The 57,671-nt window shown below is 55.9% G+C and carries 50 protein-coding genes and 1 pseudogene (1 of these 51 running past the window's edge); 31 read left to right on the plus strand and 20 right to left on the minus strand.

Translation table 11 applies throughout. The features are described from left to right. Positions 1 to 1,547: 1,547 nt before the first annotated feature. The 3 genes from CUC55_RS13675 to CUC55_RS13685 all read left to right on the plus strand — a co-directional run bounded on the left by CUC55_RS13675 (position 1,548) and on the right by CUC55_RS13685 (position 5,689). The gene (locus CUC55_RS13675) at positions 1,548 to 4,373 is read left to right on the plus strand and encodes an NACHT domain-containing protein (protein WP_425352847.1); all 2,826 of its coding nucleotides are present in this window, start codon (positions 1,548 to 1,550) and stop codon (positions 4,371 to 4,373) included. Between the two features lie 213 nt (positions 4,374 to 4,586). Beyond that, entirely contained in the window at positions 4,587 to 5,300 is a 714-nt protein-coding gene (locus CUC55_RS13680; RefSeq protein ID WP_245417762.1) for a hypothetical protein, read from the plus strand. Between the two features lie 5 nt (positions 5,301 to 5,305). Continuing rightward, positions 5,306 to 5,689, plus strand: a complete 384-nt coding sequence (locus CUC55_RS13685; protein WP_425352848.1) for a PIN-like domain-containing protein — start codon at positions 5,306 to 5,308, stop codon at positions 5,687 to 5,689. A 64-nt stretch (positions 5,690 to 5,753) separates the two neighbouring features. Here CUC55_RS13685 and CUC55_RS13690 read toward each other — a convergent pair whose 3' ends face one another. Beyond that, on the minus strand, positions 5,754 to 6,647 hold the full coding sequence (locus CUC55_RS13690) for a DMT family transporter (protein WP_103088230.1): 894 nt from the start codon (positions 6,645 to 6,647) through the stop codon (positions 5,754 to 5,756). 45 nt (positions 6,648 to 6,692) lie between these two features. Between CUC55_RS13690 and CUC55_RS13695 the strand changes: the two genes are divergently transcribed. The 7 genes and pseudogenes from CUC55_RS13695 (at position 6,693) to CUC55_RS13720 (ending at position 12,384) form a co-directional block, all read left to right on the plus strand. Beyond that, positions 6,693 to 7,013 (plus strand): hypothetical protein, encoded by a 321-nt coding sequence (locus CUC55_RS13695; RefSeq protein ID WP_157940961.1) that lies wholly within the window; start codon positions 6,693 to 6,695, stop codon positions 7,011 to 7,013. 85 nt (positions 7,014 to 7,098) lie between these two features. Beyond that, positions 7,099 to 7,398 carry a hypothetical protein gene (locus CUC55_RS13700; RefSeq protein WP_103088231.1) on the plus strand — a complete coding sequence of 100 codons (300 nt, stop codon included), beginning with the start codon at positions 7,099 to 7,101 and terminating at the stop codon, positions 7,396 to 7,398. 103 nt (positions 7,399 to 7,501) lie between these two features. Further along, positions 7,502 to 7,636 carry a hypothetical protein gene (locus CUC55_RS23325; RefSeq protein WP_280940015.1) on the plus strand — a complete coding sequence of 45 codons (135 nt, stop codon included), beginning with the start codon at positions 7,502 to 7,504 and terminating at the stop codon, positions 7,634 to 7,636. Between the two features lie 373 nt (positions 7,637 to 8,009). Beyond that, on the plus strand, positions 8,010 to 8,372 hold the full coding sequence (locus tag CUC55_RS13705; RefSeq protein ID WP_067646329.1) for a cupin domain-containing protein: 363 nt from the start codon (positions 8,010 to 8,012) through the stop codon (positions 8,370 to 8,372). 13 nt (positions 8,373 to 8,385) lie between these two features. Beyond that, positions 8,386 to 9,849, plus strand: coding sequence for an aldehyde dehydrogenase family protein (locus CUC55_RS13710; RefSeq protein ID WP_103088232.1), 1,464 nt, complete (start codon positions 8,386 to 8,388; stop codon positions 9,847 to 9,849). A gap of 14 nt (positions 9,850 to 9,863) precedes the next feature. Beyond that, a pseudogene (locus tag CUC55_RS13715) lies at positions 9,864 to 10,904 on the plus strand (tartrate dehydrogenase); the annotation flags it as partial. A gap of 22 nt (positions 10,905 to 10,926) precedes the next feature. Further along, entirely contained in the window at positions 10,927 to 12,384 is a 1,458-nt protein-coding gene (locus CUC55_RS13720; RefSeq protein ID WP_103088233.1) for an NAD-dependent succinate-semialdehyde dehydrogenase, read from the plus strand. Positions 12,385 to 12,424: 40 nt separating this feature from the next. On the opposite strand, the gene CUC55_RS13725 is transcribed toward CUC55_RS13720, so the two are convergent. Together CUC55_RS13725 and CUC55_RS13730 are read right to left on the minus strand one after the other, a co-directional pair. Beyond that, positions 12,425 to 13,702, minus strand: coding sequence for an NAD(P)/FAD-dependent oxidoreductase (locus tag CUC55_RS13725; RefSeq protein ID WP_103088234.1), 1,278 nt, complete (start codon positions 13,700 to 13,702; stop codon positions 12,425 to 12,427). 27 nt (positions 13,703 to 13,729) lie between these two features. Beyond that, positions 13,730 to 14,398 carry a haloacid dehalogenase type II gene (locus CUC55_RS13730; RefSeq protein ID WP_067646341.1) on the minus strand — a complete coding sequence of 223 codons (669 nt, stop codon included), beginning with the start codon at positions 14,396 to 14,398 and terminating at the stop codon, positions 13,730 to 13,732. A gap of 318 nt (positions 14,399 to 14,716) precedes the next feature. Between CUC55_RS13730 and CUC55_RS13735 the strand changes: the two genes are divergently transcribed. From CUC55_RS13735 to CUC55_RS13765, 7 genes are all read left to right on the plus strand, one after another. Continuing rightward, positions 14,717 to 15,565, plus strand: coding sequence for a GNAT family N-acetyltransferase (locus CUC55_RS13735; protein WP_103088235.1), 849 nt, complete (start codon positions 14,717 to 14,719; stop codon positions 15,563 to 15,565). A 14-nt stretch (positions 15,566 to 15,579) separates the two neighbouring features. After that, positions 15,580 to 16,953, plus strand: coding sequence for an aspartate aminotransferase family protein (locus CUC55_RS13740; protein ID WP_103088236.1), 1,374 nt, complete (start codon positions 15,580 to 15,582; stop codon positions 16,951 to 16,953). Positions 16,954 to 17,185: 232 nt separating this feature from the next. Continuing rightward, on the plus strand, positions 17,186 to 17,902 hold the full coding sequence (locus CUC55_RS13745; protein WP_067647261.1) for an HAD-IA family hydrolase: 717 nt from the start codon (positions 17,186 to 17,188) through the stop codon (positions 17,900 to 17,902). A gap of 75 nt (positions 17,903 to 17,977) precedes the next feature. Further along, positions 17,978 to 19,591: an ABC transporter substrate-binding protein gene (locus tag CUC55_RS13750; protein WP_067647264.1), complete on the plus strand. Its 1,614-nt coding sequence runs from the start codon at positions 17,978 to 17,980 to the stop codon at positions 19,589 to 19,591. 131 nt (positions 19,592 to 19,722) lie between these two features. Then, positions 19,723 to 20,673, plus strand: a complete 951-nt coding sequence (locus tag CUC55_RS13755; protein ID WP_103088238.1) for an ABC transporter permease — start codon at positions 19,723 to 19,725, stop codon at positions 20,671 to 20,673. Further along, positions 20,670 to 21,518, plus strand: a complete 849-nt coding sequence (locus tag CUC55_RS13760) for an ABC transporter permease (protein ID WP_425352191.1) — start codon at positions 20,670 to 20,672, stop codon at positions 21,516 to 21,518. Before CUC55_RS13755 ends, CUC55_RS13760 begins: the two co-directional genes overlap by 4 nt. Then, positions 21,518 to 23,182 carry an ABC transporter ATP-binding protein gene (locus CUC55_RS13765; RefSeq protein ID WP_103088239.1) on the plus strand — a complete coding sequence of 555 codons (1,665 nt, stop codon included), beginning with the start codon at positions 21,518 to 21,520 and terminating at the stop codon, positions 23,180 to 23,182. The genes CUC55_RS13760 and CUC55_RS13765 overlap by 1 nt, the downstream gene beginning before the upstream one ends. A gap of 11 nt (positions 23,183 to 23,193) precedes the next feature. Here the strand turns inward: CUC55_RS13765 and CUC55_RS13770 are convergent, their stop codons facing one another. Further along, positions 23,194 to 23,670: an Lrp/AsnC family transcriptional regulator gene (locus tag CUC55_RS13770; RefSeq protein WP_067646358.1), complete on the minus strand. Its 477-nt coding sequence runs from the start codon at positions 23,668 to 23,670 to the stop codon at positions 23,194 to 23,196. A gap of 226 nt (positions 23,671 to 23,896) precedes the next feature. Between CUC55_RS13770 and CUC55_RS13775 the strand changes: the two genes are divergently transcribed. Beyond that, positions 23,897 to 25,222 (plus strand): NAD(P)/FAD-dependent oxidoreductase, encoded by a 1,326-nt coding sequence (locus CUC55_RS13775; RefSeq protein ID WP_103088240.1) that lies wholly within the window; start codon positions 23,897 to 23,899, stop codon positions 25,220 to 25,222. A gap of 176 nt (positions 25,223 to 25,398) precedes the next feature. Here the strand turns inward: CUC55_RS13775 and CUC55_RS13780 are convergent, their stop codons facing one another. The 4 genes from CUC55_RS13780 to CUC55_RS13795 form a co-directional block, all read right to left on the minus strand. Beyond that, complete coding sequence (locus tag CUC55_RS13780; RefSeq protein ID WP_067646364.1) at positions 25,399 to 26,766, minus strand: FAD/NAD(P)-dependent oxidoreductase; 1,368 nt, start codon at positions 26,764 to 26,766, stop codon at positions 25,399 to 25,401. Beyond that, positions 26,763 to 27,086: a (2Fe-2S)-binding protein gene (locus CUC55_RS13785; RefSeq protein ID WP_067646367.1), complete on the minus strand. Its 324-nt coding sequence runs from the start codon at positions 27,084 to 27,086 to the stop codon at positions 26,763 to 26,765. The genes CUC55_RS13780 and CUC55_RS13785 overlap by 4 nt, the downstream gene beginning before the upstream one ends. Continuing rightward, entirely contained in the window at positions 27,083 to 29,071 is a 1,989-nt protein-coding gene (locus CUC55_RS13790; RefSeq protein ID WP_103088241.1) for a hydantoinase B/oxoprolinase family protein, read from the minus strand. Before CUC55_RS13790 ends, CUC55_RS13785 begins: the two co-directional genes overlap by 4 nt. Positions 29,072 to 29,077: 6 nt before the next feature. Then, entirely contained in the window at positions 29,078 to 31,162 is a 2,085-nt protein-coding gene (locus tag CUC55_RS13795; RefSeq protein ID WP_103088415.1) for a hydantoinase/oxoprolinase family protein, read from the minus strand. Positions 31,163 to 31,370: 208 nt separating this feature from the next. Here CUC55_RS13795 and CUC55_RS13800 point away from each other — a divergent pair, with 208 nt between their 5' ends. Continuing rightward, complete coding sequence (locus CUC55_RS13800; protein WP_103088242.1) at positions 31,371 to 32,510, plus strand: NAD(P)/FAD-dependent oxidoreductase; 1,140 nt, start codon at positions 31,371 to 31,373, stop codon at positions 32,508 to 32,510. 38 nt (positions 32,511 to 32,548) lie between these two features. Here the strand turns inward: CUC55_RS13800 and CUC55_RS13805 are convergent, their stop codons facing one another. Then, on the minus strand, positions 32,549 to 33,436 hold the full coding sequence (locus CUC55_RS13805; protein ID WP_082760196.1) for a LysR family transcriptional regulator: 888 nt from the start codon (positions 33,434 to 33,436) through the stop codon (positions 32,549 to 32,551). 317 nt (positions 33,437 to 33,753) lie between these two features. Here CUC55_RS13805 and CUC55_RS13815 point away from each other — a divergent pair, with 317 nt between their 5' ends. The 8 genes from CUC55_RS13815 (at position 33,754) to CUC55_RS13845 (ending at position 40,684) form a co-directional block, all read left to right on the plus strand. Further along, positions 33,754 to 34,269: a cupin domain-containing protein gene (locus CUC55_RS13815; RefSeq protein WP_067647270.1), complete on the plus strand. Its 516-nt coding sequence runs from the start codon at positions 33,754 to 33,756 to the stop codon at positions 34,267 to 34,269. A gap of 257 nt (positions 34,270 to 34,526) precedes the next feature. Beyond that, positions 34,527 to 34,661: a hypothetical protein gene (locus CUC55_RS23330; protein WP_280940017.1), complete on the plus strand. Its 135-nt coding sequence runs from the start codon at positions 34,527 to 34,529 to the stop codon at positions 34,659 to 34,661. A 183-nt stretch (positions 34,662 to 34,844) separates the two neighbouring features. Next, positions 34,845 to 35,681, plus strand: coding sequence for a transporter substrate-binding domain-containing protein (locus CUC55_RS13820; RefSeq protein ID WP_067646381.1), 837 nt, complete (start codon positions 34,845 to 34,847; stop codon positions 35,679 to 35,681). A 23-nt stretch (positions 35,682 to 35,704) separates the two neighbouring features. After that, entirely contained in the window at positions 35,705 to 36,457 is a 753-nt protein-coding gene (locus CUC55_RS13825) for an amino acid ABC transporter permease (RefSeq protein WP_103088244.1), read from the plus strand. Positions 36,458 to 36,516: 59 nt separating this feature from the next. Then, positions 36,517 to 37,230, plus strand: coding sequence for an amino acid ABC transporter permease (locus CUC55_RS13830; RefSeq protein WP_425352192.1), 714 nt, complete (start codon positions 36,517 to 36,519; stop codon positions 37,228 to 37,230). A gap of 12 nt (positions 37,231 to 37,242) precedes the next feature. Next, positions 37,243 to 38,031, plus strand: coding sequence for an amino acid ABC transporter ATP-binding protein (locus CUC55_RS13835; protein ID WP_067646392.1), 789 nt, complete (start codon positions 37,243 to 37,245; stop codon positions 38,029 to 38,031). Positions 38,032 to 38,033: 2 nt separating this feature from the next. Beyond that, a complete protein-coding gene (locus CUC55_RS13840) occupies positions 38,034 to 39,374 on the plus strand; it encodes an MmgE/PrpD family protein (protein WP_103088245.1) in 1,341 nt (446 codons plus the stop codon). 14 nt (positions 39,375 to 39,388) lie between these two features. Further along, on the plus strand, positions 39,389 to 40,684 hold the full coding sequence (locus CUC55_RS13845) for an LLM class flavin-dependent oxidoreductase (protein ID WP_067646397.1): 1,296 nt from the start codon (positions 39,389 to 39,391) through the stop codon (positions 40,682 to 40,684). A 20-nt stretch (positions 40,685 to 40,704) separates the two neighbouring features. Here the strand turns inward: CUC55_RS13845 and CUC55_RS13850 are convergent, their stop codons facing one another. The 6 genes from CUC55_RS13850 to CUC55_RS13875 all read right to left on the minus strand — a co-directional run bounded on the left by CUC55_RS13850 (position 40,705) and on the right by CUC55_RS13875 (position 46,823). Further along, a complete protein-coding gene (locus CUC55_RS13850; RefSeq protein ID WP_067646400.1) occupies positions 40,705 to 41,775 on the minus strand; it encodes an ABC transporter ATP-binding protein in 1,071 nt (356 codons plus the stop codon). A gap of 3 nt (positions 41,776 to 41,778) precedes the next feature. After that, positions 41,779 to 42,609, minus strand: coding sequence for a carbohydrate ABC transporter permease (locus CUC55_RS13855; RefSeq protein WP_103088246.1), 831 nt, complete (start codon positions 42,607 to 42,609; stop codon positions 41,779 to 41,781). A 3-nt stretch (positions 42,610 to 42,612) separates the two neighbouring features. After that, entirely contained in the window at positions 42,613 to 43,545 is a 933-nt protein-coding gene (locus CUC55_RS13860; protein WP_103088247.1) for a carbohydrate ABC transporter permease, read from the minus strand. A 115-nt stretch (positions 43,546 to 43,660) separates the two neighbouring features. Next, entirely contained in the window at positions 43,661 to 44,920 is a 1,260-nt protein-coding gene (locus CUC55_RS13865; protein ID WP_103088248.1) for an ABC transporter substrate-binding protein, read from the minus strand. Between the two features lie 38 nt (positions 44,921 to 44,958). Beyond that, the gene (locus CUC55_RS13870; RefSeq protein WP_103088249.1) at positions 44,959 to 46,134 is read right to left on the minus strand and encodes a PLP-dependent transferase; all 1,176 of its coding nucleotides are present in this window, start codon (positions 46,132 to 46,134) and stop codon (positions 44,959 to 44,961) included. Further along, positions 46,131 to 46,823: a FadR/GntR family transcriptional regulator gene (locus CUC55_RS13875; RefSeq protein ID WP_170063893.1), complete on the minus strand. Its 693-nt coding sequence runs from the start codon at positions 46,821 to 46,823 to the stop codon at positions 46,131 to 46,133. The genes CUC55_RS13870 and CUC55_RS13875 overlap by 4 nt, the downstream gene beginning before the upstream one ends. 308 nt (positions 46,824 to 47,131) lie before the next feature. Between CUC55_RS13875 and CUC55_RS13880 the strand changes: the two genes are divergently transcribed. From CUC55_RS13880 to zwf, 4 genes are all read left to right on the plus strand, one after another. Beyond that, positions 47,132 to 48,340 carry an MFS transporter gene (locus CUC55_RS13880; RefSeq protein WP_103088251.1) on the plus strand — a complete coding sequence of 403 codons (1,209 nt, stop codon included), beginning with the start codon at positions 47,132 to 47,134 and terminating at the stop codon, positions 48,338 to 48,340. 330 nt (positions 48,341 to 48,670) lie between these two features. Beyond that, complete coding sequence (locus tag CUC55_RS13885) at positions 48,671 to 49,507, plus strand: GGDEF domain-containing protein (RefSeq protein WP_157940962.1); 837 nt, start codon at positions 48,671 to 48,673, stop codon at positions 49,505 to 49,507. 79 nt (positions 49,508 to 49,586) lie between these two features. Beyond that, positions 49,587 to 50,168 (plus strand): histidine phosphatase family protein, encoded by a 582-nt coding sequence (locus CUC55_RS13890; protein ID WP_067646417.1) that lies wholly within the window; start codon positions 49,587 to 49,589, stop codon positions 50,166 to 50,168. A 79-nt stretch (positions 50,169 to 50,247) separates the two neighbouring features. Next, entirely contained in the window at positions 50,248 to 51,759 is a 1,512-nt protein-coding gene (gene zwf / locus CUC55_RS13895; protein WP_103088253.1) for a glucose-6-phosphate dehydrogenase, read from the plus strand. 71 nt (positions 51,760 to 51,830) lie between these two features. On the opposite strand, the gene CUC55_RS13900 is transcribed toward zwf, so the two are convergent. The 5 genes from CUC55_RS13900 to CUC55_RS13920 all read right to left on the minus strand — a co-directional run. After that, positions 51,831 to 52,544 carry an outer membrane protein gene (locus tag CUC55_RS13900; RefSeq protein ID WP_067646423.1) on the minus strand — a complete coding sequence of 238 codons (714 nt, stop codon included), beginning with the start codon at positions 52,542 to 52,544 and terminating at the stop codon, positions 51,831 to 51,833. 125 nt (positions 52,545 to 52,669) lie between these two features. Continuing rightward, positions 52,670 to 55,162 carry a malto-oligosyltrehalose synthase gene (gene treY / locus CUC55_RS13905; protein WP_103088254.1) on the minus strand — a complete coding sequence of 831 codons (2,493 nt, stop codon included), beginning with the start codon at positions 55,160 to 55,162 and terminating at the stop codon, positions 52,670 to 52,672. A gap of 82 nt (positions 55,163 to 55,244) precedes the next feature. Next, positions 55,245 to 56,132: a ribokinase gene (locus CUC55_RS13910; RefSeq protein WP_067646426.1), complete on the minus strand. Its 888-nt coding sequence runs from the start codon at positions 56,130 to 56,132 to the stop codon at positions 55,245 to 55,247. After that, entirely contained in the window at positions 56,129 to 57,004 is an 876-nt protein-coding gene (locus CUC55_RS13915; protein WP_067646429.1) for a MurR/RpiR family transcriptional regulator, read from the minus strand. Before CUC55_RS13915 ends, CUC55_RS13910 begins: the two co-directional genes overlap by 4 nt. Next, positions 57,001 to 57,671, minus strand: partial view of an ABC transporter permease gene (locus CUC55_RS13920; protein ID WP_103088255.1) — the 3' portion only. 307 nt of this gene lie beyond the right edge of the window; the window shows 671 of its 978 coding nt (coding positions 308-978); its start codon lies off the right edge, out of view; it ends in the stop codon at positions 57,001 to 57,003. The genes CUC55_RS13915 and CUC55_RS13920 overlap by 4 nt, the downstream gene beginning before the upstream one ends.

Raw genomic sequence — 57,671 nt, forward strand, 5'->3', positions numbered from 1 at the left:
GCAGAATTATGAATTTAAAGATTTTATATCTTTGCGTTTTATCCTTCGATTCCACCTCTTTCCTTCACCAAGAAACACTTATTCGTTCACGCAACTCATTGAGCTCGCGTCATCACTTTCGTTGCTCGTCAAACCATAAGCTAAACAAGCCATTTCAACGGGGCGCTGAAAGCTACCTCGCAACTGTATATGTGTGGCACCTCTCAGCGCCCCCATTTATCAAACCACATTTCCAGCCAGCATCCGGGCCCGCACGCCAGGCTGAAATCTAATTTCCTCGTCTTCCTACTCTTCTCTGCCACTAACCGCATTCCAAACTCAGCCCTGCGCGAAATACATCGATTTGCAATAAGAAGCCCGTCCTGCCCATAGGGTCACCAACGGGTTATTCCGCCTGCAAAGCGAGCATTTCATTTATCGAGTTCGGCTCCGATGACTGAGTACCATCAAAACAAAACCCGCCACCTTCTTCATCTGGGTTGCCAGCACAAGAACGCGACTTCAGGCACTATAAAGGAAAGATATCTCGTCGTAAATCAAAATGTGAATATTTTCCTATTTATCTAAGATGATATAACGGCTCCAACGTTGTGATTCTTTAAATTCATCGCAAAGCCTGTGTCCATAGAGACATACTCTTACCGACAAACCCCTTAACCTGCCTTATGACCTTTCAGATATCGTGAAAAATGGCGATGGAAGATCAAACGAATGTCAGGTGGAAATTACGACAAGGCAAACCGGGATCACCCTATGGGGGAATGCTTGCTAAAGGCGGCTTAACTACCCCTCGAAAAAGTATTTAGNTTTTGCGATCAGAATATCGTCGAAATCGCTCCTAGCAGGCACGGAACTTATGCCAAACTACTTGCCGAATCAAACCTGTGCGTGTGTACTAGCCTCTCAACAATCAATGCTGCGAGCAAGAGATCATGCGTATGTCCGGTCCCCGTCTTCCCGCACTCCCAACCTTAAGTGAAATTCTTCCCGATGGAACGGAAGGAGGAAAGGAATTCGGCCGAATTATTGATCTACTTCNTTTCAATGAATGGCGAGGTGAAGGAAACAAATTTCAGCCCTTGGATGATTCCGCCGGGGATTTTCGCGGCCTCGATAGCTATCGCTATGGTCGTAGAGGTAACAAAATAACGGGATACCAGTACAAGTTTTATCGATCCCCGCTAAGTAGTCAGCATAGAAGCATTATTTCAGCCGGAATCGAATATGCAGCTGAGGATTCCGAAAATAAAATCTCAACCTATGTTCTTGTAACGCCTGATGATCTGACGAATTCTGGAAGACGAAAAGAAGGCGGCGATATAGCTTGGTTCGAAGCCTTGCGAGAAAAGTACCGATCCCGATTTGAGATCGAGCACATTGGCCACACAAAAATTTTGTCAATGTTTTTACGAGCGAGGCACCTTTGCCTTTTTTATTACCCATCTTTGGTCCCTCTAGGAGAAGCGCGAAGAAAGACAATTCAGGAGGTGCGAGCGCAATATGACGNAAACATGCGACGCAGATTTGGTCGCATAGAATTTGTAGGTATGTCCGTCTACAAGGAAGAAGCGTCTCGCCGGGTACCATTAGAAAATATTTACATTCCCTTATCCCTAGTAACTGAATCTTCGCCAGAAGAGAATGATGAAACGCCTCGGATTGAGCCAGTTTCATTGATTGCTCCTGGCNAAAAATCAATCATACTAGGAGATCCCGGATCTGGNAAATCAACGCTTGTTTCGTTCCTCGCGTTGGTCGGTATTACTCCTGCACTTCAGAAACGGTGCGCAGGAGCATCAGACGATCGCCTTCCAATTGTCATAACCTTAAGACGGTACGCTGACGAAATAAAAATCCGGAAGAACTTGTCCCTCATAGATTATATCGTCGAAAGCGTTCAAGCGGACTTCAGTATAGGCGCGGCCGACAAAGAANTTTTTGAAGCCTATATAGAGAGTGGGCGAGCAATAATATTCTTCGACGGGCTTGATGAACTTCCCGGGCCGCAATTCAAGGGATTAATGCGGCGGCGAATAGACTCGTTTTGTACCAGCTACCCTATAAACACTGCTATAGTGACTTCTCGTATTGTTGGCTATGAAGCGGATGTTCGTTTCGACCAACCATATCGCCATTTTCGAGTTGCGAAACTTCGCCTAAATGAAATCGAAGAGTTTGTATCAGACTGGTACGAAGAGAGGATAGTAGAGGAAGTAGAGCGGAAAAGAAACATCGCAGACCTCGTTAAGGTAATTAACAACCCCGACAATGATGCGATAAGAGATCTCTCCAGAAACCCTCTTCTTCTAACAATTGTTACTCTAGTTCACAGAATAGACGCAGTTCTCCCTGATCAACGGGTAGTTTTGTATCAAAAATGCACAGAAACACTTCTAAACACTTGGAGTAAGGCNAAAAAACAAGATGACGAGCCGATAAAAGGACGCATTGAACAACGGAATCGGTTAAGGGTCGAAGCAATTGCTTACTGGATGCATAGGAATAGCCTCCAGGCTAAGGGGCGAGCGGTCGCACCGCACGGCGAGATAGTCAAATTCCTTACAGAGCATATCGAGACCAAAGAAAAAAGACGCGACAGAGATGAGCCGTCTGAAGATCAAGCAGAAGAGNTTTTTACNTTTGTGAAATCATCGGCAGGGCTGATGATCGAAGCAGGCGATGGTCTTTACAGCTTTATTCATCTAACGTTTCAAGAATATCTTTCAGCTACATATCTCACAACCTACGGCGAGGTGGGTGGAGCTTTGTCCATCTGGAATGAGTTGAACGGTGATCTTGAAAACCCTCGATGGCGAGAGGTTGTTCGCTTGTTGGTCGCTAGCTTGAAATCGGCCGCAGCCCAGGCGTTTTTTGTTGAGAAATTATGTGAAGCCAATCTCTCGAAACCTTCTCGTGATTGCACGTTGTTGCTGGTTGGACTTTTAAGGGACGGTATCGAACCTGCCGAGGAAAAGGCTGAACAGATTTGTCATCAAGTATTTGACATACTCATAAAGACAGAGTCGCGCGACGATATTCGAACTATAAACAACGCTATTAGGTCTTGGACTCTCAAAGAACATTCGAACCTTGAAACTGCTAAGTTAGNTTTCAAACAAATATTCGACCACGCCTCGCCACTAGACAAGCTAACGTTGGCCTTGATTAACCAAAGTGCCGACCTTGGGCCTCTTGATCCGGAAATTCGCGCAGCGGTAGACTTCGGTAGACACAGCTTCGTCGAGCCACTTTTATTTGGACCCGAAGGAGCTAGACCTACTTCCCCGATTTGGGGGGAAATGTACCTCAGACAGACCATTGATGCGTTCCAAGATCCGGATTCGAACGCTGCTTCGGCCATCGGCCTAGGGATTTCAATCCTACTCGACCCAAATGAAGTAGGAGAAAGACTCTTGAGNCGTAGTCTGAGCCTTCTGAGTAGCATTGGACGAGGGCCGCATCGTGATTACACAATGAATCTAATCGCACTGGCTGGGGAGGCGAACCTTCACCCATCGCTTCGGGAGGCTTTAGCGTATTGCATTAACCCCGCAAATGGATACGAAGAGCGAGTAGAACGAGGGGAATTAATCGAAGAGTTTTTCCACCGTTGGCTAAGTCATGTTCCGCAGTTGAATCTTCGCGGGAACGAAAACACTTTGAGCGAAGCCGTACGACAACGGTTGCGCTTTTTCTACAGGAAACCAGGAAGCAGAGCGACACTACCTGGAACGCCGAAGAATGGTAAACCGAGGCGAACACGCGAGATGGCGTTGATACGGCGCTCGCTGAAGACGGTAAATGTGGATGCTGGTGGTTATACACGCATGATCCTTGCTTCCGACGTAATGCGGGAAACCATTGTTCCGTCATTTGTCAAAGAAATGAATCTGACGCCATCAGGCCATTGGGAGGAAACCTTAAAGGCTACGCTGAGTGCGCTGGTTCCGCAGGCCATTGGCCGGTATTTCGACTACAACGAGTGGCAAGCCCTTACCGCGCGCTTGTCTGAAAGTCTTGCAACAGAAGACGATTTCAACTGGGCTTGTTGGTTAATGCTGGTCGATGTTTGGGTGCGAGCAAACCGAGCTGCATCTACTGACGCCCCTACGGGACTGGAAGACCTTGTCATTGCCTCCAGAGAATGCCGCTACAATCCTCTCCAATTTGCTGTGGCATTTAGGGATTTGTATCTTGGTGACAAGGAAGCGCTTAGCAAAGCGATCGAGCTGTGTGAGACAGAGAGCTCTCGTACGTATGAGATGCTAGTATCTGCCGGTTGGCCAGACAGGTTTACGACTTACACGTCTGAACCTGAAACAGGCTCGTCTCACACTCGCAAGAAGGTCAGTCGTCGAAACCCGACAGCCTAGTATTACGATCCAGAGTCGGCTTGATTAATATGTCTCCAACTCTGGAGGCTAGGTGGATGGGCGCTCTCTCCGGGCCCTCCACCATCATCGCTTAAACACACGGCCAATGAATGAAGCACCAAGACGCCAATCACAAACGAACCCTACGCTTCAAACGAATACAACACAAAAAATCCATCTTGCAGCAGCGCAATTTACGGCTACTTTACAACCATGACCTCAATGCAAACTCGCGCTCTGGATTCGGACATAATCGGCGTAGGCTCCTACACCGCGCCGGAGGCTGCGCGCCTGCTGAAAACTGCTCCTCTTAATGTCAACCGCTGGCTGCGTGGTTACACATACAAGCGTGACGATGCTGTGCGGCAGGTTCCACCGCTGTGGACAGCACAACATGCCAACGTTGAAGAGCATCTTGAAATAGGCTTCCGTGACCTGATCGAATTGCGTTTCGTGAAAGCTTTTCTGGATGCGGGCGTCGGTTTGCTGGCCATTCGCAACTGCCTTGAATATGCGCAGGATTGCGCTGGGGAGGACCGCCCATTTTCAACGCTGCGTTTCCAGACGGATGGGCGCACGATTTTTCTGGAAAGCATTGAGCGGGTTGGGGACGCCAAGATGCTCGACCTCAAAAAGAAGCAATATGTCTTCAAGCAGGTTATCGACCGAACATTTAAAGACCTAGATATTGAAGATGACGCTGTTGCGCGTTGGCGTCCTTTCAACGGCAAGAAATCCATTGTAATCGATCCGGCCCGGTCTTTCGGCCAGCCTATCGCGTCAGACTTCGGAGTCCCGACGATAGCGCTTGCTCAAGCGGTTGAGGCGGAGGGTTCGGTGGAAGACGTGGCGCGGATATACGATGTGCCGGTTTCTGTTGTGCGTGATGCGGTGCAATTCGAAAACGATTTGAAGAGGGCCGCTTGAAGGTTTTGGTAGATGAAAATCTTCCTCCTGCGCTTGCTCGCTCTCTCAATGCTTTATTCAATGGNAAACACGATATCATCCACGTCCGGGAACGGTACGGNCCCGGCGTAACAGATTTGCAATGGATTCGAGAGCTAAGCGCCGAAGGCAGGTGGGTGGTTCTTTCAGGGGATCGCCGGATTACTCGTAACAAAGCCGAGTACAATGCCTTTCGCGCGTCACATCTCGTCGGCTTCTTTCTTTCAAAAGGGCTTTACAAGTCTCCTCTCGTCAAACAGATGGAGCGCATTTTGGCGCTGTGGCAAACGATAGAGGCTCAATCTGCGCTGGTGCAAGGCGGTGCCATGTTTGAACTGCCTATGTCGAGTACGCGTATCAAACAGATATAGTCAGCATAGCGCTTTTGTGCGGCTGGCTTTCTCAATCAAGCACGTCACCACTTTTACGGATGCATCAGCCGATCCGTTCCTTCGCAATTTTCATACTCCGCCGTTCCCAACTCACAAGCACAAGGCTTGCCGCGACGATGAGGATTGCGCCGATAAAGACGTTGATTGCCGGTACTTCCGTCCAGATGGCGTAACCATAGATGAAGGCCCAGATGAGGCCGGTATATTCCACTGGTGCGAGCGATGATGCGGGCGCATGTCTGAAGCCTTCGTAGAGAAGATATTGCCCGATGGTCGAGACGAGCCCGACCGCGATCATAAGAAGCCAGCCCTGTGCATCCGGGTTTTTCCAAAGCCAGGGCAAGGACAGTGCGCAGGCGATGCCGAACAGTGCGCTGGTAGCATACATCTGCGTTAATGTCGTTTCGCTTCTGCTGACGAGGCGGATGAGGATGGTGCTCCATGCCCAGCAGAAGCCTGCGATGATGCAGAGTGTTGCCGGAAGCCAGTTTGGAGAGTTGGCGGGATTGGCAGCTATGACGACTCCAATGAAACCGACCGCGCAGGCTATCCAGCGGCCTGCGCCGACTTTCTCCTTCAGTACGAAGATGGACAGGACCATGACCATGATGGGTGCGGAGAAATAGAGGGTGGTGAGTTCCGCCAGCCCAAGATATCTCGCGGAGCTGTAGAACAGCATCCATGCGGTGAGCATGAGGGCTGCGCGAATAACGACGGTACCGCGATATTTACNTTTGAGGATGGAGGGGTGGCGATAGCGATATGCCAGTACGCCGGTAATCAGAACGATGACGGCGCTTCGCACAAAGAGGATCTGAGGAACCTCGTAGCTTTCGACAAGCCATTTGACGAGCGCATCCTGAAGAGCAAAACAGGAGTAGCCCATGGCCGCCAGCCCGATGCCGAAAAGCGGCCTTGCTTCCAATGATCCTGCCATGCACTTCACCACGATACTGCTGATAATCTGTACTAGCCGAGTCCTGTGTTACGATCTATCAAATTACGGCAGCGTATTTCGGAACGTTCGGTCGATGAGCTGGTCCAGGCAGTCAGGGTTCGAGAGCCGATGTCGCGGCTTTGCAAGACAATCGACGTCAAGGTGCAGGTGTTTCTCGACCGCGTCAAAGATGAAGGGAATTACATCTGGATCGATGCCACTGACACCAATGTGAGAGGGGCGGTGGGATCGTTTCTGTCGCAGCCGTCCATCGGCGCGCATCAGAAGCCGCTGGCAAAGGCGGAATTCGGGCGCTTCGGGTTATTGCCCGGCAAAAAGTGCTGGCATCCGGTTGGGCAAAGATAACGTTTTCGCGATGGCGGGGGAAACATCTCGTGCTTACAAGTAACCGTGTCTATGTAATTTGCTCAGGTTAGNAAAGGGAGAAGGTATGAGCGAGAAGTATGGCCCCTACGTCCAAATGGGAACACTTGCAGAGCAAATGGCGGCTCATTACCAGACGGATGCAAATCTGGAACTGGGCCCGCATCTTTCTCACTACATGGAAGAGGTCGAGGTGAACATTGCTGCTCACAGCTTCGACCACGTTGGGTTCATGAGCAAGATTCACGACCGGCTGGNAAAGACACTGTTGGCAACGTCTGNCCCCCGGCGCAACGCATTCTTGCAGGCCGTTGTTGCCGCACTTCGAGACCGGATAGACCGGCATAAGACAGTGGCCGCAGGGTAGTGGTGGCACGGGCTGCGGCAAAACGACAGGTTGTTGAAGCTGCAGTTTGGGGGTAGCGCTATCTCCGCAGATAGCGCTGCGTGAAAGCCGGAAAGTATTCNAAATGATGGATTCGAGTTGGGTCGATTGGTTCCCCATAGTCCTCTTGCCGCTCAAGATTATTGTGCTGGGCGTGGGGATGTTCTACGCCATCAAGTGGCATCATGATCAGGCGAAAAAGGACAAGGAAGCCAGCTGAAACAATGATCCACTCTCTCCCCAGCACAGACTGGGTGAGACGGCACCACCCTTCGCGGAAGACAATAGCGCGAGTTCGACCCCCGATCTGTTGAACATCAAGTAGACGAAGGCCAAAGCGAAGCGCTTGACTGAACCCGAGTCGAAAACGGTTGTTGCCACCAAGCCTTAACCTGGGAGCGCGATTGCGCGATTAAGCCGAAAATCGGTCAGATGTGCTGCGATCTATCGTAGCTTCAGTTCATCCTGCCGTGGGAAACACGCCAGTTTTGAGTGACTTTGTCGAGCTGGAGCCGCAGCGCACACGCCATCAACGGCGTGACCTGTCACTCAACTGCGGCCGCGGCTACTGAACATTCCAGAAAGGGCTTTCCATGTCGCTTATCACCCGTATTGACCCCAACCCGCAGACCACGCCGAAGGAAGCAACGCCAACGCCTGAAAGGCTGATTTCCGGCAATCCATCCTTCAAGACCTGGGCGCTGGACGATTGCCGCGATGGCACCGTTCATACCGGCATATGGGAAGCCACGCCTGGAGAGACGCATTCCATCAAAGGCACGACATACGAGTTCTGCCACATCATTTCCGGCGTTATCGAGTTGGAAGAAAAAGACGGCGACACCGTTACCTATCGCGCAGGCGACAGCTTCATGATGAAGCCCGGCTTCGTCGGCGTCTGGCGCACGATAGAGACCGTTCGCAAGATTTATGTGACCGTAACCGACCCGGCATAGGGGACGACAGGCGATGACGCTCAGTTTCGACCCAGACACGATTTCGCTGCCGCAGTATCATTTCATCGGCGGCGAAAGGGTGATGGCCAGCGAAGGCATTGCCATGCACCGCCCGTCCGATGGCGTTGCATTCGGCTATTGCCCGATTGCCAGTGCCGACCTGGTGGATCAAGCGGTTCAGACGGCCAAGGCTACGCTCAAGAGCAGCAACTGGGGCGGTGTGCGACCGCGCGACCGTGTCAACGCCATGCAACGCTGGGCCGATCTGATCGAGCGAGATGCCGAATATCTGGCGAAACTTGAGGCGGTATCATCTACCCGNCCCGTCGGGCATCTGATCGCAGGCGATATCGCTGTGACTGCCGAACAAATTCGTTTCTTCGCGGAATTTGCAGACAAGGAAGGCAGCGATCTCGTTCCAACATCCGATGCCAGCCTCGGCATGATCATGACCGAGCCTTACGGTGTCGTCGGTGCCATCACGCCATGGAATTTCCCTCTGTCTATGGCCGGGTGGAAGCTGGGGCCAGCTCTGGCAGCGGGCAATGCCGTTGTGCTGAAACCCTCCGAAATGACGCCGTTTTCGACACTGCATATTGCAGAGCTTTCGGTCGAGGCCGGTATTCCTGCAGGTCTCATCAATGTCGTTCTGGGGGATGGCATGGTGACGGGCAATGCCATGACCGGTCACACGGATATATCCAAGGTCAGCTTTACCGGCTCCACAGCAGCAGGTTCTGCCATCATGCAGAATGTCGCGCGCACCGGTATCAAGCCGATGACGCTGGAGCTTGGCGGCAAAAGTCCGCAGGTGGTTTTTGCCGATGCCGATATCGACCGCACGGCGAAAGCGGTTGCGCAGAGCATCANTTCCAATGCAGGGCAGGCCTGCGTCGCGGGTTCACGCCTGATCGTCGCCAAGGAGATTGCGGAGGAACTGATTGCAGCGATCACCTCCATCATGCGCAAAGTCGAGACCGGCCCGACATGGGATGAGAAAACCCAATACAGCCCGATCATTTCGCAAAAGCAGATCGAACGGATCGACGCGATTGTGCGTGCAGCCATCGGTGCCGGCGCCGAGTGCTTGTCGGGTGGACAGATTATGGATCGCGACGGTTACTTCTACGCCCCGACGCTGCTCGGCAACGTCACGCAGGATTCTCCTGCCGTCACCGAGGAAATCTTCGGGCCGGTGCTGACCTTGCAGACCTTTGAGGATGAGGAAGAGGCCCTGGCCTTGGCCGATCATCCCACTTACGGTCTGGCAGCAGGCGTCTTCACGCGCGATCTCTCGCGGGCCATTCGAGTGACCAGACGGTTGCAGGCGGGCACGATCTGGGTCAATCGTTATGGCCGCTCTCGCGATCATATTCTGCCGACCGGCGGCTACAAAAGCTCCGGCATCGGCAAGGATCTGGGACGGGAGGCCTATATGGCAAACCGGAAGTCCAAAAGTGTTCTCATCGATCTCTAAGGCGGATATTGCACATGAAAAACCACTCCATCGCACTCATTCCCGGTGACGGCATCGGCACAGCCGTGACCGATGCCGCCTGGGCTGTGTTGCAGGCCGCCGCCAGGAAAGACGGAACCTTCACGTTGACAGGCAAGACGTTTCCGTGGTCCTGCGCCTTCTACAAGGAAACCGGCGCGATGATGCCATCAGATGGCATCGAAACTCTACGCGGATTTGACGCCATTCTGTTGGGTGCCGTCGGCTGGCCAGCCGAGGTTCCGGACGCCGTTTCACTCCATGGTCTGCTTCTGCCGATCCGCAAAGCCTTCGTGCAATATGCCAATATCCGTCCCCACCGCCTGCTACCGGGCGTCGAGGGGCCGTTGAAGAAGGAAGGTTTCGACATTCTCTGCATTCGTGAAAACACGGAAGGGGAATATTCCGGTGCGGGTGGTCGCGTTCACGTCGGCACGCCGGATGAAGTTGCCGTCGAAACCTCGATCTTTACGCGCACGGGTGTTGAGCGCATTCTGCGGTTCGGCTTCGAGCAGGCACGCTCCCGTCGTNAAAAACTGGCGTCTATCACCAAGTCCAATGCCCAGAAATATTCTATGGTGTTCTGGGATGAGATGACCGCGAAAATCGCTGCCGAATATCCCGACGTGGAGGTTACGAATTATCATATCGACGCCATGGCCGCGCGCATGGTGATGGCACCGGAAAGTCTCGATGTCGTCGTTGCTTCCAATCTGTTCGGCGATATTCTCACCGATCTGGGTGCAGCCATTCAGGGCGGGCTCGGCTTTGCGGCCTCGGCCAATATCAACCCGGATCGCTCGGCTCCGTCGATGTTCGAGCCTGTGCATGGCTCGGCGCCCGACATTGCGCATCTCGGTATTGCCAATCCCATCGCCGCCATTTGGTCGGGTGCGATGATGCTGGATCATCTGGGCGAAAAACAAGCAGCCGCCGATATCATCTCGGCAATCGAAGCCGCAACGGCAAAGGGTATCGGCACCTTGCCCGGCAAGGACAAGACGGACACTATTACAGCCGCCGTTCTGGCAGTGCTGGCTTNAAACGGAGGAGAACGGCATGAGNTTTCTGAAAGATCAGGATCTGTTCAGACAGCAGGGACTTATCGGCGGCCAATGGCTGGATGCATCATCGGGCAAAACGGTCGATGTAATCGACCCCGCCACGCAAAAAGTGCTCGGCACTGTGCCGGATATGGGCGGTGGCGAAACCCGCGCAGCCATCGATGCGGCAGCAAAAGCCTTTGCTCCATGGAAAGCCAAGACCCATGCGGAGCGCGCAGCGCTGCTGGAAAAATGGTTTGCGTTGATGATCAAGCACGAGGACGATCTCGGGCTTCTCTTGACCATGGAACAGGGCAAACCGCTCTCCGAAGGCAAGGGTGAAATCCGCTACGGCGCGTCTTTCGTCAAATGGTTTGCCGAAGAAGCCCGACGCATCAACGGCCACACCATTCCCTCGCCCACTGCCGACCGCCGCATCGTCGTCCTGAAGGAAGCGGTTGGCGTTTGCGGCATCATCACGCCGTGGAATTTTCCGAATGCCATGATCACTCGCAAGGTCGCGCCTGCGCTTGCCGCCGGGTGCACGGTCGTCATCAAGCCATCCGAGTTCACGCCCTATTCGGCGCTGGCACTGGGTGTATTGGCAGAGCGGGCGGGCATTCCCGCCGGTGTCATCAACATCGTCACCGGTATGCCGACCGAGATTGGCAACGAATTGCTGGCCAATGAAACGGTCCGCAAGATTTCCTTCACCGGCTCCACCCGTGTCGGCTCGCTTCTGATGCGCGGTGCAGCTGACAGCATCAAGCGCCTGAGCCTTGAGCTCGGCGGTAACGCGCCCTTCATCGTGTTCNACGATGCCGATCTTGATCTTGCTGTTGAAGGCGCCATCGCGTCCAAATTCCGCAATGGCGGCCAGACCTGCGTTTGTTCAAACCGTATTCTGGTGCAGGCCGGTGTTTACGATGCCTTCGCGTCCAAGCTCTCGGCGCGCGTGTCGGCGATGAAGGTTGGACCGGGCACAGAGGCGAACATCGACATCGGCCCGATGATCAACGCCGCCGCCATCGACAAGATCAACCGCCATATCGAAGACGCACTCTCCAAGGGTGCGGAAATCCTTTCGACACCGCCCAAATTACCAGAAGGCGATCAGTTCACCGCCCCCATCGTGCTGGGCGGTGCGACGACCGATATGCTATTGGCAGGAGAAGAAACCTTCGGGCCTGTCGCGCCGCTTTTCCGCTTCGAGACGGAGCAAGAGGCCATCAAAATTGCCAACGGTACGCCGTTCGGCCTTGCCGCCTATTTCTATACCGAAAGCCTGAAGCGCTCCTGGCGGGTCGCGGAAGCGCTGGAATTCGGGATGATCGGCCTTAATACCGGTTCCGTTTCTACCGAAGTGGCGCCATTCGGCGGCGTGAAGCAATCCGGCCTCGGTCGCGAAGGCGCGCAATGCGGTATCGAAGAATATCTTGAAACGAAGTCTTTCCACATCGGTGGATTGAACTGAAACAAAACAGCCCGCAACGTCACCGTTGCGGGCTTTCTTTTCACTGAAACTTGTCCAACATTTTGTAGTAGAAGCCGACGACGGGAAGGAACCACGGTTTGCCGGAATAGCCAGGCACAGCGTTCCAAACCAGCCCCTTCAACGGGTTGCGGTCTGGCTTGCCGAGCAGTTTGTCTGCGAGAAGCGTTCCCATATGGATCGACATCTGTGCGCCGTGGCCGGAATAGCCCATGGCAAAATTCAAGCCTTCAACTTCGNCCGCGCGCGGGAACCTATCGCTGGTCATGCCCACCAGACCGCCCCAACAATAGTCGATATCGACGCTGCGCATTTGCGGGAAGATGTCAGCCAGTCCGCTCTTGAGGATTTCACCGCTTTTCGCATCCGAACGCGCATCGGACGTCGCGGAGAACCGCGCGCGCCCACCGAAGATCAAACGGTTATCCGGTGACAGCCGGAAATAGTTGCCGATATTCATGGAGGTAACACAAGTGCGGTTGCCGGGCATGGCGGAGGCGACTTCGGCATCACTCAACGGCCGTGTCGCCACGATGAAGCTGCCCACGGGGATGATGCGGCGCTTGAAATAATCGAATGGCCCCGCGGTATAAGCGTTGGTGGCAACGATGACATTGCGTGCCTCGACAGTACCGCGCGGTGTGGTCAGCCTGTGAATACCGCCCTGTTCGCTGCGATCCGTGACCGGTGCTTTTTCGAAGATCGTCACACCATGGCGCACGCAGGCTTCCGCGATGCCATGCACGAAACGACCCATATGCATCATGCCGCNTTTTTTCGAGAGCATCGCACCATGGAAATTATCCGAGCCGATCTCGCTTTTCAGATCAGCCTTGGAGAGAAGCGCCGTGTCAGGGTCGATCTCTCGGTTGACGACCTCGAAGNTTTTGGCAATCGCGTCGAAATGTGCTGGCTTCGATGCCAGTTTCAGTTTGCCGGCACGCCGGAAGCTGCAATCGATGCCCTCTTCGGCGACGATTGCCTCGATCGTATCAACGGAATCATCATAGGCGCGGTAGAGCGCGCTAGCGCGCTCTACACCAAGATGCTCCTTTGCGGAGACGAAGCTGTGAGCGATGCCGTTGTTAAGATGTCCGCCATTGCGGCCGGAGCCGCCGAAGCCGACATGCTGGGCCTCCAGCACAACCACTTTGGCTCCGCCCTTCGCCAGACTGCGGGCAGCGGACAGACCGGTAAAGCCGCCACCGATAATGGCCACATCGAAGGTGCCTTCGACCTGTCCCGTCGCAGCAGAGGCAAAGATCGGGGCCGTGTCGTGCCAGTAGGATTTGAACTGCATCGTCCTCATTCCCCTCTATNAAATGGATTAAAGCCCAACGACGCCCGGCAAGCCCGAGATATCCTTGATTTCGGTGTAGCCGTAATAAGGATTGGCCGGTTCGTGGCCACGGTTGACCCAGACCTTGTTCTTGATGCCGAGATCATGCGCCGACATCAGATCGTAACGGAAGGACGAGGAGACGTGCAGAACGTCTTCCGGATTGCAGCCCAGCATATCGAACATATATTCGAAAGCCTGGAAACGCGGCTTATAGGCATTGGCCTGCTGGGCGGTATAGACAGCATGGAATGGCGCGCCCAGCTTTTCCACATTGTGCATGATCTGCTCATTCATGGCGTTCGACAGAATGACCAGCGGAATTTCCTTGGCGACTTTTGCGAGACCAGCAGGCACATCCGCATGCGGACCCCAGCTCGGCACCTGCTCATACACGAAACGACCGTCTTCGTCCTTGAAGGTGACACCGTTCTTGCGGCAGGCGCGCTCCACGGCATTATGGACAACTTCATTGTAGGGCTTCCAGTCTCCCATAATTTCGTCGAGCCGATAGGCGGCAAAGTTCTTGATGAACTGCGCCATTTTTTCAGCATCCAGCTGCTCGCCGTAGAGCGTCTGTGCCGCTTCCGCCATCTGGAAGTTGGTCAGCGTGCCGTAGCAATCGAAGGTGATGAATTTCGGGCGAAACTGGGTCATGTCGTTTGTCCTCATGGATTGGCCATATGGCTGCGCTCTCTTATAAGGTCATCATAAGCGTAGGATTTCGGCTGCGCTCACCGCAATTACCATTCCGCGAAGCAGATTGTTGCGTATCGAAGCACAGCTTTGGCAGAGAGTTCCGCAGAGCCCTGGCTTGAGCGACGCTGCCAACATCGAAGAGTATTCCCCGCAGCAGAAGATGCGGCGCGCACTATTGCAGACAGCGCAAACTGATCGAACAAGTGTCAAGGTCGGGACGATCTTCTTCGCTCAAGGGTCTATCAAAGAAACCAACCATAGCACGAGGAAAACGCCATGCTGGCAAGCCAGATCGATCTTGTCGAATTTAAGCCGCACCATCTGGAAGGTGCGCTGGCGCTTTCGCAGCAAGCGCAATGGCCGCACCGGATCGAGGATTGGGCGATGGGCTCGTCGCTCAGCAAAGGCGTTGCTGCTGTTCACAGGGATCGCGTTCTAGGAACGGCCATGGCAACACTTTATGGAGATGATGTCGCGACCATCAATATGGTCATCGTCGATGAGGCCATGCGTGGACTGGGCATCGGCAAGCGTCTGATGGANTTTGCGCTGAATGCCGCAAGTGGACGCGAATGCAGACTGGTTGCCACGCAAGACGGGCTGCCGCTCTATCAGAAGCTGGGATTTCGCGAAGCGCACCGCATCGTTCAGCACCAGGGCCTGATATCGTCCGTCCCACCGCCTGACGGTGTGGAGTGGGCAAATGCTTCGGATGTAGCGGAATGCATGAGCCTCGATCACGCCGCCTGCGGCATGGATCGTCGCGACCTCATCACCTATCTCGCCAACAATGGCCGCCTCGCCGTCATTCGTCGCGATGATCGCGTTGTCGGTTTTGGGGCCATACGTCGCTTCGGACGCGGCGAAGTCATCGGNCCCGTGGTAGCGGAAAACGCCTCGGAAGCCAGGATGCTGTTGTCATTTCTCCTTGCCGGAAAACAGGGGCAGTTCCTTCGCGTCGACACGAGCGAACAAAGCGGTCTTGCACTCTGGCTGACGGAGCTTGGCCTGTCCCATGTCGGCGGCGGCATAGCCATGGTCCGTGATGGAAAGCCGCGCGACACCACCACAACCCAAACATTTGCCCCTCAAACATTTGCATTGGCCAGTCAGGCCCTCGGTTGATCCTGGAGAACATTATGCTCAGCAATTCCCTTATCGAACTCGACCGCGCACATCTGATTCATCCGGTTGCGTCCTACCGCGGCCACGAAAAACTCGGCGTGCGCGTTTTAAAGTCTGCCAAAGGTGCCACCGTCACCGACATGACCGGCCATCAGATGATCGATGGGTTTGCGGGCCTTTGGTGCGTCAACGCTGGTTACGGCCACGAGAGCATCGTGGAGGCGGCGGCAAAACAGATGCGCGAGCTTCCCTACGCGACAGGCTATTTCAGCCTCGGTTCGGAACCGGCGATCCGGTTGGCATCGGAACTTGCAGATCGTGCGCCGGGTGATCTCAACCATATCTACTTCACGCTTGGCGGGTCCGATGCGGTGGACAGTACGGTTCGCTTTATCCGATATTATTATCACTCGCTCGGCACGCCGGAGAAGGACCAGTTCATCTCGCTCGAACAGGGCTATCACGGCTCCAGCACAGTCGGCGCTGGCCTCACGGCACTTCCGGTCTTCCATGCAGGCTTCGGCCTGCCATTTGACTGGCAGCACAAAATTCCGTCTCACTATGCTTATCGCAACCCTGCCGGCACCGACCCGCAAGCCATCATCGCCTCTTCCGTTGCTGTACTGAAAGCAAAGATAGAGGAGATCGGTGCGGAGCATGTTGCGGCATTTTACGTGGAGCCGATCCAGGGTTCAGGCGGCGTTCTCGTGCCACCGACGGGATGGCTGAAAGCGATGCATGAGGTCTGCAAGCAGTATGACGTACTGCTGGTCGCCGACGAGGTCATCACCGGCTTTGGTCGGACCGGACCGTTGTTTGCGTGTTCGGACGATGATGTTGTGCCGGATTTCATGACAACGGCGAAAGGTCTGACCTCTGGCTATGTNCCCATNGGGGCCGTATTCATGTCGGACAAAGTCTATAATACCATTGCAGATGGTGCAGGTGCGGCCGCAATAGGCCATGGCTATACCTATTCGGCACACCCGGTCAGCGCCGCCGTGGGTCTGGAAGTCTTGAGACTTTACGAGAACGGGCTTCTTGAAAACGGGGTGAAAGCTGGCGCTCGGCTAATGGCCGGACTGGAAAGCCTTAAGGACCATCCGCTGGTGGGAGACGTGCGCGGGCGCGGGATGCTGGCCGCCATCGAACTGGTGACGGACAAGCAGAAGAAGACGCCTCTACCCGCTGCCGCCGATCCATCGCGCCGTATTTTCGACCGCGCCTGGGATAACGGCCTCGTCATCCGCGCATTCGGTAATGGCGTTCTCGGCTACGCACCACCGCTGTGCTGCACGGAAAGCGACATAGATGCCATCATCGAGCGTACCCGCTTGACGCTCGATCAAACGCTGAATGACCCGGACGTTCGCTCAGCTATGGCGTGAGGGCTGTGCGGGAAATACCGCTTTGGCAGGATATTCGGAATATTCTGCCGCAGCGGTTCGATCATTCAGTGTATCTCGCCAGTGATTGTTGCGATGATGGCTGGGAAGAAAGCAGAATATGGCNAAAAAGCCGTAGAAGAAGCGCTTGAGGGTAAAAAACGGACAGCATAGAATTCTGTGAGGGCAACCAAAATCATCCGCGATCCGCNTTTTTTGAAACAGGAGAATGATATTGCCGAAGAGTTTAGCAGACTTCAAATATCTGAGCTTCGACGTGGTTGGCACGCTGATCGATTTTGAAAGCGGCCTGACACACTGCCTGAAGCAGATTGGTACGGAACGCGGCGTCGACATCGATGGCGAGGCCGCTCTCGCCTTGTATCGCAAGGCCCGTTATTTGCCGGATGTCGGTCTGTTTCCCGATGACCTCGTTCGCGTCTACCTGGTGATCGCTCCAGACCTTGGCTTGCCTGCCGAGCGTGCTCTTGGTGAACGGCTCCGCGATTCTGCAAAAAGCTGGAAGGCGTTTCCCGATAGCGTACAGGCACTGGCCCAGCTTGCGAAACGCTATAAGCTGATCGCGATGACGAACGCCCAGCGTTGGGCCTTCGAATGCTTTTCCGAAGAACTTGGAAATCCGTTTTATCAAGGTTTCACTGCGGATGACACGGGCACCGAAAAGCCGGATCCTGCATTTTTCCAACATGTCTTCGAATTCGTTCAATCCGAGGGCAGCACCAAGGACGACATCCTGCATGTCGCACAAAGCCAATACCACGACATCGGGATTTCCCGAAAGCTCGGGATGACGAACTGCTGGATCGAAAGACGCCATGCTCAGAAGGGCTACGGCGGAACGATCGAGCCCGAAAACTTCACGAAGCCCGATTTCCACTTCACCTCCATGGCCGCACTTGCTGATGCCGTCGGGGAGAAAAGTGACGCCTGAAACTGCCCGCAATGGGTAAAAAGCGGCGCCATAAGCCGTTCGACCCGGATGAACTCAACNAAAAGGGGAATGAACATGACAGACAATTCCATGATGAACTGGACATCCACCGACGATGCGATGGTCGAAAACGCCATCCGCCGTGGCGCGAGCCGACGCGACCTGCTCAAGATGCTGACGGCAGGGGGCATTGCCATGTCTGCAGGCTCTGCCATTCTCGGACGCGCCGGTCAGGCGCTCGCCGCAGCACCCGTGTCCGGCGGTTCTCTCAAGGCAGCTGGCTGGTCATCCTCTACCGCCGATACGCTCGACCCGGCCAAAGCATCGCTTTCAACCGATTATGTTCGCTGCTGCGCTTTCTATAACCGCCTGTCCACCATTGATGAGGCGGGCATGACAAAGATGGAGCTGGCGGAGAGCATCGACAGTAAGGACGCCATGGTCTGGACCGTCAAGCTGCGCAAGGGCGTGACGTTCCACGATGGCAAATCGCTGACATCGGCGGACGTCATCTATTCTCTCAAGCGCCATCTCGACCCCGCCGTCGGCTCTAAAGTCAACTCCATCGCCAAGCAGATGACAGGCTTCAAAGCCGTTGATGATCTGACCATCGAAATTACGCTTGCAAATGCGAACGCCGATTTGCCGACCATTTTGGCGCTGCACCACTTCATGATCATTGCCGATGGAACCACGGACTTTGCCAAGGCCAACGGCACCGGCGCTTTCGTCTGCGAGGTTTTCGAGCCGGGTGTTCGTTCCGTCGCCACGAAGAACAAGAACTACTGGAAGTCGGAAGGTCCATATCTCGACTCCTTCGAGTTCTTCGCGATCTCAGACGATACCGCCCGCGTCAACGCGCTTCTGGCAGGCGATATTCAGCTTGCCGCGTCCGTGAACCCGCGCGCTATCCGGCTTATGGAAGGGCAGCCGAACGTTGTTATCTCCAAGACGACTTCCGGCAACTACACCAACCTCAACATGCGCCTCGACATGGCTCCCGGCAACAAGGCCGATTTTGTGCAGGGCATGAAATATATGGTCAATCGCGAGCAGATTCAGAAGTCTGTGCTGCGTGGTCTGGCCGAAATCGGCAACGACCAGCCTGTCTCGCCAGCCAACATGTATCACAACAAGGATTTGAAGCCGAAGGCGTTCGACCCTGACAAGGCGAAGTTCCACTTCGAAAAAGCCGGCCTCATCGGTCAGTCCATCCCGATTGTCGCCTCCGAAGCCGCAAGCTCCTCTATCGACATGGCCATGGTGGTTCAGGCCGCAGGCGCCGAGCTTGGCATGAAGTTCGATGTCCAGCGCGTGCCGTCCGACGGTTACTGGTCTAACTACTGGCTAAAGGCACCGGTCCATTTCGGTAACATCAATCCGCGCCCGACGCCCGATATTCTCTTCTCGCTTCTTTATGCGTCCAATGCGCCTTGGAATGAAAGCCAGTACAAGTCGGAGAAGTTCGACAAGATGCTGGTGGAGGCGCGCGGCTTGCTGGACATCGAGAAGCGCAAAACGATTTATAACGAGATGCAGGTCATGATTGCGGAAGAAGCTGGAACAATCATCCCGGTTTATATATCCAACGTCGATGGCATCTCTTCCAAGCTCAAGGGCCTGCAATCAAGCCCGCTTGGCGGAATGATGGGTTACGCCTTCGCCGAGCACGTATGGCTTGAGGCCTGATCCCTGAACTTTTGCCCGCCGCAGTGACGCTGCGGGCAAAAGTCCATCTGCTTCAGAGCATTGCCATCGGACCCGTTTGGCCTGACAGTGATATGCGACGAAAGCGGGATCACTTCCGAAAGAGAGGCCACATGAACAAACATGTCCTTGCACTTGTCATAAATCGGCTTTTTGTCGCTGTCATCACATTGCTGATCGTCTCATTTGCCGNTTTTTTTGCAACCGAAATGCTACCGGGCGATGTTGCGCAAATCCTGCTCGGGCAATCGGCAACGCCTGAAGCAGTAGCGGGACTGAGAACCGCAATGCACCTCGATGATCCCGCAATCTTGCGGTTCCTGCGTTGGCTTGCGGGCCTTTTTATGGGAGATCTTGGTAAATCCTACGCAAATAATATGGAGATCGTTGATCTCATCGGTGGGCGACTGGCCAACACGATGAAGCTGGCCGCAGTGACTGCGCTGNTTTCCATTCCTATTGCGCTGACACTCGGGATAACGGCTGCCATTATGCGCGGCACGCTCTACGACCGCATCGTCACCACCGTCTCCATCACCGTCATTTCCGTGCCGGAATTCATGGTCGCGACGTCCGCCGTCCTGATTTTCGCCGTCTACCTCAAATGGTTGCCCGCGCTTGCTTTCGCCAACGAGGTTCATTCCCTTGGAGAACTTCTGCGTGTTTTCGCGATGCCCGTCATCACACTGAGCTTCGTGATTTCCGCGCAGATGATCCGCATGACACGTGCGGCGGTTATTGAAACGCTTGATACGCCCTATGTGGAAATGGCACTGTTGAAGGGCGCGTCACGGTCACGCATGGTTCTGCGACATGCGTTGCCAAATGCGCTTGGCCCGATCGTCAACGCGGTTGCACTTTCGGTTTCCTATCTGTTGGGTGGTGTCATTATCGTTGAGACCATCTTCAACTACCCAGGCATCGCCAAGTTGATGGTCGATGCCGTATCCACCCGCGACCTCCCGCTCATCCAGACATGCGCCATGANTTTTTGCCTCGGTTATCTCGTCCTGATCACCATTGCAGACATTATTGCCATCGTTGCCAATCCGAGGCTTCGCTGACCATGACATTCTCTGTTCTTTCTCCGCGCAGGCTTGGCTATCGTTTCAATGCTGTCGGTATCGCCGCGCTCACGATCATCTTGTTCTGGGCAGCCATCGCGATCTTCGCGCCGCTGTTGATCCCCTACCCCGTCGGCGAGATTGTCGATTTTGATTATTTTGGTCCCATGTCCCAAAAGTTCATCATGGGAACGGACTATCTTGGTCGCGACATCTTTTCGCGCATCCTTATGGGTGCGCGCTACACGGTTGGCATTTCGCTGGCGTCCGTTGCCATCGCCTGCTTTACCGGTGTAACCCTCGGCATGTGCGCTGCTGTTTCCGGCGGCTGGTTCGATACATGCCTATCGCGTTTTCTCGATGCACTGATTTCCATTCCAAGCAAACTTTTCGGTCTCGTCATCGTTGCAGCGATGGGGCCCTCCATCCCCGTTCTGATCATGACGATGGCAATCATCTATACGCCCGGATCCTACCGTTTTGCTCGCTCGCTTGCCGTCAACATCAATACGATGGATTTCGTGACAGTGGCCCGCGCACGCGGCGAAGGCGTACTGTACATTATCCGCTCGGAAATCCTGCCCAATATAATGGGGCCTGTGCTCGCCGATCTTGGCTTGCGTTTCGTGTTCATCGTGCTGCTTTTGTCGGGCCTGTCGTTTCTTGGGCTTGGTGTACAGCCCCCGAATGCAGATTGGGGCGCATTGGTCCGGGAAAACATTGGTGGCCTGTCCTTCGGCGCACCAGCCGTAATCTTTCCGTCAATCGCGATTGCCACCCTCACCATCAGCGTCAACATGCTGATCGACAACCTGCCGCAGAAAATTCGTGACCGGAGTGCTTGATGGCAAATCTCGTTGAAGTTCGTGATCTCAAGGTTGAGGCAAAAACCGATACAGGCCGTACCGTCGAGATTATTCGCGGTGTCAGTTTCGACATTGCGGACGGCGAAATCGTTGCTTTGATCGGCGAGAGTGGCTCGGGCAAAACGACAATTGCCTTGACAATGATGGGCCACACCCGCCCGGGCTGCAAGATCGTTGGCGGCTCGGTGCGATTGGGCAGCAGCGACATGGCTGCGACCTCGCAGAAAGGTCTTTCGAAACTGCGTGGCACGGAGGTCGCATATGTCCCGCAAAGTGCTGCTGCCGCCTTCAATCCAGCGCAGCGCGTTATGGATCAGGTCATCGAAGTCGTTCGTATCCATGGGTTGATGAGCGATGCGGAGGCAAAGTCCAGAGCTGTCGAACTGTTTCGCGCTCTGGCTCTGCCCAATGCCGAGACCATTGGGAATCGTTACCCGCATCAGGTCTCCGGCGGGCAATTGCAGCGGCTTTCGGCGGCCATGGCGCTGATCGGTAATCCGCGTCTGGTCATTTTCGATGAGCCAACGACAGCACTTGACGTGACCACCCAGATCGAAGTGCTGCGTGCTTTCAAATCCGTGATGAAGGCAGGCAATCTTGCGGGCGTATACGTATCGCATGATCTTGCCGTCGTTGCGCAGATCGCTGACCGTATCGTCGTTCTGAAAGGTGGAGAAATCCAGGAAATCGGCACCACCGACCAGATTCTAAACCACCCCAAACACCCCTATACGCAAGAGTTGCTCGCAGCCTTCAAACCCCGCATCCACGCAAGCGCGGCAGATCGGGATGCTGTGACTGGCAAGAAGCCGTTGCTGGAAGCAAAGGGCATCGTCGCAGGTTACGGCCCCATCCAACCAAACGGTATGCCACTGGCACTAGCCCTGAAGTCGGTCGATATCTCGCTGGAAGAAGGCCGCAATCTAGGCATTATCGGCGAATCCGGCTGTGGAAAATCCACGCTGGCCCGCGCCATTGCCGGAANTTTGCCCCCAGTATCAGGCCACGTCATTTTCGACGGCAGGGAATTGGCGCCGAATGCTCGTGAGCGTCAGCGCGAAGAATTGCGCAAAATGCAGATCGNTTTCCAGTTTGCCGATACGGCGCTCAACCCGTCCAAGTCGATTTCCGACATTCTGGAGCGTCCGCTGGCATTCTATTATGGCATGGACCGACGCGCACGCGAGGCACGGGTGAACCAGTTGCTGGACATGGTGCAATTGNCCCGCAACATGAAATTCCGGCGCCCTGCCGAATTATCCGGCGGGCAGAAACAGCGCATCAATCTTGCACGAGCGTTGGCAGCCAACCCCAAGGTTATTCTCTGCGACGAGATTACCTCGGCACTCGACACGGTCGTCGCCGCTGCCATCATCGATCTGCTGAAGGAATTGCAGCGCGAGCTGAAGCTCTCATACATTTTCATCAGCCATGATTTGTCTGTGGTTCAGGCAATCTGCGATGAGATCGCTGTGATGTATGCGGGCGAAAAGGTCGAACAAATGCCGCCATCCGCCATAGGCAACGCCAATGCACACCCCTATTCCAAACTTCTGTTTTCGTCCGTTCCCAAACTCGACACGGGCTGGCTGGACGGGTTGGAGCGAGATCCTGAGCTGGTTCGTGTTTTCGCACAGCGCTGAACGCGGCGACGTTATATCGGGAAGAGGCTGGTCAGCGGAATATGCGGTTTAACGATAGGTGACTTCAGCACGACGAAGCTGAAATATTTGTCGACACCGATATTTAAATCTATCAGTCGTTCCATTGTAGCCTGATACTCGCCGATGCTGGCGGTGACGAATTTCAGCAGATAATCGTAACCTCCAGACACGAGATGGCATTCGATGACGGAATCCAGTTTTTCCACGGCTGCGAGAAAGCGGGCAAAATCAATCTGGCGATGATTCTTCAAGGTTACTTCGGTGAAGACGGTAAGGGTTTGACCAAGTTTGACGATATTGATCTGCGCCGAATAGCTGGTGATGAAGCCTTCCGCTTGCAATTTCTTGACGCGCATGAGGCAGGGGCTGGGTGACAGGCTTACAAGTTCTGCCAGCTCGACATTGGTGATGCGACCGTTCTTCTGGAGTTCATGGAGAATCTTGATATCGATCCGGTCAAGTTTCATTTTGACACCATCCTGTTACGAAACAACTGAGCAGCATAATATGCGGCGTGGCAAGTTGCACAAGCTAAACCGCCCGCATTTTTCTTGCAGAAAAACGCCGAAAGTGTTTTTGGCAGAATGATGCGACACGGCGCAGGGCTACAGAATAAAATGCTACTCAAGCCACCTCTTGCGGCAGGTGCGAAACGGCGAGACTGCTAGAATGACTCATCTGTAGGAGAACGCAATGCCCGCACCGCTTTACCGGATAGAAACCTCATCCCAATTGCCCAAGGACGCCGACGCTGTCGTGATCGGCGGCGGCGTGGCCGGGGTATTTTCCGCCTACTATCTGGCACAGCGCGGACTGAAGGTGGCGCTGATCGAGAAGGGCCTCATCGGGGCCGAACAGAGCAGCCGAAATTGGGGCTGGTGCAGACAGCAGAACCGCGATGCTCGCGAATTACCGATGTCCACGCATAGCCTGGCCCTGTGGGAACGTTTCGCACAGGACAGCGGAGAAGAGACAGGCTTTCGCCGGTGCGGGTTGCTCTATCTCAGCAACAATGAAGCCGAACTCGAAGGCTGGGCGCGCTGGCGTGATTTTGCCCGCACAGCCGGTGTGACCACACATATGCTGAGTGCGGATGAGGCAAGGGAGCGTGGACGCGCCACCAACAGGGATTGGAAGGGTGGCGTGTTTTCGCCCACAGACGGTATCGCCGATCCATCACGGGCAGCACCCGTCGTGGCGCGTGCGATCATCAAGCTCGGCGGAACCGTGCACCAGATGTGTGCCGCGCGTGGTCTGGAATTGCAGGGGGGCAAAGTTTCAGGCGTCGTCACCGAACATGGAACGATCACAACCAAAACAGTGGTGCTGGCGGGCGGTGCATGGGCGTCGTCCTTGTGCCACCAACTCGGCATCCGGTTTCCCCAAGCCGCCATTCGTTCATCTANTTTATCGGTGACTCCAGGCGCACAAGGTCTGCCTGATGCTTTACACACGGCAGAGGTTTCCATCACCAGCCGGGGCGATGGCGGCTACACGCTGGCGATCAGCGGCCGGGCTCGCGTCGATCCCACACCGCAACAGCTTCGCTTCTCCCGTGAGTTCGTGCCGATGTTCCTCAAACGCCGAAAAAGCCTGGCACTTGGTGGGCTGGAAGGCTGGAAGGCCGGTCATGAGACCCTGNAAAAATGGCGCATGGACGCCATAACCCCAATGGAGAAGAACCGCATTCTCGATCCCAAACCCGACCAGGCGCAAATAGACGAAACCTTTCGCCGGGCGCAGGATTTGCTGCCGGAACTGCGGAAGACGACAATTGCCAATGCCTGGGCCGGTTTTATCGACAGCACGCCGGATGGTGTGCCAGCCATAGGCGAGGTCGAAACCGTTCCGGGTCTCATTTTGGCCGCCGGTTTCAGTGGACACGGCTTTGGCATCGGCCCGGGTGCCGGCCATCTGGTGGCCGATATTGTCACCGGGGCACGACCGCTTGTCGACCCGGTCCCATACCGCCCAGCCCGCCTTAACACATCCGTCTGGGGCAAGGTCGCGGAGTTTTGAGTTCGGTGCTCATGGCATCAAATCGAATGAATGATGGCGACTCAAACCATTGCCCCCTCGGCCTAGATTGCAAAACCGGTTCGGGTGGCACGAGGGCATTGGGTGCAAAAATGTCCTTATTGTGCGAAGCCGTGTGACCCTTTTCGCGGCCACAGACTTCAAAAGGACGGAATTTGCTAGGCATCCTCGACCCATGCGCCGATCGGAAGCGGACGAACCGGTCCCTGCTCACGCAAGCGGCCCACCTCGCAAGCTCTGACACCCGCTTGAGCGGCTATGAGCTCAGCACCAGCAATCTGACAGAACCGTCCTTGGCATCTCCCCATCCCGACCCGTGATAGAGATTTTACGCGGTTAACCTCCGAACCTCCATAAATGACATTCTCGCGCAGCTGCCCAGCGGTGATTCCCTCGCAGCGACATACAATTGTTTCATCTGGTACGGCCCGAACCATATCACGCGGCCATGGAAAGGCCCGAGCCATGCCCCGTGCAAAGCGCTCATAACGACCCAGCAGGCTGACATCGCGTGCCGTGCCAGGCGCAGCCACGCCCATGTCGATAAGACATCCGGTTGCGGCAAGTCTGCCGGCGATCTCTGCCCCGTCTGCGCCGAGTATTTTCAACCCATCGCCGGCAAGATACAGCCCGTTGCCCGCTCTGCCCATTCGGTCAGCGCGCGGGATCCACTGAGCCCAATCGTGGTCGTAATCGAAACTGCAACCCGCAAGTCCGGCCAGATGTGTTTCCGAACGCAGGTGCCAGCCAAGCCCGACCATATCGCACGCGGTGTAGCGTGTCTCACCGGAAATGTTCTTCCAGCGAACGCCAGTCGGCCCATTTGCGTCACTGACGATCTCCTCCAACCGCACGCCCAAATGGTAGAGACGACCCAGCTTCGCACGCAAGAATAAACCGCGCAGCACCACGCGGGGTCTGGCAAGCATTCCCCATAATCCAGAGAGTTGGGTGGTCAAGCTCGACGTATCGAGAACGGCGCGAATATTTGCTCCGGCCATCAGCAATTGTGCCGCGACAAGGGTCAACAAGGGACCCGAGCCCGCGAGAACAATTTCACGGCCGAGAGCAACACCCTGCGACTTCAGCGCAATTTGCGCAGCGCCAAGGCTGTAGACGCCTGGCGCCTGCCACCCCGGAACCGGCGCCACCCGGTCCATCGCTCCGGTCGCCAGAATGAGACGATCATAGGCAAACTCCCGTCGTCCGGCTGGCGTCAGGACGTAGAGAATGTTTTGCGCGACCGCCAGGACCGAGCATTGTGGATGATAATCCAGCTTCCCCGATGCGACCAACTGATCAAACACGCCATGAAGATCGACAGCCTTGCGAGCCTCCGATCCGTAAAGCTTTTCAGGCGGACGCTGAAAGCCATCTGGAGGACGCCGATAGATTTGNCCCCCAGATTTAAGACCCTCGTCAATGATGACAGGCGTTACGCCTGCAGCGACCAAGGTTTCGGCGGCCCGCATGCCGGCAGGCCCCGCACCCACAATCACTACTCTTTCTTCGCTTTTCATCGTCATTGCCATTCCTCCGGTGCGTCTGTTTTCAGACCCATTCCTTCAGCAATAAACGTGGTGCATGCCCGTAACCGGCTTCCATCTTCCTGCCATACCCAACAATCCTGGCAGGTACCCATCAAGCAGAATCCAGCACGCGACTCTGGGCCAAATTCAGAGCGCCGCAGGGCTTTTTCCGAAAGCAGGATAGCCGTCAGCACCGTATCACCGCTCAGAGCCTCGCATTCGGTACCATTGAGCCGGAAGCGGATGGGCGGCCTGCCCTGCTCGGCAAGCCTGACGATCCGGCCGGTATCAGTCGCTTTTGGCCATTTCCGGATCATTCGGCCGCCTCTTTGACAGGCCGCGTGAGTATCGGCATTCCAGGAAACCGCACCCGCACCTCTGCCAGCGCTTGAGCCACCCCGTCTTGCCCCGCTCTTCCCTTCATACGGCGAAATATCTCGGTCTTGATGAAAAACCGCCAATGAATTGGAAGAGCCGCCAGGGTGTCCGTCAACAGTGCATATGCATCCGGCGTCCACTGCGCCTCATAGCCTTCGCGCTCGGGACCGTAGTGAAAATGTGCGCTGGATTTCGTCCGTGACGCTCTGAGCTTAGCGGTAAGAGCCTCGTTGATCTCACCATTCTGGATAACGACGCCGTAGTCCCTTTCGGCGGCCTCCAGGGAAACGTAGCCGCGGTCGACGTCCTGCAAGACCCGCCAGGCTTCCCGCTCCATCGGATTCCCGCGACCACCTCCGCCTGCCGAACGGATTGCCAGAACGTCACCTGGCTGAAGAACCGCAGTGTCTATATTTCCGAGGCGATGATGGTCCTCGCCGCCTGGATTGACGACCATATCGGACAGGCCTGCGGCCTTTCCACCCAGCACGCCCCATGGACGGAAGAAGCTGCGGTCGCGGTTTCGCGCCGTGATGCGGCTGCCGGGAGCGAATACCCGGAACGCGAGTTCGGTTGCCAGTCCACCGCGCCACCGTCCTGCGCCACCACTGTCGATCGCGAGCCCATACCTGACAAACTCGATCGGAACTTCAGTCTCGGTAATCTCAATCGGTGTATTTTTCAGATAGGCGGCATCCGCGCCCGATCCATTGGTGCCGTCGCGATNGGGCATGNCCCCGCCGCCGCCGACAACAGGATTGACCGCCGCAATAATTGTGCGGCCGTTGCGCTCATCAGTGGTCATGACATTGACGATGCAGTTATTGCCCGCAGGCGCTGCCGGAAGGAGATGAGGTACCACTTGAGAGAAGGCACCGAAGATGACGGAACGTAGACGTGCGCATGTCAGCGAACGCATACCGACGGCTGCGGGCGACACCGGATTGAGAACGCTACCCTCCGGGGTTATGCAGGTGAAGGGGCGCGTCAGGCCTGTGTTGAGAAGGATTTTCGGGTTGAGCGTGTAAAGGACATAATAGACGCCAACCAGAAGGATCGTGTGCCGCGGATCACCACCGGAGGGAACATTGAGGGAAGAGCCGAGCTGTGGATCTGACCCGGTAAAATCAAGAATGGCGTCGCCACCTGTGATCGTCAGTCTCAGTTTCAGGCGGCACGGGTTTGCCTCTACGCTGTCTTCATCGGCATAGTCGACAAACTCCCATGTCCCGTCAGGCATCGAACGCAGAATATCGCGCGCTTGGGCCTCAGCGTGGTCAAGCAGCACCTCTGCGCCTTCCAGAAACGCCTCCTTACCAAATTTTTCCACCATGGCGAGGATCTTGCGCTCCCCCGTATTGAGCGCGCCCACAAGCGCCTTGATATCCCCAATGTTGAGATCGGGCTTGCGCACATTGGTGGTCATGATCCGGAGGATATTCTCGTCAAACACTCCCTCGTTGACCAACTTCATCGGCGGAAAGCGGATCCCTTCCTGATGTATTTCCGTTAGCGCACGCGATAGCGAAGCTGGCACTGCGCCGCCCATATCCGTGTTATGGATATGGCCTCCGGTCCAGGCGATGATCTCCCCTTCGAAAAAGACCGGCTTCCAAAGATGTGTATCCGGCGCGTGGGTGGCGACGAAGCACGAATAGGGATCGTTGGTGAAGGCCACATCGCCGGGCTTGTAATCGGCGATCATGTCGATCGCGCGGGTGTAGGTAAGACCGGGATACCAGGTTGCGCCGAGCCCGAGCGGAACACCGAACGTCTCGCCTCTGCGGTTGACGAGCATCACCGTGAAGTCTTCCGTCTCCTTGACGAAGGCGGAATGGGCCGTACGTTGCAGCGTATAGGCCATGTTTTCAGCGGCAGCCCGCGTGTGGTTTGCAAATACCTGGAGGTTCAATGGATCGAGCATTATCTGTTACTCCGGAAATGTCAGATGCATATTCAGATGACGGTCGATCTCGACCAAGGTCCCGGCGGGAATGGCGAAGGTCGTATCTTCCTGGGCCACCACGGCCGGACCGTTGAAGCATCCGCCGGGCCGAAGCAGATCGCGGCGGTACAGCCCGATCTGTTCGACCGTTTTGCCGGTAAACACCGAAATGGTCCGGTCCGGTTGCGGGATCACCGCAGGTTCTTCCGCTTGAATAGGAAACTCGAGTACTGGGCCAGCGCCAATTGCCGCCAAGCGCAGATTGACAATTTCGATAGCACCGTCCGGATCGTGAAAATCGTAAATCCGCGCATGCATGGCATGGAACGCCTGCTCCATCGCGTCGATCCTACCCTGAGCGATCCATTCCCACTCCAGTGGAACCTCGATCTCGAAACTCTGTCCGACATAACGCATGTCAGCTGAGATGTTCAGGTCGGCCGGGCCGGTCTGCCCCTGTTTTTGAAGCCAGGCCTTACCCTCCTTGGCAAGTCCTTCCAGCGTGTCTCGCAAAAGCGAAGCCACCGAGCTATCAAGATGCGTAAAGACCGTTCGGATAAAATCTCCGCGCAGGTCCGCAACCAGACCGCCAAGCGCCGAGACAACGCCGGGGCGCCGCGGCCCGATGACCTTGGCCATGCGAAATTCACGCGCTAGGAATGCACCAAGCATAGGGCCGCCGCCGCCAAAAGGCATCAACGTGAAGTCGCGCAGATCGACACCAGCCCTGGAGGCGAGTTTTTCGACTTCGACGAACATCTCCGAAATGGCGATGTCGATTATCGCCTGGGCAGCTTCCTCGACCGAGCGACCGGTTTGGTCGGCAAGTATGGCGACGACAGCGCGGGCGGCATCGACGTCGATTTGCAGTTGCCCATACGCCATCTGGCTGTGCCCGAGCCAACCGCAAACGGCCATCGCATCGGTCACGGTAGCGCGTGCACCCCCGCGACCGTAACATGCCGGACCGGGTGTGGAGCCGGCCGATTCCGGCCCAACGCGCAGAATGCCATGGGAATCGATGCTTGCAATGGAGCCACCGCCGATGCCGATCGAACTTACCGAAACCGAAGGGACATGCAGTGGGAACTCACCGATCAGCTCGCCGGTACCAAATTGCGGCTCGCCATCGATGATCAGGGCAAAGTCCGCCGACGTGCCGCCGATATCAAGCGTCAGTATGNTTTTTTCACCGGCACGACGCGCAAGCCACGCAGCACCTATGACGCCTGACGCAGTCCCCGACAGGAGCATCTGCACGCATGAGCGCTTGCCTTCCGTCGCGTTCATGACGCCACCATTAGACTTGGTCAGCAGTGCGGGCGCCGTCACACCGTGTGCCACCAGCTTTTCCTCCAAAGCGGTCAGGTAACCCGAAACGCGAGGATGAACGTAGCCGTTGAGGATTGCCGTTGTCGTGCGTTCATATTCGCGAATGACTGGCCAAACCTCTGACGAAGCGAAAACAAAAAAATCCGGAGCGATCCGCTCTATTTCCGCCTTCACGGCTTCCTCCTGCGCACCGCCACGCCAGGAATGAAGGAATGAGATGATAATGCCGGATGCACCCTTCGACCGTGCGGACGATACCGCAGCGGCGACCGCCGTCATGTCCGGAGCTTGCGCTTCACTTCCATCCGCCCGCAGGCGCACCGGAATGCCGAAGATCATATCACGGGCAATTAGTTGTTCGGGTCGAGAGCAGAAGAGTGAATAGACGTCCGGCATGCGCAATCGCGCCAGTTCAATGACGTCTTCGAACCCCGCATTGGTAAAAAGGGCAAGCGCGGCACCGCGCCGCTGGATAACTGTGTTGATCCCAACGGTCGTTCCGTGGACGAAACGGGTGACACTTGCCGGATCAAGCCCTTCACGCTCAGCGAGTATGGTCAGCCCGGTCATGAGTTCCGCACCGGGCTCGTCGGGCGTTGTCAGCACCTTGAGTGACGCAACACGTCCCGATCGCGTTTCAAGGGCGCAAAAATCCATAAAGGTTCCGCCTATATCGACGCCGATCTTCCAGTTCTGCGCTTCTTTGATCTCCGTCACCGGTGCTGCGGCATTTGCCATGTCCATTCCCTCTCACATTGCTCGCCCCGAAGCTTGCATGGGAGACGTATCGCGGTCCAAGCGCGAAACGATTACCTCTCATAGGGTTTGGTTATGGGCTGCGTCGTAAGTGGTCATAGCCCTGACTTATGGGAGGTGGGCGATCTCGACTTTGACAAGCGTACTCGCGATTGCGAACGGTAACGCCACTTCGAAGATGGAGGACGAGATGGACGTGATCGTTTTGGGCGGCGGCTTGATGGGCTCCGCTGCTACCTANTTTTTGTCGCGTCGCGGATTGCGCGTCACCCTGATCGAGCGCAACAGGGTCGGCAGCGGTGCAACGGTCGCTTCTTTTGGCAACATCCGCCGTAGCGGGCGCTACCTGCCACAGCTTCCGCTGGCAAACAGGTCGCTTGAACTTTGGGCAAAGGCTGCAGAAATGCTGGGGCGTGACGTCGAGTTTCGCGCAACTGGTCATCTGCGACTGGTATTCAGCAAAAAGGGGCTCGCGGATATGCGCAGCTTCGCCCAGGATGCCCGCCCATGGGGTCTTGATCTCGACGAACTGACGCCAGCCGAGATACGGGCCCGNTTTCCCGGTCTGGGGCCAACCGCCATAGGCGCGTCCTACTCGCCAAAGGACGGCAGCGGAAATCCGCGCCTGATCGCACCAGCTTTCGCCGATGCGGCACGACGGCTGGGTGCCGACATCATCGAAGAGGCAAATGTCTCGGCGATCAGGAAGACGTCCAGCGGTTTCGAGGTCGACACGTCCAAAGGCTCTTACGGCACGCAATATCTGCTCAATGCGGCTGGCGTTTGGGGGGCCGCAATCGCAAAACAATTTGGTGAGCCGGTTCCTATCACGGCTCGGGGGCCGCAGATGGGGGTAACCGAACCACTCCCTCATCGGATCATTCCGGTTGTCGGCGTTTGGGGTCACGATCATGGTGGCGGCTACCTTCGGCAGGTTGAACGCGGCAATATCGTGTTCGGCGGTGGAGCAGAGCGCACTGATGTTTCCATAGACACCGGTCACGCATTCGCAGATCCTGCCCGCCTGCCTGGCCAGTTGCGGTCGCTCTTGCCAATTCTCCCCGCGCTCGCCAATGTCTCTGTGATCCGAACCTGGTCCGGATGTGAGGGCTATGTAGAAGATGGCCTTCCTGTTATGGGGGCCTCCTCCACGATGCCCGGGCNTTTCCATGCATTCGGTTTCAGCGGACACGGTTTTCAGCTTGGGCCAGGGGTTGGCGACGTGATGGCCGAAATCATCCATACCGGCAGGAGCGACGTTCCGTTACACGATTTTCGTCCCGGGCGCTTTCGTGCTGTCAAGCAAACACTAACGGAGAGTGCCGATTAATCCATGAACCGCGGAATCCGCAAAGGACGCCATAGCGGTCAGCGAATCTGCATCTCAAGTGCACTTCGAAGTGAAGCCATAAACGGCTTGAAGAAACGCGATGTCGGCCGGGCAGTATTCACCGAAACGGCGAGGTGCATATTGATGGCAGGGTAAAAGGGACGTGCCGTCAATCCCGGAAAGTCATTCCATCGAACCAGACCGTCGACCAAAGCGATGCCGAGCCCGCCGGAAACGAGCGGCATTGCACCGACCGACGATGATAGCTGGATTGCAAGGTCGCGGCTGTAGCCCGCTTCTCTGAATGCATTCTCGATCTGGGGGCCGATCGAGGAATTGTTGTCATACGATATCAGCGAGCGACCTTCCAGAACATCAGGCGTAACGCGGTCAAGCTTAACCAGTGGATCGTCCTCACGCATGACGGCCATCAACGGCACAACGCTCAGGATTTCCGAACGGATTGTTGGCGCCTGGATCGATGAAAGCGTCAATGCGAGATCAATGTCACCAATGATCAACTGCTCTGCAACTTCCTTTTTTGGCAGGGCCTGGAGATGGACCTTCACGGTCGGGTGATTTTGCCGAAACTCCAGCAGCGCTTGGGGAATGATCGAGTAGGTAATCGGTGGACTTGCACCGATGCGCAAGAGCCCGAGCTTGCGTTCGCGAATTGTGCGTGTCAGCTGCTTCAGCACTTCAAGCTCGCGAAAAATCCGATCCGCATCTTCGTAGATAAGATGAGCCTCCATCGTGGGGATCAACCGTCCACCGATCCGCTCGAATAACTTGTAACCAAGCTGGCTCTCGAGATGGTGAAGCACTTTACTCGCAGCGGGCTGGGAAACACCGAGCGAATTGGCGGCCGCGGTCACTGATCCATCGCGCATGATGGTGCGGAAAATTTCGAGTTGGCGGGCATTCATTGAAGGTACTCCGGGAAACAGCCTCACATAACCGAAGGCTTTCATCAAGCTGAATAGCCCGCGAGCTTCGTATACACTCTCAGGTTACGTTTTTGCTGCTTTTCGAACGTAACAGGTGACAGCCGGTCGCATCGCCGACGTCAAGCCAGGGTGAGCGGAAATTCGCAACGCGTATAATTTGANTTTCCATGTGATCGAACCGCATCACGCTGCGACCATGATGATCCGAAGCAGCATTTATCGACAGGAACCGGACAGTTGCTTGATGGTTATCAGAAGCAGAACATAACGTTTTAACGAGGCCGATACCCATGAGCATGCAGACTGAACATTTCATGGTGACTGAAAGCGAATGGGTGCCGAACAACCCAAATTTTCCTGTGATCGTCTACCGGCAGATTGAGATGGCCTCTAGCTCTCATGCCATTGAAACAATGTTCTCCTCAAACGGATGGACGGGCATCTGGCGCAATGGCGTGTTCGACTATCACCACTACCACAGCGGTGCGCATGAGGCTCTATGCATCGGGCGAGGCCACGCAAAGCTTCAGATCGGGGGACCTGATGGCCCCGTGGTGGATGTCGGCCAGGGGGATTGCGTGATATTGCCCGCCGGAACGGGGCACCGCAACATTGAGAGTTCGCCAGACTTTCAAGTGGTCGGCGCCTATCCTCCAGGCCAATGTGCCGATATCCAGCGCTCTTCTGCGACATCCCCTATGCTGGCCACAATAGAATCCTTGCCGAAACCGAACAGCGATCCCGTTCTTGGTGCGTCAGGTGGCTTGAATGATCTATGGCAGCCGACAAAGTTTGATACCACACAGCGATGATTGGCGAACAAACAAAAAGGTTTGCAAAGCGAGATGCTCTTCACCAAGATGCGCGATGGCCTGACGGAACAAATAACCACCAGGTTTGTTGTTTTCGACTACCCGAAATTGCTCATATGCGGTGCAAAATGGATCCTCGCGTTGCCAACGCTTCTCTTCCTCTGCTTTCGTCACATGATCTTCAAGAAATAGACCGGTTTCATACTGCCTGGTGTGAAGAGAACCACGTCAGCAAAACAGATGAGAGAGCGGTCGAGGTGGCATCAGCCTTGATCGACTGGTATGTGAAGAGCCCCTCCTATCGCCAGCGCGCCAAACTGGATCACCCGCCTGATGTCCCTGTCTCGCAGGAAATAGAGGCGCTGCTGGAAGACCTTGAACGAACGAAATAGGCGCTATAGCCACAAAAACCTGCATCACCACCATCGGAACAGACATCCGGCTCCTGCACGAGAATAAGGTGGCCATATTTCCTATCAGTGTAAAATTATTTCATTTGCAGCCGTATTCTTGGAAAATCTCTCCTCGCCGAGAGCGGGCCCTTTGTCTATTTTGCCGGAAACAGGGAGTCATCGATGTTTGCCAAAGCCATTACCAAAGTTATTTTCGGGGTTTCCATTTCGCTCGCAACACTGGCGAGCACTCAGGCTTTTGCAGACGCAACGCTGGATCGGATCAAGGGCCGGGGCAAGCTGACTGTGGGCGTTATTCTCTCGGGCGCGCCGTTTGGCTTTATCGATCCAAAGTCGCAGGAGCAAAAAGGCTACAATGTTGACCTGGCGAAAGCGCTGGCCGCAGATCTCGGTGTCGAGCTGGAGACAGTCACCGTAACACCGCCAAACCGCGTGCAGTTTCTGCAGCAGGGCAAAGTCGATATCCTTATCGCCAACATGCAGTACACCGAAGAACGCGCAAAAATCCTTGATTATGTGCCAACACCCTATGACCGTGCGGGTGGCGCTGCCGTTGTGCGCAAGGATAGCGGCCTGAAAGACTGGGCTGATCTCAAGGGCAAGCCGGTTTGCATTTCCCAGGGTTCGAATTACGCCCAGCCACTGGCGGAAGAATATGGAGCCATCGTAAAGGCTCTGCCAAGCCAGCCTGAATCGCTGCTGGCACTTCAGGGCGGCAACTGCGTTGCAGCCGTCCATGTCGGTGCGACCGTGGGCTTGCTGCTTGTTGACCGGGCCGACGAGTGGAAAGACTTTGCCATTCCGTTTCCGACAGAGTTGATCCCGTCCGACTCCGTGATCTGGCTGCGCAAGGACGAAAAAGACACCAAGACCGCTCTCGATGACGCTGTGAAGAAGCTTCACACATCAGGCAAACTGCTTGAGATGGCGAAGGAAAACCGCTTGCTCAATACCAAGTACCTCGAGGAAGAGAACAAGAAGCTTTCTGCCGTACAATGAGCGGAAGCCAGCGGTAAATCCTGATGAATGATGTAAATTTCACGAGCCTGTTCGTCGATCTGACGAGCAGGCTTGGTCTCAATTATGAATTTCTGGCGACGGGTTACGAGGCGCAAATCTGGCGAGATGGTTTCATCACCACGCTTTATCTTGTTGCCGTCACCATTCCCGTCAGTCTGGNTTTCGGATTGANTTTTGCAGCCTGCCTGACTTCAGGCAGGCTTTGGCTGTCTGCGCCGGTGCGTGCTTTCGTAGAACTCACGCGCAACACGCCGACACTTGTGCAACTCATGTTCAGCTTTCTCGTGCTCAACACATTTGTCTCCAACCTATTCGGTGGCGCACAGAACAATCCGCTGTCTCCTTTCTTCTGGGTGGTTGCCGTGGTTGGGCTGCATGTGGCCGCGTTGCATGCGGAAGCGATCCGTGGCGGCATCGAAGCGGTGCCCTCGTCTATGATTGAAGCCGCAAGAGGCATGGGGTTTAGCCAGTTCGAAATCCTGCGTTACGTGCAGATACCCCTCGCGTTCCGCGCCTCGTTGCCCGCCATCGTCAACGGGCTTATCAGCCTGGTCAAATCGACAACCGTGGGCAATGCCATTGCCGTCAGTGAAATCACCTATGCATCGATTATGGTTTGGACACAGCGCGACAACGTCGTTGAGCTGATGATTGTCCTTCTCGCCTTTTTCAGCCTGATCAATTTTCTGATCGCCCGCGCCGGTTCGTGGGTGGAGCGAAAGCTGGCCGTTCCGGGATATGGGTTATCAGCATGACACAGAACCATGCACCCAAGAAAAGCAGCCGTATTCTGCGTTATGCCGGCTTTTTTGCCATGCCGCTGCTGGTCGTTGTCTGGTCCCTTATTGACCTGACTCTGGGCAAGGAACTGGTGATGTGGCTGCCCTATCTTGCTTCCGGCTTTTCGATGAATATCGTGATCACGCTCTGTGCGATCACAATCGGCACGACGGCAGGTGTTTTGCTCGGCCTCATGCAACTGGCGCCCTACTGGTTCATTCGCTGGCCGGCTGCCATCTACGTTCAGATTTTTCGCAACGCACCGGCGCTCGTTCTGATCTTTGCGACCACCTATATCTTTCCCTTTGAGATCGTGGTGTTCGGCAATTATCTGGCGTTTCCGGACTGGATCAAGGCCGTGATCGGCCTTGCCATTCTTGCCAGCGCTTACATAGCCGAAATCACCCGGGGTGCCGTGCTCTCCATACCGACGACGCAGTGGGAAGCGGCCAAGGGGCTTGGCTTTTCCCGCAAGCAGTCGTTGCGCTTCGTCATTCTGCCGCAATGTGTGCGCCGCTCACTGCCGCCATGGATGAATGTCGCTTCTTCGATTGCCATGGGCACATCGCTTGCATCCCTGGTGGGCGTCCACGAATTGATGCATGCGGCAACCGATGCCAGCACAGCGGTGCGCAGACTTGATTTCACCATTATCGCCTATGTTGTTGTCATGGCTGCGTTTTTCACGCTCTGCTACCCGATATCCCGGCTTACCCGCCGCCTCGAACAGCGTTTCAACGCGGGCTGAAGGATTTTGACGATGACTACATCCACAGATACCGCGATCGTGAAACTGGAAGACGTTCACCTGTCTTTCGGTAACACGCAGGTGCTCAAGGGCATTGATCTCACCGTCAACAAAGGTGATGCCGTTTCTATCATAGGCCCCTCAGGCTCCGGCAAATCAACCCTGCTGCGTTGTATCAACGCGCTGGCCATGCCGCAAAGCGGTCGGATCACCGTGGCGGGCACACGGGTAGACACGCTGACGAAAGAAAGCGAGCGCATTGAACTGCGCAAGCGGGTCGGCATCGTGTTCCAGCAGTATAATCTGTTTCCGCATCTGACCGTTCTCGACAATATCGTGCTTGCGCCGACGCGCATTCTGGGTGCCGACCGTACCGCAACCGAGAAACTTGCGCGTGAATTGCTGGAGAAAGTCCGGCTGTCTGAAAAGGCGGATGCCTATCCCGGCCAGCTTTCCGGCGGCCAACAGCAGCGTGTGGCAATCGCACGCGCATTGGCCATGAAGCCGGAACTCGTGTTGTTTGACGAGGTGACATCGGCGCTCGACCCTGAAACGGTGGGCGAGGTTCTGTGGGTCATCCGTGACCTCATCCGCGATGGCATGACCAGCATCCTCGTTACCCACGAAATGCGTTTTGCCGAAGAAATCAGCGACACGGTGGTGTTTACGGAAAACGGCCGCGTCGTTGCTCATGGTTCGCCGAAGGAGATTTTTCACGATTCCGACAATTCCCGTATCCGACAATTCGTCGGCGGCTTGTCCGGCGCCCGTGCCTCAGTGCGTGACGGCGAAGGTATCTGACCATGGAGAATGCCAAATTCACGACTGCCTTTGCCAAGGCAATCGTCCAATCCGATCCAAGCGGGGATCAAGCCGCAATGGATGCGGCGCGCACGGCGATAACAGATTTTCTTGCCTGCATGATCGCTGGCGCCAACAACCGCACGGCGGGTGTGCTCGCGGACGTCATCGGCGCAGATTTGCCGGGAAAGGCAATCCTTGTCGGTCAGGCAAGACGAACAGATCCGCTGGTTGCGGCAGTGTTGAACGCCTATGCGGGCCATGTGCTTGATTATGACGATGTTCATGCGAGCCTGCGAGGGCACCCAACAACGGTCATTGTGCCAGCACTGCTGGCGCTTGCCGCTGAAAGGACCTTCAGTGCAGATGCTTTCATCGCGTCTTACGTTGTGGGGCTGGAAGCTATGGCGCGGCTGGGGCTTTCTGTGGGCTCCAAGCATTATGAAAACGGATTTCACGCCACCGCAACGCTTGGTCCTGTGGGTGTCGCAGCCGCGATCTGTCACCTGAGCGGCGCTTCGGTGGAAGAGACAGCCATTTCGCTTGGACTGGCCGCAACACAGGCCGCCGGGCTGCGATTGCAGTTCGGGTTTGATGCAAAGCCATATCATGCTGGCATGGCGGCGCGGTCCGGCCTGCTCGCGGCGCGATTGGCAGCGGCTGGGTTCGGTGGCGCGCCCGACTTTCTGGACAACCCGGTCAGTTTCTACGCCGCCTATGCGTTTGGCGCAGGACAGCCAGAACTGACGAGCAAAAACTNGGGCGACCCATGGCAGATCCTCTCCCCCGGCCTGACGCTCAAGGCCTATCCCTGCTGCACGGCCAGCCATCCTGTCGCGTCACTCGGCATCGAACTCCACGCTGAAGGGCTAAAAGCCGAGCAGATTGACAGGATCACCTTCACCTATCCGCCCGGTGCGGATGCGGCGTTGGTCGTGACAAAGCCTGGCAATGGCATCGAAGCACGGTTCAGCCCGGAATATGTGTTTTCCGCAGCCTTGCTCGACGGCGCTTTGCGGCTTGACCATTTCGATGAACGTCCGGTCGAGAACCGCATCATGGCGCTCGCCAGCCTTGCCAGCCGCCAACATGATGAAACGGCGCCGCGGATGACGAGTGATCCGACCACGCGTTTCGTCGTTCTGGACATTGCGCTCAAAGATGGCAGCACCATACAGCGCCGCTTCGATGGCCTGCCGGGCGTGACCGATCCAACCCAAAAATTCCAGGACGCGACAGCGGGTAACCCGGCTTTTGCAGATATTCCAGACCTTGTCCGCAGCATGAGGAGTGAGGCAGATTTTGCCCGGCTTCTTGAACTGCTCAATCAGAACTTCGTTTGACGAGAGATTTTACCATGAGTGCCAAGAGACAAATTCATCTGGGTCTTTTCCTTCAGGGTGCGGGCCACCACGTTTCCGGCTGGCGTCACCCGAAGGCGGAAGCAGGCAGCGAAAACTTCGATCTGCTGCGCCGCGTGTCGCAAATGGCCGAGCGGGCAAAGTTCGACATGGTTTTCCTGGCGGATGGCCTGACCAGCGGCGTGGACGCGCATCCCTCGACCATCGCTCGGTTCGAACCGCTGACATTGCTTGCAGCCCTTGCGCTTGTCACTGAGAAGATTGGTCTCGCTGCAACGTCCTCCACCACCTATGGCGAGCCTTACCACACGGCGCGTTCCTTCTCCTCAATCGACCATCTGAGCCATGGCCGCGCCGCCTGGAACATCGTGACGACATCCTATGCCCGCACGGCGAATAATTTCTCAAAGTCTCACCCCGAGCATGACGAACGTTACGCGGTGGCAGAAGAATTTGTCGATGTCGTCCGCGGCCTGTGGGACAGTTGGGATGATGACGCCTTTATCAAGGACAAGCAGAACGGCATCTATGCCGACCCGAACAAGGTGCACATGCTTGACCACGCGGGCAAATATTACTCCGTCAAGGGTCCACTCAACATTCCCCGTTCTCCGCAGGGCCATCCGATCCTTATCCAGGCCGGTTCATCAGGCCCCGGACAGGATCTCGCCGCCCGCACGGCTGACGTGGTGTTTACGGCACAGCAGAGCCTTGCCGAAGCGCAGGCGTTCTACAAAAGCCTGAAATCCCGCGTCGAGAAATTCGGTCGCAAGCCCGATGATGTGGCCGTCATGCCCGGCTTTTTGCCGGTCGTCGGGCGCACCTCCAAGGAAGCTGCGGAAAAACTTGCCGAGCTTGACCAGTGGACCGAGCTGAAAAGCGCGATGCCGCTTCTCGAAGAGCGCATTGGCCACAGCCTTGCCGACTACGATCCCGATGGTCCTCTGCCGGATCTGCCGATATCGGACCAGTTGCGCAGCCGGGCCGAACTCTTGACCGCTCTCGCACGCCGCGAAAGCCTGACGATCCGTCAATTGGCCCTGCGTGTGGCCGCCGGTCGCGGTCATCATATCGTTCTTGGCACGCCAGTCGAAATTGCCGACCGTATGCAGGAATGGTTTGACGGACGCGCCGCCGATGGCTTCAACGTCATGCCGCCCTTCTTCCCGGAAGGGCTTGAGGATTTCACGCAGCTGGTCGTCCCGATCCTTCAGGAAAGAGGCCTGTTCCGCACGGAATACGAGGGGTCAACTCTGCGCGATCATCTCGGTCTGGCGCGCCCGCCGCTGTGACGACGGCTGCCACCGCCAATTCAGTCGATACGGTCGCCCTTCGCGTCGAAGACATGTAGTTTTTCCGGCGGCAATCCGACAGTGATGGACTTGCCCGGCTGCAAAAGCGCCCGGTCTGACGAAAACAGCTTGAAGGGCATTCCGTGGACTGCCAGATGCAGGATGATGCCAAGGCCCGTTGGCTCGACAAGGTCAACCTTGGCCTCAATGCCTTCCGCATCAGGAGCGACGACAACGTGTTCGGGTCGAATTCCGAGCGTTATCGCCTCGCCGTCTTGCACGGCAATCCGTCGTCGAAGTGGCAACACGCTGCCATCCGGCAGCGCCATTGCGCTTTCATCCGGCCCCTGGACGCACCGGCCTGCAATGAAATTCATTCCGGGTGAACCGATAAAGCCTGCGACGAACAGATTGGCCGGACGATCATAAAGATCGAGCGGCGCGCCGATCTGCTGAACGTAGCCGTCATTCATGGCAACGATCCGGGATGCGAGCGTCATGGCTTCGATCTGGTCGTGGGTCACATAAACGGAGGTGGCGCGCAGATCGGCCTGCATGCGCTTGATTTCTGCCCGCATCTGCTCGCGAAGGCGCGCATCCAGGTTCGAGAGCGGTTCGTCGAAGAGGAATGCTTTCGGCTGGCGCACAATCGCTCGCCCCATGGCGACGCGCTGGCGCTGTCCACCTGAGAGCGCCTTTGGACGCCTCGCGAGATAGGGGTCCAGCCCAAGCTTGCTGGATGCCGAGGCAACCGCTGCCGCGATTACCTCCTTGGGGCTTTTCCGCAAACGCAGGCTGTAGCTCATATTGTCTGCCACACTCATATGCGGGTAGAGCGCATAAGACTGAAAGACCATGGCTATATCCCGGTCCTTCGGCTTGAGATCGTTGACCAGTTGTCCGTCGATAATGAGCGTACCGGAGGTGATCTCTTCAAGACCCGCGATCATGCGCAGAAGCGTGGACTTTCCGCAGCCCGATGGGCCGACGAGGACGACGAATTCGCCATCGGCAATGGAAAGATCGACACCGTGCAGGACGGGATGATCACCATAGGATTTGGCGACGCGATTAAGCTCGATGGAAGCCATGGATTATCCTTTCACCGCACCGGCCGTCAGGCCCTGCACGAGGTATCGTTGAATGAGCAGGAAGAAGAGGCATGCGGGGATCAACGCCAGCACACCTGCCGCCATCATCTGTCCAAAATCGACCGAAAACTTCGAGACGAAGGTCAGCAAACCAACCGGGAATGTGGCGCTTTCGTTTCCGGAAATCAGCATCAAGGCAAAGAGCAGCTCGCTCCACGCTGCCGTGAAGACAAAGCCGAGCGTTGCGGCAATACCGGGCAGGGTCAGCGGCAGAATGATCTGCCTGAACGCCGTGAAGCGACTGGCACCGTCGATCATCGCCGCCTCCTCGAGGTCCTTTGGAATACCGTCGAAAAACGACTGCATGAGAAAAGTCGCNAAGGGTACGTTGAACGCCGTGTAGACTATGACGAGGCCCGTCAGGCTGTTCGTCAGGCCCAAGGGCGAAAGCATCTTGAAGATGGGCGCGACCAGCATGACGAGCGGAAACATCTGCGTGACAAGCATCAACCCGATGATCCAGTATTTGCCGCGAAAGCGGAAGCGCGACAGCGCATAACCGGCCAGCGAAGACAGGATGGTCACCGCAAACGCTGTCGAGCCTGCGACGATGACGCTGTTCTTGAAGAAAGTGGGAAACGCGCTGTTCTCGATGACGTAACGATAGTGATCGAGCGTCGTATGCGACGGCCACATCCGCACGCCTTCACTGTAAAGAAGATCGTTGGGCGTAACCGACACCTTGAGGAGCCAGAAAAGCGGGAATAGCGCGAAGATAACGTAGAGAAGAAGCGCGAAGCGATGCGCGATGGTGAGAAAAATCCTACCTGTCATGGATCAATCCTTCTCGATGAGGCGCTGGCGCATGATGACGATGACCATGGAATAGGCGAGCAGAAGCACGAGCAGAGCCAGCGCGATGGCGGATGCGTAACCGAAGTCGAGCCGCTTGAAGGCTTGCGTGAAGATGTAGCTTGCAACGATCTGCGTTCGGTCGGCCGGTCCGCCATTGGTCATGACGATGATGAGGTCGGCGAAATTGGCGATCCAGACTGTGCGCAGCAAAACGGTGATCGCTATGGTCGGCGCCAGAAACGGAAGCGTGATGGATGTGAAGCGCTGAAGCGGCGTTGCGCCATCAATCGATGCGGCCTCATAGAGATCACGGGGAATTGCCTGCAAGGCGGCCAGCAACGTGATCGCNAAAAACGGAATGCCCCACCAGACATTGGCGATGATCGGACCCCACATGGCCAGATGCGGATCCGCGAGAATGTTGTTGGGCGCAGAGAGTAGCCCCAGCGACGTCATCCAATGCGGCAGCGGACCGATGACCGGATTGAACAGCCACGCCCAGTTGAGCCCGGCAAGAAAGGTCGGCACGGCCCAGGGAAGGAAGACGAGCGCCTGCACCACCCCACGGCCCGCAAAAGGCTTGTCCAGAAGCAGGGCGAGGATAAGCCCGAAGAAGAATTGGAGAAAGACCGAAGCCCCGGTCCACCAAAGCGTGTTCTTCAATGCGCGATAAAAAGCGACGTCCTGCGACAGCTCTCTGAAATGGTCTAGCCCTATAAACCCTCCGGAGAACGGGTTGAGCAATTGAACGTCGCGAAAGGCGTAAGACAAGCCCAAAACCAGCGGCACCATCATGACCGTGATGATAAGGACCAGGACGGGTGCACTGTAGAGCCACGGTTCGGCGGCTCTTGCCAGACGTTGCAATGCGGGTTTACGCGGAGCCACAGGCCCGGCGCTTTGGGTATAGGACATCAGATGCTCCCCAGCGAAAGACGGCAACGGGTGGCGCCATGCGCTGATCTCGTTTGTTTCTCAATCGAAGCGGTGATCAGGCAGCGCGTGGATCTTCACGCGCTGCCTGTCTCGATTATTTCGATTTCAGGAACTTCTGCTGAGCCTCGGTCATGTAGTCAGCCCACTGCTTGGCGAGTTCTTCCGGGGTGATGTCACCCAGAAGAGCCTCCTGCGATGACTTGATGACAAGCGAGTCCTTGAAGAACGCGAATTCTTCGAGATAGGTCGGCATGGTCGTCGGTACGGCATTCTTGTCTGCCAGTTCATCGAACCAACCCTTGAACTGCTCGCTGGCATAGAACGGATCTTTTTCTGCCGAGGTGTGAACGGGAAGCGCACCGGTTTTCTTGTTCCACTCGATGTTGCCTTCAGGCCCCTCCAGTGTTTCGATCAGCTTCCAGGACAAGTCCTTGCTCTTGGACGACGCCATCATCGACCAACCTGCAAAGCCGATTGTCGGGAACGTCTTGCCATCTGGACCCTTCGGCATCGTCATCACGCCGAAATCTTCGGCTTTCATGCGCTGCGCAATAGCAATCAGAGCATCCGGGTCCTGATCGAGGAAAGCGCATGTACCGGAATAGAACCCTGCGACGATCTCATTGAAGCCCCAGTTGACGCTGTCTTTTGGCGCATAGCCGTTCTTGTAGAGATCGACCACATAAGTGAGACCCTTCACCCAGCCGGGGCTGTCAAAGGTGGACTGTCCGTCCTTTGTGAAAAACTCGTTGGAGCCAGCCATGGACGCGCCAAACATGACCCAGCCGTTCAGCCCGCCCGGGCCGCCACGCAGGCAATATCCGTATTTTCCGGGGATGGCGGCAATCTTCTTGGAGGCATCGGCGAATTCTACGAGCGTCTTCGGCGGTTCCTTCACCCCTGCCTGCTCAAGCAGCTTCTTGTTGTAGAACATGGCACGCAGGTNAAAACCGTAGGGCAGCATATAGGCTGTGTTCTTGACGTCGCGGCCAAGCTCCAGAGTGCGTGCGCTCAGACCGGCGGTGTGTTCCCACTTTGCCAGATAGGGCTCAAGGCTTTCAAGCAAGCCATTATTGGCATAGAGCGACAGCCACGTGTCTGGCATTTCAATCACATCGGGAACGTCGCCAGCCGAAACCATGGTGGCGAACTTCTGGAATGCCTCGCTCCATGGAAGGGAGACGATCTCAACCTTTGTGCCGGGATTGGCGGATTCGAATTTGGAGACGAGGCCCTTGAGGGTCTCGGTGCGTTCAGGGCTCGTGATGACTTCCACGAGTTTCAAGGTCGTGTCCGCCAGTGCCGTTCCGGCCATCAAGACGGTAAAGAGTGTTGCTGCTACCAGTTTTTTCATTGCGTTCTCCCGNTTTTTTGTCGTCGTTCGTCAACGCGTCAGGCGGTGGCAGATGCCTCCCTGATCGCAGGTTCAAGATCGTTCCAGAGCGCTTCAGTACCCTCAAGACCGACATGCAGGCGCACGGAGCGCGGGCTGATACCGAACGTATGCGCTGAATTCGGCTGCGCCTTCTGTTCGAGTACCACTTCGCCGGGGACGATCAGGCTTTCATGTCCTCCCCAGGAAACACCAAGTTTGAAAAGTTCGAGACGATCCGCAAAGGCCCTGACATTCACGCCCTCGCGGAAGATGAATGAAAACAGGCCGGACGTTCCGTTGAGGCCAGGCGGCAGGCGGTTGACCAGACCGGGATGGCAAACGGTTTCGACGACATCGAGCGTCTGCAGACGCGAGGCGATTTCAAGCGCCGATTCCTGATGCGCTTTCATGCGGATGGGCAGGGTGCGCAATCCGCGGATCNAAAGCCAGGCATCGAACGGAGACATCTTGCCGCCCAGATACGGATAGGCCTCGGCACGGATAGTATCGATCATGGCTTTCGAGCCCGCAACGATACCGGATACCACATCGCTATGGCCGCCGAGATATTTCGAGGCGGAATGCACGACCAGATCAACGCCGAGAGACAGGGGCTTTTGAAAGATCGGGCTCGCCCAGGAGTTGTCGATCACCGAAATCGCGCCGTGACGGCGCGCAATCGCAGCCAGTGCGCCGACATCATGCGCTTCCATGACCCAACTCGTCGGGCTTTCCATGTAGAAAAGCTTCGCACCGGGCATCGCCTTTTCGACGGCGGCCTCATCACGACCGTCGACATAGGTCACGCCGATGTTCATGCGCTTCATCAAGGTGCCGAAAAGACGGAAGGCATCCGGATAGACGTGACGCACGGCAACGATACGGTCCCCAGGCGAAACAAAAGACAGAACAGTGGAGGAAATTGCCGCCATGCCGCTGGCAAACCCCAGCGCATCCTCGGCGCCTTCAAGCTTCGCCAGCATCTCCTCGAACATCCGAACCGTAGGGTTCAATCCACGCGTATAGACAGGTCGATTCCTCTCGCCGCGATAGGTGGCCACCATTTCGTCGTAGCTTGAGAAGGTGAAAAGCGAGGTCTGGACGATAGGCGGCACCACAGCCTCGAAAGCATGTGTTGCATCATGGGCAACGATGAGAGATGCGGGATCATAGAGATCATTGCCTTGGCTCATTTGGACATGTNCTTGATATCTTCCTCGACAATGGCGAGAATTTTCAGCGTTTCTTCGCGCGCTGCAACCGCATCTGCTGCGACAATCGCGTTGAAAAGCGTGCGATGGAAAGGAAAGGAGCGTGCTGCGAAGTCCGGCCTATCGAAAGGTTTCAACCAGAACCGCTCGAAGCCTTCACGCATTTGCTCCAGAAGCTGCTTAAACAGCGAATTGTGGGTGGCGTCATAAATGGAGAGGTGAAAGGCCAGATCGGCCTTGCCCGACGTGCCCTCGGCGAGATGGACACGCTCCATCTCCTCAAGCCGCAGTCGCATGGTCTCGATATCGCCGTCCGTTCTGCGACGCGCGGCAGCCATCGAGGCCTCGACCTCTATTCCGCGGCGGACCTCCAGCGTCATCAGCAAGGCGTCGCGCAGGCTTTCCGTCTCAATGGAAATCGGCATATGCACGGTGGCACTGGAAATCGGCTTGAGCAGGTAGTTGCCGCTACCCTTGCGACTATCAATGACGCCAAGCGCCTGAAATTTGCGAATGACCTCACGGATGGTGGAACGGCCAACACCCAGAGCTGTCATGAGTTCGCGCTCGGCAGGCAGGCGACTGCCAGCTTTCAGCCCTGCCCTGTTCACGAATTCGGCAAGTGCCGCCTCGACCTGGCGCACCCTGTCAACCGTTGGCAAAGGCGTCATCAGGTGATTATCTGCCGATTTGTCCATTCCAAAACCCCGACTCCACAGTCAATAATTGGTCTGACATCTTACCGATTATCAGATGTCAGNAAATTATCAAGAACATTGCTTTCATGAAACAACCGCTTTTACGTTTTCACTTCACTGAGAGCCCCTGCTGGATTTACTCAGGAGAACACGTCACAAACTCATCGTCGGCGTTGTGCGCCGCATCAATTCCGGACGATTGGACATGAATTTAGGATTTTAAGATACAGATCATCCTGAAGAGTCGGTTTATAGATGTCTGCGATGTAGGAGACATAGATATGACGGACACAACTTTACAGCTCGATGAGCCAATCGGTGATTGTGAAGCGGTAGAAGACACCGCGTGGACAGCAGCGACCTGGCTTGCCGTGCTTTCCATGGCCGCTACCAGCTTTGCTCTGGTGTCTGCCGAGTTCTTGCCAGCCGGACNTTTAACACCGATGGCGCGCGATCTGGGAATAAGTGAAGGAACTGCGGGACAGGTTGTCACGGCCACCGCTTCCGTCGGTGCCGTAACGGCTTTGTTCAGTAACGTTCTGATCGGAAAAATTAACCGAAAAACGGTGCTGGTTGCCCTTACTGCGCTCGCGGTCGGCTCCAACATCCTTGCCGCCACAGCCGGCGAATTCTGGTTGTTGCTGGTAGGCAGAGCTGGACTTGGCATTGCGCTGAGCGGTTTCTGGGCACTTTCCGTCGCCGTTGTTGCAAGGCTGGTTGGTGCCAATGCAACAGGTCGCGGCATGGCCATCGTGACCCTCGGTGTCTCGCTGGCCACCATAGCAGCACCATCCATGGGCGCGTTGATCAGCGATTGGCTGGGTTGGCGAACCGCCATGGCCATGACGGCCGGGCTTGCGGTCATTGCCATGCTGATGCAGGCGGTCAGCCTGCCCACTCTGCCTGCAAGCACAAGCAACAGCTTGGCCGACGTGTTCAAGCTGACGCGACGGAGGGGCATTCAATTGGGCATGCTTGCCATCCTGTTGCTCATGACCGGACATTTCGCTGGTTCGATCTATGTACGGCCTTTCCTGGAGCAAGTGACGCTGCTTGATACGCAATCGATAGCCCTTGCCCTGCTTGGTTTCGGCATCGCCTCCGTCCTCGGCAATGTTGCTGGCGGTAAAATGGCCGATGCGAGTGTCAGGATGGCGCTTACGGTCACCGCTGCCCTGATGGCATTCGCGGCACTCATTCTGGTGATTGGGGGCGCGTATGCAGCCATTGCATTTACGCTCGTCGCACTCTGGGGCTTCGCCTTCGGCATGGCACCGGTCGTGCTGCCGACCAATTTGTCTCGCAGCGCGCCGGACGCCTTGGAAGCAACCGGCAGCCTGATGGTGGTCTCATTTCAGGTCGCCATCAGCATCGGCGCGGTGGTAGGAGGTTATGTCGTTGACAACTATGGTGCAGCAGGCCCACTAACCCTAACGGCCATACTGGCAGCCTCAACCGTCGCTTTGGCACTCCTCCAGCCTCGCAATTGAGGGCTTGAGCAGAAGCAATCAACCCACATCAGGACGAGTGTATCTTGTCCTGATGTGCTGCACGGTTTTGGCCCGTGGAACTGGAACTAAAATGTCAGATATAGTCCGATGCAGACGCGGGCTTGTCGGCGTGGAGGTAGACTTCCTCATATTTGATCGAACACCAGAGCCGTTCGACCAACACGCGCCGTAACTCTGGCCCAACGTCTAACCAGATTCTTCATAAACACTACGGATTTTACGGGTAAATTCATCACTCTTAAATTCATTTAACGTTCTATAGCGCAGACGATGCCAGCATAACTTATGAGCATTATGGAGCCATCGGCTATGCTTGCCCTTATAGACCGTTACGTNAAAGAGGCATGCTCGACAAACCGCTTCGAGACCCGTCGCGACGTGCTTTCGTTTGCGTGGTCTATAACGCTTTGCGTGACCATCGTAGCGGATGTTCTAAATGTGTTGGCCCATTACAGCCTGGATGCGCTCGGATGGCTCCCCTATGACGTTGTTGCAGCAGCAACCGTTGGCGTCATTATCTCCACATTGGTCGCGTCAACTCTGACTTTTTCCATCGTCTATGTTGTCGGCCTCGCTATCCACCATCTCACCATCTCGAGAGCCACCTTCGAACGGTTAAGCAGAACGGACATGTTGTCCGGGCTTCTCAACCGCAGGGCTTTTCTTGAGGAGGCGACGCGCGCGNCTGAGAATTCATCACTGATTTTGTTCGATATCGATAAGTTCAAATCGATCAACGATCAATATGGCCATGACATCGGCGATCAAGCCATCATCGCTGTGGCGGCCAACCTCTCGGAAAACTTTGCGCAATGCAAAGCCGTCGCTCGAATTGGCGGAGAGGAGTTCGCGGTTTTGGTGTCGGCGATGACACCTACGGAGCGTTTCGCGCTGGCTGAGCGGTGCCGGGAGCTTGTTGCCGCCCAACCATTTATCGCAGGAGCATCGCGTTTTCGCATGACGATTTCCGGTGGCGTGGCAGATCGGGAAGACCATTCCACATTTGAAGCGCTTTATACGGCCTGCGATAAGGCGCTTTATATTGCCAAAGCATCGGGAAGAAATCGCGTCGTTCACAGCAAGGACGTTGAACTGCTGGCAAGAGCCAAAGCCGCGAAAACACGCGTTGCAGTGAGAAAAACTTAGGTTCAAAGCCGCGCATAGTCCTTTCGTTTCCTGTTCNAAATGATGATATCGTCGATATCAAAGGAACAAGGTGGACATTATGAGCACGCACTATCCTCGAATTTTTCTGGTTCGACACGGAGAGACCGAGTGGTCACTTTCGGGACGGCACACAGGGCGTAGCGACATAGCTCTGACAGAAAACGGCGAGGCTGCCGCGAGACGTCTGGAAAAACGAATACCCGCAATTGGCTTCGACGCGATATTCTCCAGTCCGTCTCAACGGGCGCGAAGAACGTGTGAGTTGGCGGGCTTTGGTCCTGAGGTCGAGATAGACGATAATCTCGCCGAATGGGACTATGGCCGCTATGAGGGGATAACCACCAAGGAAATCCAGATGCACAATCCTGGTTGGAACGTCTTCCGCGACGGGTGCCCGGATGGAGAAATGGCTTTTGATGTCGCCGCGCGTGCTGATGCCATCATTAAGAAAATCAAGGCCGTTGACGGCAACGTCCTGATCTTCTCAAGCTCCCACTTTCTACGGGTTTTGGCGGCCAGATGGCTTGGTTTTGGGGCAGAAGCAGGGTCATTTTTTGTTTTGGACACGACGAGCATCAGTGTTCTCGGCTATGAACACAATCTGGGTGAACCGGTTGTTCGAAGCTGGAACGAGACATAGTCTGGTCTGAAACCTGATCTAGCGTTCTCACAGCTACATTTTACCCACAATGCCTCTCGCGACTGTTGGAGATCTGATTTTGGACGCTGCACCTGCCCCTCCGGTTACACTCGTCATCTTCGGTGCCACTGGCGACCTCACGCGCCGCCTCCTGATACCGTCATTGGTCAATCTCACACGCAGTGGACTGGTGGGTGACGATCTGCACATCCTCGGCGTAGGGATCGAGCCTGGCGACGAAACCATGCTTGTAGAACGGCTCGAAGCTTTTCTGGCGGGGCTTGGCGGGGCAGAAGCTGTTTCTGGCGATCAGGCTTGGCTTCGCTTGAAACAGCGTATTTCCTACATTAGCGGCGATTTCACGAAGGATGAGGTGTTCCTGGAAATCTCCAACCGTCTTGCCTTAACCACGGTTGGCAATGCCGCTTTCTATCTGGCCGTTCCACCACAATTCTTCGGAACGATTGTCGAGAAACTTGGGAAACACGGACTTGTAACGGAAAACGACGCTGCATTCAGGCGGATAGCGATCGAGAAACCTTTCGGAACCGATCTGGCCTCTGCACGCGCGCTGAATGCGCAAATCCTGAACACGGTGTCCGAGAAACAAGTGTACCGGCTGGATCACTTCCTTGGCAAAGAGACCGTCCAGAACATCATGACGGCGAGATTTGCCAATATGATGATCGAGGCTCTCTGGAACAGTAACTACATCGACCACGTACAGATAACGGCCGCAGAAGTGGTCGATGTCGGTTCGCGGGGCAAGTTCTATGATGCGACCGGCGCTTTGCGCGACATGATCCCCAACCATCTCTTCCAGCTTCTGGCCATGGTGGCCATGGAACCGCCAAACAGTTTCCACGCAGAGGCTATCCGCAATGAAAAAAGCAAGCTGCTGGAAGCGCTGCGGATTTACACGCCTCAGGAAGCGCAAACCCACTCGGCGCGAGGTGCATACACCGTCGGAACCATGAATGGCGCGACGATTCCAGCCTACAGGGAAACCAAGGACATCGCGCCTGAATCCAATACCGAAACCTTTGTGGCTCTGAAGCTTTACGCGGATACCTGGCGCTGGGCGGGCGTTCCGTTTTATCTTCGGACAGGCAAGGCAATGGCAGCCCGCGATACGGAGATCGTGGTTACCTTCAAACGGGTGCCATTTGCCCAGTTTCGTGAAACGGACGTATCGCGAAAGCTTCCTCCCAACCGCCTCGTCATTCAGGTTCAACCGGATGAAGGGCTCAGCATGGAGTTGTCGATCAAGTCACCGGGCCAGTCGGTCGATACCGTGCCTGTGTCGCTGGANTTTCGCTACGCAGACCAGTTCGACATCAGCAAGACCACCGGCTACGAGTCTTTATTGTACGAGCTGTTTGTCGGTGACCAGACGCTCTTTCAACGCGCCGATGGCATCGAGGCCGGATGGGCCGTTGTTCAGCCTTTCCTTGATCTTTGGGCGAAGGGCGGATCACCTGAAGACTATGAGCCGGGGAGCGACGGACCCAAATCTGCGCANGACCTGATTGAGCGAGATGGGCGCACTTGGCGTCCGTTGGGGGAGACGCTCCGGCACAACGAACGGTGACGTCACGCAAACCCATCATCCAACAAAAAAGCCGCTACGAGAGCGGCTTTTCAAGACATCAAAATTTGGTTTTAGAACTGGCGTCTGAAACCGGCAACAACAGCGTGGCTGCTGAAATCCGTGCTGGATGCTGAACCATCGCGCGCCGTGAAGTTGAAGTCATCAGCTGCGGTGTAGCGATATCCGATGTCGAACGTCGTGTTGCTGAACAGCGTGCTGTCTCTGAAGAACGAGATCGTGTTGAGATCGATACCAACGCCTGCATCGAGATGGTAGGCAAATTTGGTGTCGTCATCATCCATGACTACGCCTGCAACACCTTGCTTATGCAGTTCGAGGTTCATCGCGCCGATACCACCACCGAAGTAAGGCGTGAACGCCGTGTTCGTGGGAATATCGAGGTAAGCGTTCACAAAACCTTGGATCGTGCGCGCGTCGCCGAACGAATCTGATCCGAAGTTTACACCGCCACTGCTGATCTCATTGACATCGGCTGTACCGTAACCAATTTCAAGTTCAAGGCGTGGAGAAACGAAGCCATATGAACCGAAGCTGTAGCCGGCGCGCAGGCCGCTATACATACCGAGATCATAATCCGTATCGAACGACGCTCCGCCGGAGGAGAAGCTTGTATTGTCCGGGAACGTCAGGCTGCTGATAGAGCCGAGATAAAAACCGCCTGGATTGGCAACGACGGCAGGCTCAGTTTGAGCAACCATGTCAGCAGCAGTTGCGGAGGATGCGAGGAGAGCTAGCAAGCCTGCCAACTTAACGACCTTTTGCATTTGGTAGACCTTTCGAAAGAATCGGCCCCCGCCGCCATTTGATTTAGCCAGTTGTCGGGTCTTCCGTCCAAAATATCGTAAGGAATTCGCCTTGGTGATCCAACGTTGCGTGAGTGCGTTGCGTATTAGCAACGGTGAAACAACCCCAAGCCCCAATCTCTTGCCACATGGGACCCGTCTAAAACGCGACCAAATTCAACATCGGTTTTGGTCAGCACATTCATATATTTGCGGTGCGCAAGCTCATCTGGCAGGTCGATAGCAACTGTATGGAGGCCACCGTCGACATCAGCGCGCATCGACAGACGTGGTGCTACAACGATAAGGGCATCGTCGACTGCGACCCGCGCATAGGCCACGATGCATTCTGCACCATTACCTATAACTTTCAGAGGCAAATAACGCCCTGCGCCAAACAGCTCGGGTGCTGCACGGCGTATATCGAGAGCGTTTGCGATAAGGCGCTGCTTCAGTTTTGCAGTCTCGTCTTTCTTGTCGCCAATTGCTGCAAGTTGCGCGTCAAGCGCTTCGAAAGCCGGTTCACGTCTGTTATCGGGGTCAACCAGACTGAGGTCGATGCCTTCGCTTCCCTGGTAGATGTCCGGCACCCCAGGAGCTGTGAGTTTGATGAGGGTTTGAGCGAGACTGTTTGATGATCCGGCTTTGATGAAGGGGACGAGCGTTCGGGCGAAGTCTTTCAGGAAGGTTTGGNTTTCCGATGAGAGCAGCTTGCGAGCGTAGCCAATGACGGCGTCTTCATAGACGTCGTTGCTATCGCCCCAATTTGTGCGCAGCTTGGCTTCGCGCAGCGCCTTTTCGACATAGGCGGCAAATCGGTCTTCGAGAGACTGCAAACCTCGCCGATCCGTCGTTTCCAGTTCGCGGGGCCAGGCACCAGCCAAGGCTTGATAGAGCATCCATTCGACGGCGGGCTCCGGGGCGGAGCCGTCGTCCAGCATCTGTTTGAAACCGGCATTCATGGACTGCCAGCGCTTAACGGCATCTGCCCAGAGTTCCGGTGCTTCGGTTATGGCGTAGAGCCGAGCACGCGCGTCCTCACCTCTCTTGGTATCGTGAGTTGAAGTGGCGGACAGAGCATCTGGCTGCTGCGCAAGTCGCTCCGCCATTTCGGCATGAAACCGTTCGACCGAATACGGGTGAGGGAGAGGTTCTGCGCCGACTTCGTTGAGGGCGAGTGCCATGTTGTGTCTGTAGAAGAGCGTGTCTTCTACAGACTTTGCCATGAGTGGGCCGGTAAGTTGTTGAAAGCGAGTTCTGAATTCCTGAGCGGTTTGGCCTTCGCCGCTGCGCAAAATGCGCTGCAAGCTGCTTAGGGCATCCGCATCCGGCGCGTTGGGGCCGGCGCTGATTGTGTTGACGACCTTGGCCAGCACCGCATCGCTTTGCGGCGGCAAGCCATCTTTAGTGCCATAGGTTCGGTAAACTGGAAACGACACGACAAGCTCGCGTAATGCAGTCCGTATTTTCTCTTCGTCGGGATGTGGCTTCCCCGTCTCCTCACCCAGAATTTTCATTGCCAGAGCGAGAAGCGTAGCAAACTCGCCTGCGAAGTTCTTGTCCGCCATCAGCAGTTTTGCTTCGCGCAATTGCGACGGCATATCAACGGGCTGGCCGGTGGTGGCTTCATAGGCTGCTTGCAATCGGGCGAGCTTGTCATGGTCCACGAAAAGATTGCTGAGGGAGGCAATGAATTCGTAACCGGTGGTTCCGGAGACAGGCCAATCGGCGGGCAATGACTCGCCTGCGCCAAGGATTTTTTCAACGGTAATATAGCAGTATGGCCCGGTTTCGCGACGCAGGCGCTCCAGATATTCCTTGGGGTTTGCCAGGCCATCGACATGATCGACGCGCAATCCATCCACAGCGCCATTGCGAACCAGCTCCAGCGTAAGGCCGTGAGTATCTTCAAAAATTTCGGGATCTTCGACCTTCACGCCAGCCAGACCGGTGACCTCGAAAAAACGCCGATAGGAGAGATCGTGGCTGGCATCACGCCAGCATGTGAGGCGGTAAGGCTGTCGACTATGGATATCTGCGATACACTTTTTGTCAGTCGTTTCGAGCAAATCCGCTTCTTGGTCAGCATAGGAGCAAGGGTTGAGCGGATAGTGGGCGTCATGGTAACAGAGCGAAGGTTTGCCAGTAGCCGGATCTGCCTTGATCTGGATTTCGTCTGCTTCAAGTGCGACTTCGAAATCGGTACCGAGGAAAGGCAGCGTCAGGCGGCGGGACCAATCAATATCGAAATGGTGGGCGTATCGGCTTTCCGCGCCGTGTTCGATCACATCCTTCCACCAGGAATTTTCCAGCGACGCCGCCATGTGGTTCGGCACGATATCCAGAATGAGCCCGAGCCGCTCCGCCTTCAAAGCCTGCACCAACCTGTCGAAACCTTCGCGACCACCAATAGCAGGGTCGATTTCGTTGGCATTGGTAATATCGTATCCGTGTGTCGAACCGGTCGTCGCCGTGAATATCGGCGATGCGTAGAGATGGCTGATCCCGAGCTTTTTGAGATAGGGGATTATCGCGGCGGCGCGATCGAAGTTCATGCCATTGCGGAATTGAATGCGGTAGGTCGCTGTCGGGATGGTCATTCGCGGCTCCAATGGGAGAGGAGCCGAAACCGGATGAGCGCCATCTGGTTCCACCGTCTTTGACGAAAGATGTCTGTTTACATCAAACGCGATCTTTTTCGGCCGTGCTGACCAAAAAGGCCGCTGCCGCATTTGCCTTGTGGAGAGCATCGATCATTGCTTTGCCGGACGCGAGTTCCGCTGCGAGAACGCCGATGAATTCATCTCCAGCACCGTGGGTGCTTTGAACCTCTACTTTTATCGCCGCAATCACAGTTTCATCGCCATTTCGACTTGCATAGGCGACGCCGGCTCCACCAGCGGTGACGACGACCTCTGGATAGGATTGCGCAAGGATTTTGGCAGCGGTCAAAGCGCCATCCAGCGTTTCCACAACGGGTGTATCTGCCAGCATTTCCGCTTCGATGGCGTTGACGACAAGAATGTCTATCAGCGGCTGGAGCCCCTGTGAAAGAACTCGCGCAGGGGCCGCATTGATCAAGACGCGGCCACCGGCAAGTTTTACGGCTTTTGCGCCGACAACGTTGGCGGCATCCGGGATTTCGTTTTGCAGGACAAGAAGCGTCGTTTTCGACAGCACGTCATGGGCAGCGGTGACATCGGCTTCCCCCAGTGTCAGATTGCTGCCTGACACGATGACAGCACCATAGTCTCCTCCGCCATCAAAGATGGCAACGCTCATGCCTGTGGATTGGGTGGCATCACGCCGGACAAAGGTATGATCGACGCCTTTACGTTCAAGATTTGCAAGCAAGAACCGCCCGAAATCATCATCGGCTACAGCACCGATCATCGACGTGGAAATGCCGGTGCGGGCCGACGACACCGCCTGATTGCCGCCCTTGCCGCCGCTCTTGGGATGCCACGACGTGCCTGTCACTGTCTCACCCTTGCGTGGGCGTGAAGGTCCCATGACCGCAATATCATAATGAAGGCTGCCGAAAACGGTGACGAGCGGCGATGATGTCATGAAAGTCTATCTTTCCGTTTGGATTTGACGGCGGACATGGTGCGATCAAGGTTTCGTTCGGCGGATTCGTAGTCGCGTTGCGCCACCGCCATGAAGACCGCATCGAGAATATTCAGTTGTGCGATGCGTGCGGCGGCGTTCTCACCCATCAGCGGAGAGCCTTGCGCGGTGGAACAGAGGACGACGTCGGCCGCCTGCGCGAGGGCTGACGAATTGTAGTTGGTCACCGCAATCGTCTGCGCGCCATTGCGCTTGGCGAGTTGCAGCGCTTCGATGATGGCAGTGGTGTTGCCGGAATGAGAAAAACCGATGGCGATATCCCCCTCTGTCAACAGCGCCGCAGACATCAGCATCATGTGCACATCATCGAATACGGATGCGCGCACGCCGATGCGCAGGAACTTGTGCGAGACGTCCCGGGCGATCTGCGCCGAGCCGCCGACGCCGTAGAAATCCCGGTGCTTTGCGCTGTGGATGAGGTCCGCCGCCTTGTCGAAGGCGACCATATCCAGAATGGAAAGCGTTTCTTCCAAGGCATTGATCGAGGTGCGGAAAACCTTCTGGACGATTTCCCGAGAGGTGTCTTCGACCGAGAGTTCCTGGTGCATTTCGGCAGTCGGCTGACGGTTATACTGGCTGACGGCGGTGCGGAAATCTCGGTAGCCGGAAAAACCGAGCTTCTTGGTGATTTTCACCACCATAGCTTCTGATACCCCTGCATCGTCGGCGATCTGTTTCAGCGACGTTTCATCGCTGAAATCACGCATGGCGAATACGGTATCGACGACCTTTGCTTCGAGCGGCGTCAGCAACGGCATCATCATGCGAATGCGCGGGCCGACGGCCTTTGTGTCGAAGCTTTCGGAATTCATTCTCTTCCCCTTGTCGCGCGATCAATCATCATTGCGACGAGGATTATAAGGCCAGTGGCGAGCAGTTGATAGAAGGCCTGAACATTCATCAACGTCAAACCGTTGCGCATTGCACCCAAGATGATGGCGCCCAGTATCGTGCCGAGAATGCTTCCCTTGCCGCCCATCAAAGACGCGCCGCCAATGGCCGCTGCCGCGATGGCATCAAGCTCCCAAAGATTGCCAAGGATGGGTTCAGCGGCACCAAGGCGACCGATGAGGATGAGCGAGGCCAGTGCGGCCAGTCCACCGGAAATCACATAGGCCGTGATCTTGGTGCGGGCGATTGGAACGCCAGCGACATAAGCGGCTTCTTCATTGCCACCGACAGCCATCAAATATTCGCCAATCGGCGTCTTCTTCAGGAGTGTCCAAGCCGCGATGGCGACGACAGCGACGATCAGCACAGGCGTTGGAATACCGAGGAGATTGCCGTTGAATAGAGACCTGAAACCNGGGGGAATGCCGAGAACGGGATTGCCGCCAGTATAGATGAGCGCGATGGCGCGGTAGGTGCTGAGCGTTCCCAATGTAACGATGAAGGGTTGCAAGCCGACATAGGCGACGAGCGCGCCATTGATGAAACCGCAGAGGACGCCCACGCCGAGGCCCGCCAGGATTGCCAGCG

The sequence above is a fragment of the Agrobacterium bohemicum genome, assembly GCF_002896715.1.
GTDB classification, from domain to species: Bacteria; Pseudomonadota; Alphaproteobacteria; order Rhizobiales; family Rhizobiaceae; genus Agrobacterium; species Agrobacterium bohemicum.

Bases quoted from the DNA above. Each gene is read 5' to 3' on its own strand.
- CUC55_RS13680 (WP_245417762.1), top strand. From the start codon at position 4,587: ATGACCTCAATGCAAACTCGCGCTCTGGATTCGGACATAATCGGCGTA.
- CUC55_RS23325 (WP_280940015.1), top strand. From the start codon at position 7,502: ATGATGGATTCGAGTTGGGTCGATTGGTTCCCCATAGTCCTCTTGCCG.
- CUC55_RS13705 (WP_067646329.1), top strand. From the start codon at position 8,010: ATGTCGCTTATCACCCGTATTGACCCCAACCCGCAGACCACGCCGAAG.
- CUC55_RS13730 (WP_067646341.1), bottom strand. From the start codon at position 14,398: ATGACCCAGTTTCGCCCGAAATTCATCACCTTCGATTGCTACGGCACG.
- CUC55_RS13750 (WP_067647264.1), top strand. From the start codon at position 17,978: ATGACAGACAATTCCATGATGAACTGGACATCCACCGACGATGCGATG.
- CUC55_RS13770 (WP_067646358.1), bottom strand. From the start codon at position 23,670: ATGAAACTTGACCGGATCGATATCAAGATTCTCCATGAACTCCAGAAG.
- CUC55_RS13785 (WP_067646367.1), bottom strand. From the start codon at position 27,086: ATGATCCGGAAATGGCCAAAAGCGACTGATACCGGCCGGATCGTCAGG.
- CUC55_RS13805 (WP_082760196.1), bottom strand. From the start codon at position 33,436: ATGAATGCCCGCCAACTCGAAATTTTCCGCACCATCATGCGCGATGGA.
- CUC55_RS13815 (WP_067647270.1), top strand. From the start codon at position 33,754: ATGCAGACTGAACATTTCATGGTGACTGAAAGCGAATGGGTGCCGAAC.
- CUC55_RS13820 (WP_067646381.1), top strand. From the start codon at position 34,845: ATGTTTGCCAAAGCCATTACCAAAGTTATTTTCGGGGTTTCCATTTCG.
- CUC55_RS13830 (WP_425352192.1), top strand. From the start codon at position 36,517: ATGCCGCTGCTGGTCGTTGTCTGGTCCCTTATTGACCTGACTCTGGGC.
- CUC55_RS13835 (WP_067646392.1), top strand. From the start codon at position 37,243: ATGACTACATCCACAGATACCGCGATCGTGAAACTGGAAGACGTTCAC.
- CUC55_RS13845 (WP_067646397.1), top strand. From the start codon at position 39,389: ATGAGTGCCAAGAGACAAATTCATCTGGGTCTTTTCCTTCAGGGTGCG.
- CUC55_RS13850 (WP_067646400.1), bottom strand. From the start codon at position 41,775: ATGGCTTCCATCGAGCTTAATCGCGTCGCCAAATCCTATGGTGATCAT.
- CUC55_RS13890 (WP_067646417.1), top strand. From the start codon at position 49,587: ATGAGCACGCACTATCCTCGAATTTTTCTGGTTCGACACGGAGAGACC.
- CUC55_RS13900 (WP_067646423.1), bottom strand. From the start codon at position 52,544: ATGCAAAAGGTCGTTAAGTTGGCAGGCTTGCTAGCTCTCCTCGCATCC.
- CUC55_RS13910 (WP_067646426.1), bottom strand. From the start codon at position 56,132: ATGACATCATCGCCGCTCGTCACCGTTTTCGGCAGCCTTCATTATGAT.
- CUC55_RS13915 (WP_067646429.1), bottom strand. From the start codon at position 57,004: ATGAATTCCGAAAGCTTCGACACAAAGGCCGTCGGCCCGCGCATTCGC.